Genomic DNA, 56969 nt, shown 5'->3' on the forward strand with positions numbered 1-56969 from the left:
AGTCGGCACACTAAATTCTTTATGCTTTTGTCCGTGCTGCTACTCCCTGTTAAAGAGTTTCGACACCAACAAATCAAATTGTGGTGCCCGGAGGCGGAATCGAACCACCGACACGAGGATTTTCAATCCTCTGCTCTACCGACTGAGCTATCCGGGCAACGGAGCGCTATTAAACGGATTTTCTGCATAACCGTCAACACCTTTTTTGAAAATAATTAAAAAAAACGTTCGTTAGTTGTTTTTTTATTCAAAAGTGAGGCTTACGTTTTGCCTTGGTTAAAATCTTTCTTGAATTTTGTTACTTTTTCTAAGTATCGGCGCGACTCTTTGTTTGGGTGTTTCTTAGTAAGTGCCCAATACGCTTGGCTAGGTTGCAGCGAGTTTAAGTCTCGCATTGCTCGTTTTCTGTCCTTACTGAAGGTATTGAGCACGCCACCAGTGCCGCCGTTGTATGCTGAAATCATACTGTACTCGAGCGTTGTCGGGTGTTTTACATCTTTCAAATAACGATTTTTGAGTATGTAAAAGTATGCGGTACCAGCATCAATGTTGTTTTCTGGATTGAATAAATACTCAGGGCTGGGCTCTCCTGGCTTGTTCTTTACTAACTTAAAGACATCTCGACCTGCGGTTTTAGGTACCACCTGCATAAGACCGTATGCATTCGCCCAGCTCACTGCGTAGGGGTTGAAACTACTTTCTGTTTTGATAATCGCGTAGATCAAGTCTTCAGGAATGTCATAACGTTGAGATGCTCGTCGAACGATGTCGGCGTATTGATAACTACGCTGACTGGCGTGATCGGCCACCATTGGGATCTCAACGTAGTAGGATTTTTTAAAGTCGACTTCTTTGGTTTTTAGGTTGTTAGCGATCAGGTAATCAGCGAACTGGTTAGCGCGCCATGTCCATTGAATGGGCTTTTTATCTTGGTCAACAACTTGATTGTAGAGGAAAGGCTTACCTTCTAACTTGATGCTTTTGGAAGAGAATAGGTCAACATGCGCCGGATCATCTGGCGTCAAAAGCGTTGTCATGATCGCGTTTTTGAGGTGTTTTTTAGGCTCAGTAGAGGAGACGGTTTCTACCGTTATCAGGCCTTTGCTAAAGTTAACTTCGGAACGGCTTAGGTAATTGTCTATGTATTTCACATAGTTACTTTTACCTGCCATCTTTACTTCACTGCTGCCCCAACGCTTTTGGATGTTACCAGAAAAGCTATTAATCAAGGAATCTAGGGCACCCGTGTCTTTTTCAAATTGACCGGGTAGCTCCGCCAAATTACTTACAAATCGGTTGGTCGGCTCGTAATTGACATCATAAATGCTTTCGACAAATTCACGGCTGCAGCCAGTTAATAACATGGCTGTTAGGAAGTAACTTAGCTTTTTCATAGTTCCTCATACAAAAATGACATCGCAGCGTTAACCATGATGTCATTAAAAATTGCTTAAATAAATGTCTTATTCGCTTGGTGGAGTATAGCCATCAATTACGACATCTTTACCTTCGAAAAGGAAGTTAACCATCTCGGTTTCAAGAAGTTTACGATGCTCAGGATCCATCATGTTTAGCTTCTTTTCATTGATAAGCATGGTTTGCTTGCTTTGCCATTGTCCCCAAGCTTCTTTAGACACGTTGTCAAAGATACGCTTACCTAAGTCACCTGGGTAAAGTTGAAAATCTAGGCCTTCAGCATCTTTTTGAAGGCGAGCACAAAATACAGTGCGGCTCATAGTGGTTCCTCTTATCGCGTTCGTTGATTCAAACGTCGTCGTTCAGTTCAAAGGGTAGGCTCTCAATAAGCAGCTTTACTGGAGCAGCTAGGCCAATTTCTTCCGGTTTTGATAAGTTATACCAGAGACCTTTAGTCCCTTCCATTATCAAATCTGGTTGTTTATCTAATTTCACCAATACTGGCGTGATATCTAAGTGGTAGTGGCTGAAAGTGTGCCTAAACGCAATCATGGTCTTTATCGAATCTGTTTCAGTGTCTTTGACCGAACGAAGATCTAGTTGATGTTCGATCTCTGCGTTTTCATTTTGAGGGAAACAAAACAATCCACCCCAGATACCAGACTGAGGACGCTGTTCGAGCCACACTTGGTTGTCGTGGTACAGAATCACAAACCATGTTTCTTTTACTGGTTTTTCTTTCTTAGGTTTCTTGCCCGGGAAATCGAGTTGTCTATCAAGTTTCTTGGCTTCACACATGCTTTCAATCGGGCACAGAGTACATTTAGGCTTGCTACGGGTACAAACCATCGCGCCCATGTCCATCATTGCTTGGTTGTACTTATCGACATCTTTCTTCGGAGTATGTGCTTCGGCATATTCCCAAAGCTGGTTCTCGACTTTCTTTTGTCCCGGCCAACCCTCAACGGCAAAGCTTCTCGCAAGCGTTCGTTTTACATTGCCATCAAGAATCGCATGAGGGAGCTTATGAACGGAAGACAGCACTGCAGCTGCAGTTGAGCGACCTATTCCCGGTAGCGCGTTCATCTCTTCGATAGAAAGCGGAAATTCACCCCCATACTGCTCAGCAACGATCTTGGCTGCTTTATGTAGATTGCGAGCTCGTGCGTAATAACCAAGCCCTGTCCATAAGTGGAGCACCTCATCTTGTTCGGCGTTCGCTAGGTCGATAACCGTTGGAAAGCGTTCTAAGAAGCGCTGGTAGTATGGGATCACCGTGGCGACTTGAGTCTGTTGAAGCATGATTTCAGATAGCCAAACGGTGTAGGCGGTTTTGTTTTGTTGCCAAGGTAATTCTTTACGCCCGTAGGCGTCATACCATTTTAATATGGCGGTTGCGAAAGGAGTCACGACATGCTCTATGCTTTGCTATTATTAGAAGCGAAATTGCACCACACTTAACGTTGGATGTAAAACAGACAAATTGTGTGGGAATTTATCCACGGAAAGACTTGCACCGGAGGCAATTCTTTGGATAATCCCCGCTTTGATTAATCAATGTGCAGGCAAAAATCAATGAGTGAAGTGACCACTAACGAATATACTGAAGACGGCAAACTGGTTCGTAAGATCCGTAGTTTTGTTCGCCGCGAAGGCCGCTTAACAAAAGGCCAAGAGAACGCGATGAACGAATGTTGGCCAACAATGGGTATCGACTACAACCCAGAGCTTCTTAACTGGAAAGAAGTATTTGGCAACGATAACCCGGTTGTACTAGAGATTGGCTTCGGTATGGGTGCATCACTGGTTGAAATGGCAAAGAACGCACCTGAGAAAAACTTCTTAGGTATTGAAGTTCATAGCCCAGGTGTTGGTGCGTGTTTAGGTACAGCTCGCGATGCTGGCGTAACTAACCTGCGTGTAATGTGTCACGATGCTGTAGAAGTATTTGAACACATGATTCCAGATAGCAGCCTGCATACACTGCAACTGTTCTTCCCTGACCCATGGCACAAAGCACGTCACCATAAACGTCGTATCGTTAAGGCTGAGTTTGCAGAGATGGTTCGCGGTAAGCTTCAACTTGATACTGGTATTTTCCATATGGCAACAGACTGGGAAAACTACGCAGAACATATGATTGAAGTGATGAACGTAGCTCCAGGCTTCGAGAACATCGCTGAAGATGGTGATTACATCCCTCGTCCGGATGAGCGCCCGCTAACTAAGTTTGAAGCTCGTGGCCACCGTTTAGGTCATGGTGTTTGGGACATTAAGTTCAAGCGTACTAAGTAACTTCGAATCAAATTGAGTGAAGGGTAATCCGACTTAGAATTTAACCCCTATACTTTATGGGATTGATTAAAGCCAACATTATTGTAATGTTGGCTTTTTTGTCCTTAGGCTTTTATTTCAGTAAAGGCTTAACGACAGAAAGTAATACCAATCACAGTAAGTAAGTGACCAGAAATAGCGTAGGAAAAAGGCTTGAGAACAAGGCAGCATTTTTCGATAAGTAGTTACTCTACAATCAAAAATTCTAACGCAGTTATCGAGCATTTTAACAAGCTAGAGTGAGCAGTTATTTACTACGATTGGTATATGTTACACCCCTACAAAAATAACAATATAGAAGTAAGCGCACATGAAACCAACTCAAGCTATTTTGGCCGAGATCTTAGACGAAGTTCGTCCCTTAATTGGTCAGGGAAAGGTCGCTGATTATATCCCTGCATTGGCACGCGTATCGAACCAGAAACTGGCGATTGCAGTATACACAAACGAAGGTGAGGTGATTCAAGCGGGTGATGCAGAGGAAGCCTTTTCTGTGCAATCCATCTCTAAAGCCTTGAGCCTGACCTTAGCTATGGTGTTATATAAGCCTGAAGAAATTTGGCAACGCGTAGGCAAAGAGCCTTCTGGCCAAGCCTTTAACTCTATGATTCAGCTTGAGATGGAACATGGTATCCCCCGTAACCCGTTCATCAATGCGGGTGCTATTGTCGTAGCTGATCTACTACAAAGCCGCCTGTCAGCACCGAGACATCGTTTGTTAGAGTTTGTGCGTCAGCTATCGGGTGATACTCATATTGTGTATGACAAGGTGGTAGCGGCGTCAGAAATGATGCACAGCGATCGTAATGCTGCCATTGCTTATTTGATGCGTTCATTTGGTAATTTTGAGAACGATGTTATTCCGGTACTCAACAATTACTTCCATGCTTGTGCACTTAAAATGACGTGTGTAGATTTGGCGAAAACCTTTAGCTATTTGGCGAACAAAGGTGTGTCGGTTCAAACCAAGAAAGAGATCATCACATCTGTTCAAACTAAGCAGTTGAATGCTTTGCTTGCAACTTGTGGTTTGTACGATGGAGCTGGTGAGTTTGCTTATCGTGTTGGTATGCCGGGTAAGTCGGGTGTGGGTGGCGGTATTATCGCTATCGTTCCGGGAGAGATGACAATTGCTGTATGGTCTCCAGAGCTTGATCCTTCTGGTAACTCTCTTGCTGGTACTAAAGCGTTGGAATTGCTTTCAGAGCGAATTGGTCGTTCTATTTTCTAGAAGAAAGGTGCGAGATGCGAGTACAGATTTCGTCCTATAGAGCGCTTCGTTTCGAGAGGGGTTCATAAAACAAAAAGGGTTGACTCTAAAGCCAACCCTTACACAATAAATCTCGAATCTATTCGTCTTCTTCTGCCATAAAGGCTTCCAGCAAATCGTTGAGGAATAGCTTCCCTTTTTCTGTGATCTGCCAGTGCGTGTCGGTTTCATTCAAGTAACCTAGCTCTTTTGCCCACTCAATCGTTGAATGGACAGCGTCAAAATCAAGCCCCGTTGTATCAACGAAATCTTGTTTTGGACACGCTTCCATTAACCTAAAGCGGTTCATAAAGAATTCAAAAGGGCGGTCTTCATTTGGCACTTCAAACTCATCAGATAGGTAAGGCTTCACCATGTTCTGGTAAGCCGCTAAATAGCCTCTAGGGTGTTTAATCTTAGTCGTGCGAACAATGCGACCATCAGCAAAGCTTAGCTTGCCATGAGAGCCACAGCCAATACCTAGGTAGTCGCCAAAGCGCCAATAGTTAAGGTTATGCTGACACTGATAGCCGGGCTTGCTGTAGCCTGAAATTTCGTACTGCACATAGCCTGCGTCTGCGAGTTTCTTATGACCCAAGTCGAAAATATCCCAAAGGTCATCATCGTCAGGTAGCTTTGGCGTTTTGTAATAGAACATGGTGTTAGGTTCTATTGTTAGCTGATACCAAGATAAGTGTGGAGGATCGAGCTCGATCGCTTTGTCCAAATCAGCCAAGGCCTGATCAATGCTTTGATCCGGTAAGCCGTGCATTAGATCTAGGTTGAAGCTATTTAATCCGATTTTATGTGCTAAATGAGCGGCGTTAACCGCTTCATCTTGCCCATGAATACGGCCAAGTCTTTCCAGTTTCTCTTGCTCAAAACTTTGCACGCCCACCGAGATTCGACTAACCCCTGCTTTTTGATAACCAGCAAAACGCTCAGCTTCAATGGTGCCAGGGTTGGCTTCCATGGTTACCTCGATTTCCGGTTTGAACGGGATGCGTTGTTCAATACCTTGCAGCAATCGACCAATTCCTTCTGGAGAGAATAGGCTCGGAGTACCACCACCAATAAAGATCGAGTGCAGTGGACGAGGTGCGTCATTGAGTTGGTATTTTTCGATATCAGTATCGAGATCCTCAAGCAGAGCATCAATGTATTCTTTTTCAGGAATCTCGGCTTTCAGAGCGTGTGAGTTGAAATCACAATATGGACACTTTTGTACACACCATGGGATGTGTACATAGAGACTAAGTGCTGGTGGTATAAGCGCTGTATCGTGCATTACAGAGCTTGCTCTTTGATTGCTTCGAATAGTGAAGCAAGGGCTTTACCGCGGTGTGAAAGCTGCTTTTTACGTGTAGATTCGAGTTCAGCAGATGCACAGTTATCTTCTGGTACAAAGAATACAGGATCGTAGCCAAAGCCATTCTCACCGTGCTCTTCCGTCAGAATACGACCTTCCCATTTACCGTGACACACCAATGGTGTTGGATCGTTTTCGTGACGCATGAGTACCAACACACAGTGGAAACGAGCGGTACGCTTTTCAGTTTCCACACCTTGCATGGCATCAAGCAGTTTTTCAATGTTTTGCTTATCCGTAGCCCCTTCACCTGAGTAGCGCGCTGAGTAGATGCCCGGAGCACCCTTAAGGAAATCAACCTCTAAACCTGAGTCGTCAGCAATCGCTGGCAGTCCTGTCTCTTTCGCAGCATGGCGAGCCTTGATGATGGCGTTTTCAATGAAAGTTGTTCCTGTTTCAGCGACTTCTGAAACGTTAAACTCACTTTGTGCGACAACGTCAAAACCAAACTCAGACAGAATATCTGCCATCTCGCGAACTTTACCTTGGTTGCCTGTGGCTAAAACAATCTTACTCATGGGTATGTGGCTCTAATAAGTTAGTGAACAGAAAAGTGACGGTTGAAGCTACTCTTCTATATAGAATTTTTGTGTGAAGCGCAGTGGACCTGTGCCTTTCAAACCTGCGTTAACATCGATACTAAAAGTGATGTTTTCTTCGTGTGTTACAGGGAACTCAGCTAGGTAATAAATCGCATCACCTTCCTTTATCTCGCGGAAGTTAAGCGTGCGAGTGTTACCTACAAGGTTCTTCGCTGTTCCCGTGATTTTAGCGGTTGTTGCAGGCTTGCCAAGGGAAGCTTTGTCTAAAACGCTGATGTTCAGAATCGCTGAGTAGCCATTTCGCTTAAGCTTGTATTGCTTAGCTACCTGAGCCGTTAGAAATGTCGAGTTAAAAGCCGAGTAGTGAACTTCGACATCCTTAATGTTTTTAAATTGTCCTGCTGAACTTGGTAGGGCAACAAGAGCGGTGAGTAGTGCTGTAATCCATAGACGCATAGTGACTCCAATAAATAGCAAAAAGCCATCATAGGATGGCTTTGACTTCGGTTGGGATTTGGCTTGGCGAGCATATTCGAACTTGCTTATGCCGACCGAGTTCTCCCTTTTCTATCTTAATTTGCCCTTTAGCGACCTTAAATTGTTTCGCTAGGTATTTCGCTAAGTGGGCATTGGCTTTGCCATCTACTGGTGGAGCAGTAATGGCAATTTTGAGTTCCTCACCGTGCAAGCCAACAATCTTGTCTCGGCTTGCTTTGGGTTGGATATAGAGCCTAAGAATAATATCGTCTTCTTCGGCCCAAACTGCTTTTGGCATCGTCAAAGTACCTAATGTTCGTACTTGAATTATAGCTGATACCAAATAGGACCAATCATGTCGCCCATTAGGAAGTTCGCAAATTGCAGAACAATGAACAGAACCAACACGCTTAGGTCGAAACCACCCATGTCTGGAAGGATACGGCGGATAGGTACTAGCATTGGCTCAGTCAGTTGGTGGAACACGTACTCGATTGGGCTACGACCTTGGCTTATCCAACTTAGGATTGCACGGATAAGTAGAACCCAGAAAATTAAACCACCAGCCGCTTTGAGCAGAGAAAGTGCGCCAAAGATAAGGAAGCTAATATCGAAAACGGCAGCGCCGCCAGAGATAATAAGGTTTAGAGCAACGAACTTAAGTACACACAGCACATAAGCAAAAACAACCGTCGCCAGGTCAAGGCTGCCAATTGATGGAATAACTCGGCGTAGTGGGGCAACAACCGGTTGTGTCGCTTTTACGATGAATTGTGAGAATGGGTTGTAGAAATCTGCACGTGATGCTTGTAGCCAGATACGCAAGATCACAACCATGATGTAAAGATCAAAAACGGTCGAGATCAGAAAGCTCATCGAGTTCATATTGTTTCCTTTTTCGGATTTACTTGTCGCTTAGGTATAAATTGAGCGACAAAATGCTTAAAACAGTTTTTCCATCTCTTCAGCTCGAGCAACCGCCGCTTGCATGGCTTTTGCTACGATGTCTGATAGTTGATGTTCGTTAAACGTGCGTAGCGCTTCTGCGGTTGTGCCGCCTTTTGATGTCACTTGTTCACGCAGTGTAGATAATTCAGTATTTGGATTCGCTACCACCATCTCTGCCGCGCCTAATGCAGACTGCTGAACTAATTTACGAGCGGTTTCTTGGTCGAAGCCTTGGTTGACCGCTTCTGCTTGCATCGCTTCCATAAACAGGAAGAAGTAAGCTGGAGCACTCCCCGCCGCCGCAATGATGCTGTTGATGCCAGACTCTTGTTCAACCCAGCTTACCTCACCTACAGCTTGCATTAGTTGAGAAGCGAAGTCTTTATCATCTTGGCTGACCGTTGAATCAGCATAAAGACCGCTCATCCCTTTACCAAGCAGTGATGGCGTGTTTGGCATCACACGTACAAGGTTCAGTTGGCAGTTTAACATCTCATTGAGTCGATTCGCACTAATACCCGCGGCAATGGAGATAACCAGTTTGTTACTGAAGTCGATATCTTGTAAGGGGTTACATACATTAGCCATCATTTGTGGTTTCACTGATAACACCACAACGTCTGCTTGCTCTGCTGCTGTAATATTATCGCTGGTGGTATTGATGCCGTATTCTTGTTCTAACGGCAGCCTTCTGGTTTCTGAAGGTGCTGTAGCAGTAATCTTTTGCGCTGGGTAACCACTCGCTACCAAGCCCGCTACAATTGAGCGAACCATGTTTCCCGCCCCAATAAAGGCGATGTTTTTATGTTCCATATATAAAATCCTGAGCGTGTCGCTGCGCGGATAAGGCGAAGCGGTATCAATACTTGTACTTATCGTTGGTTGGTTACAACGGCTATTTCGCGTAATCACGAGCGCCGAAAATAGCCGTTCCAATGCGAACCATTGTGCTACCAGCCTCAACTGCTGCATCCATATCACCACTCATCCCCATCGAAAGGGTATCAATGTCTGAATACTTCGCGGCTAGCTTGTCTTTAAGCTCTGCCAGTTGAGAAAATGCATTAAGCTGAGATTGATAGTCAGATACGTTTGCAGGAATCGACATCAATCCTCTTAAAGTGAGGTTGGGGAGCGATGAAATCAACTCCGCGAGTGCAAAAACTGTTTCTTCTGACGTTCCAGACTTGGACTCTTCACCACTGGTGTTTACCTGAATCAAAACTTGCAAAGGTGGAAGTTCGCTTGGACGTTGATCATTAAGCCTTTGTGCGATCTTATCGCGATCGATGGAATGCACCCATTGGAAGCTTTCCGCGATTGGGCGGGTTTTATTGGATTGAATTGGACCAATAAAATGCCACTCTAAATTTAGGTTAGAATGTTGTTCTGAAAAGTGTTTTACTTTATCAACACCTTCTTGAACATAGTTTTCACCAAAGGCAACTTGGCCTCCAAGTGCGGCTTCTAGAATTGCATCAATAGGTTTAGTTTTGCTGACGGCTAAAAGTTGCACGGAGTCTGGAGCTCGTCCGCACTTTTGCTCAGCACTGCGAATCTGTGAGGTGATTTGTTCGATATTTTGTTGAATACTACTCATAGCTGACTTTACTTAAGGGAAAATAAATGGATATCACTGAGTTACTAGATTTTAGTGTAAAGCATAACGCGTCAGATCTACATCTTTCTGCGGGTGTATCTCCAATGGTACGTATAGATGGTGAAGTAAGGAAGCTTGGAATCCCAGCTTTGAGTCATGCTGATGTGCATCGTTTGGTTTTTGAGATCATGAGCGATTCACAACGCGGTGAGTTTGAAGAAAAATTGGAAGTCGACTTCTCTTTTGAATTACCCAATGTTGGCCGTTTCCGTGTGAATGCTTTTAACCAAGCACGTGGTTGCTCAGCTGTCTTTCGAACAATCCCTGTAGAGATCCCAACTTTAGATCAGTTAGGTGCACCTGAGATCTTTGAAAAGATTGCTAACTACGAAAAAGGTTTAGTGCTTGTCACTGGCCCTACTGGTTCTGGTAAATCGACGACTCTCGCAGCGATGGTTGATTACGTAAACCGCAACCACAATAAACACATCCTGACGATCGAAGACCCAATTGAATTCGTTCATACCAACAATAAATGCCTTGTTAACCAGCGTGAAGTTCATCGTGATACTCACAGCTTTAAAGCAGCGCTGCGCAGCGCGTTACGTGAAGACCCAGACGTTATTCTTGTGGGTGAGCTTCGTGACCAAGAGACCATTAGCTTAGCGCTAACCGCAGCAGAAACTGGTCACTTGGTTTTTGGTACTTTGCATACCAGCTCCGCGGCTAAAACTATAGACCGTATTATCGATGTATTCCCGGGTAGCGACAAAGACATGGTGCGTTCAATGCTGTCCGAGTCGTTGCGCTCTGTGATTGCTCAGAAGCTGCTAAAGCGTGTTGGTGGCGGTCGTATCGCGTGTCATGAAATCATGATGGCGACACCTGCGATCCGAAACCTGATTCGTGAAGACAAGGTTGCTCAGATGTATTCGATCATTCAAACGGGTGCAGCACATGGTATGCAAACCATGGAGCAAAATGCGAAGCAGCTAATGGCTCAAGGCTTGGTTGATTCGGAAGAGGTCGAGAGAAAGATCGAAATTGAAACCTCAATGTTTTAATCAAGGTGAACAAAATGGAATTGAATCAAATCCTTGAAGGGATGCTGTCTCAAAAAGCATCGGATCTTTATATCACCGTTGATGCGCCTATCCTGTTTCGTGTTGATGGTGAATTGCGACCTCAAGGAGGTAAGCTGAATTCGGCTCAGGTCGCACAGTTGCTTGACGCGATGATGGATCAAGATCGACGCGATGAATATCAGCAAACGCGTGAGGCTAACTTTGCTATTGTGCGTGATTTTGGTCGTTTTCGTGTCAGTGCGTTTTTTCAGCGAGAGCTACCAGGAGCGGTCATTCGACGCATCGAGACTAACATCCCAACCTTTGAGCAATTAAAGCTTCCTGATGTACTACAGGACCTTTCAATTGCTAAGCGCGGACTTGTGCTGGTGGTTGGGGCGACTGGCTCTGGTAAATCGACCTCAATGGCTGCAATGACAGGCTATCGTAACACCAATCGTTCCGGTCATATATTGACGGTTGAAGACCCTATTGAATTTGTCCACGAACATAAAAAGTGTATCGTGACGCAACGTGAGGTTGGACTCGACACCGAGAGCTATGAAGTTGCGCTTAAGAACTCGTTACGCCAAGCACCAGATATGATTTTGATTGGTGAAATTCGTAGCCGTGAGACCATGGAATACGCGATGACTTTTGCTGAGACTGGTCACTTGTGTATGGCAACCTTGCACGCCAATAACGCTAACCAAGCGTTAGAGCGTATTCTCCACTTGGTGCCGAAAGAGCAGAAAGAACAGTTTTTGTTTGATCTGTCGATGAACCTACGTGGTGTCGTCGCTCAGCAACTCATCCGTGATAAGAATGGCAGCGGGCGTCATGGTGTGTTTGAGATTTTACTCAACAGCCCCCGAGTGTCTGACTTGATTCGTCGCGGTGAACTGCACGAGCTAAAAGCAACAATGGCGAAATCGAAAGAGATTGGTATGCAGACCTTTGATCAAGCTTTGTACGATTTAGTTGTAGCAGGTAAGATCAGCGAAGAGGATGCGTTTCACAGTGCTGACTCTGCTAATGACTTACGTTTGATGCTAAAAACCAGACGTGGAGATGATGACTACGAGACTGGTGCTTTGGCCGGGGTAAAGATAGACATGGGTTAGGTTGAATGCCTAGTGTCTGGTGCAAATAAAAAACCCGCTTAAGATGCGGGTTTTTTGTAAAGTGAATAAATTAGTGATTAGCAAAACGGTTGTTGTCGTTCGAGTAGCCACGCTCTTTCTCTAATTTAATTTTAGTTGGATATTGTTCGCCAGTGTAACCCGCTGAACCACCCATTGAACTGCATGCTGAAATGGTTAGAGCGGCGAAGATTGCTAGAAAAATTTTCATTTGAACTCCCACGTTCTGATTTTGAATTGCATCGACATTACGACGTGAAATTCGCGCGGGATCACAAATTAGTTCAATTTTTGCTCACTTAATTTTCGTTAAGAATATTGTGCTTCAAACCAACTTTCTAGAATAACAACAGCGGACTGATTGTCCACATTACCCTTACTTAATGCTTTATAGCCACCCATGTCAAAAAGGTCAGCTCTTGCTTCTGCGGTTGATAATCTCTCATCATGTAGTTCAACATCGACACCAAAGCGCCCTTTTAGGCGGTTGGCAAACTTCTTTGCTCTAGGTGTGATGGTTGCTAGATCTTTACCATGAAGGTCGGTAGGAAGGCCAACCACAATAAGGTTCGGCTGCCACTCTTTTATTTGCTTTTCAATATCGTCCCAGTTGGGGATGCCATCTTTGGCTTTAAAGGCTTTTAGAGGGCTTGCGGTGCCCGTGATTTCTTGTCCTATCGCACTACCGATACTTTTTGTTCCGTAGTCAAATGCCATAATTGTTCGTGACATGGGGTTTCCCAATTAATCTGTGTTTGAGAGTTTATATACTGATTTGATCTAGGCGTGACCAGCGTCAGCTGAAAGCTGAGCCGCATTAATGCCTAACATCTGCACGGCGACTTTCCAGCGGTCAGAAATCGGTGTATCGAAGATGACCTTCGGGTCGGCTTCAACGGTTAACCATGAGTTCTCGGTAAGTTCGGTTTCCAGTTGTCCCGGTTCCCATCCTGCATACCCAAGTGCGACTAAATAATTCATCGGCTCATCTTCTGTGCCCAGCACCATCAAGATATCTTTTGAGGTTGTTACCGAGATTTGATCTGTCATGTTGATGCTGGATTGATAGCTGCCTTTAGGTTTGTGCAAAATAAACCCACGGTCTTCTGCGACCGGCCCACCGTTCAATACTGGCTTATCAAGACTTGCTTGGTTGGATTTCGGCTGCTCAGAATCAACCTCAACTTGTTTAAGCATGCTTCCGACAGTCACATCAATAGGGGCGTTGATCATTAAGCCCATCGCACCTTCGTCGTTGTGTTCACAAAGGTAAATTACCGAATTTTGAAAGTAGGGGTCTTTCATTCCGGGCATAGCAACCAGAAAGTGGTTCGTTAAATTCATAGAGCCTCCTGCCAGTGTGTTCCCAGTAAAGGAAAAAGAGCGGCGTTAAGCCGCTCATTGATTCTGTGCCTATTTACTTCGTGTTTGCGAATAGCTAAGGCTTTCTTTAGTTTAGGCTATTTAGCGTTAATGCGACGCTCGATAGCGTCCATTAATTTACCTGTTACCGAAATATCAAAAGCAGCTTCAATTTCACGGATACAAGTAGGACTAGTCACGTTAATTTCTGTTAGCTTGTCACCGATAACATCAAGTCCTACAAAGATTAAGCCTTTCTCTTTTAGTGAAGGAGCGACTGCTCGTGCGATAGCCCAGTCTGTTTCACTTAGCGGACGAGCTTCACCTGTACCGCCAGCTGCTAGGTTGCCGCGAGTTTCCCCTTTAGCTGGAATACGAGCTAGGCAGTAAGGCATTGGCTCACCGTCAACTACAAGAATACGCTTATCACCATTGCTGATGTCAGGAACAAAGGTTTGTGCCATTGCGTAGTTTTGACCGTGGTTCGTCAGTGTTTCAATAATCACAGATACGTTTGGATCGCCTTCCTTCACGCGGAAAATAGATGCACCACCCATACCATCAAGTGGTTTTAGGATCACGTCACCGTGCTTCTCACGAAACTCTTTAATCTTTTCAGCTTTACGAGTCACGATGGTAGTTGGTGTTAGCTCTGGAAACCAAGCCGTGAACAACTTTTCGTTACAGTCACGTAGGCTTTGTGGCTTGTTTACGATCAGTGCGCCGCTTTCTTCAGCACGCTCAAGAATGTAGGTCGCGTAAATGTACTCAGTATCAAACGGAGGATCTTTACGCATCAATACTGCATCTAAATCAGATAGCGCGATTGTCTGCTCTGACTTGAATTCGTACCAACCGTTTGGATCTTCTTTTAGTTCTACAACCTTAGTGTCAGCAATGGCTACGCCTTGATCTAAGTGTAGATCATCCATTTCCATGTAATGGATTTCATAACCACGACGCTGAGCTTCAAGCATCATGGCAAAGCTAGAGTCTTTTTTGATGTTAATGGATGAAATTGGATCCATTACGATGCCAAGTTTGATCATTTTTTTCTCCTAGCCTAGATCGCCAAAACGGACTTGTAAGGCAGTAATTGCGGTTAGAGCAGCTGTCTCGGTACGAAGTACACGTGGGCCGAGTAGTGTCTCTTCAAATTTATATTGTTCTGTCATGCCGATTTCTTCAGCGGACAGTCCACCTTCAGGACCAATCAATAGGCGCACCTTGTTGATGGGTTCCGGAAGGGTGTTAATCGAGTATTTTGCACGAGGGTGAAGGTTTAACTTTAGTGCTTCGCTTGGTTCGCTGCACCACTCTTCAAGCTGCATGATTGGACGAATGACAGGAACCGTATTGCGGCCACACTGTTCACATGCCGCGATAGCAATCTTTTGCCACTGTGCAAGTTTTTTCTCGAAGCGTTTTGTATCAAGCTTAACACCGCAGCGCTCTGAAATTAGAGGGGTAATGGTGTTCACACCAAGCTCTACCGATTTCTGAATCGTGAACTCCATTTTGTCGCCACGTGAAATAACTTGGCCTAAATGTAAGTCTAACGGAGATTCGCTGCTGCGCTCGATGCGTTCAGAAACATTAACGGTGACATTTTTCTTTGATACTTCAGCTATCGTGGCAGGGAATTCAGCGCCACTGCCATCAAATAGAAGGACTTCTTGGCCTTCTTTCATGCGAAGGACACGACCAACATGACCCGCGGCATCTTCGCCTAAAGCGAGTGAACCTAACTGATGAATGCGTTCTGGGTGATGGATACGAGGGATTCTCATGCTGGTAAACCTATAAATATGTTCATTTGGGTATTTTGTCTCTGCCTAACATGGATGCTTTTAGTTGAAAAAACAAGGGTAGAGCAAGAGTTTCAGGGGCAATTCTGAAACTCTTGTTTGAGATAGTTAGGAATGTTGATTGTACGAGCGACGTTATTTACAAGCAGGGTAAACAAATGGGTTGTGATTACCTTGGATGGCATAGATTCGCTCATCACGAGTACACTCCCACTTGTCGACAGGAAATTGCTTGTTCCACGCCATCATCAGGTTGGTTTGTTGCTTAGATAGCTTGAAGCCATACTCTTGGCTCATGTAAAGGTAGGTACGCGCGATAGAGCCTTTTGCTCTGTCTGGCGGCATAACCTTACGCTGTTTGAAGTTGACCTGCATTTCACACTGGCCATAGCTCACGCCATCCATTCCATTCCACTGGCTGAAGTTGTAGTTCGAACGGTCACCATTTACTTCACCGATGGCTGGCGTTAGGTTGTGGAGATCGGCTTCCATGGACTTGAATATTTTGTCATTGCGAGTGCAGTTCTTGCGCCCGCCATCTTGCCAGCACTGACGCTGGTGGCCGAATTGCCAAGCGGGAACCACATGCTCCCATTCAATTCGACTGGCACGTTTTTGCTGCTTTCGTACTTGATAGCCACAGCCCTCAAGGTCTGGAATGCCTTTCTTTTTGTCTTTCCATGTTATGTCACAGCCACAATAGAATGAAGTCGGGTGATCAAGGTAGATCTTCACGGCTTCTTTTTTTGCTTTAGAGAAGGAACTCGGTGGAGCGGCGAAAACGCTTTGGGTTACCAGTAGGCCAAATACTATCGATAAGTAAAAAGACATCGATAGGCCAAATGCTTTTGGAGTGGTTTTATGCATAGAAAAAGACTGATAAAAGTATGATAAATATCAGTCTAGCACTCAAGTGATAGATTTCTCCATTACATTTCAATCATCTAGTTGATGGAGTGCAATTTCCTGAAGAAAAACGAGCAGGCTACTAAATCTAACTTAGGCCGAGTATTGGGTGCTAGCTTAGTTGCTTGCCAGTAAAGGCCAAGGTTTGATTGCACTGTTGGCAACGATAGCTTGATTGGTTACGCAATACCTTGTTGTGACGTCTAATCGAAAGTGGGTAAACCGTGCAGTCGCAGCGGTACTCAAAGGTCTTGCCTTGCACTGAGGTTATCTCAAAACTGTGGGTTGTTTTGGCTGGTACATTGAATACCTTTTCCATCACGTATTTCCACTCATTCCCGTGAGGTCTCACTCGTCCAAATACTTGATGTGTGATCAGATGTGCCAGTTCATGAGGCACCACCTCGTTAACGAAGGCATCCTCATTTTCGGCGAAGAGTACATGGTTGAGCTTAATTTCATTGAGCTGAAGGTATGCCTTTCCTGCTGCCTTTCCTCTTAACTTATAAGTAATGGTTGGGCATGGGAATTCACGAGAGAAATGTTGATTAGCGATAGCTAGGCACTCGGCCAATTTCTTATTTGCTCGATGTTGTTGCGGGGTGTAAGACAAACGTTGTTAACTCCAAAAAAAGGCCTCAGCGTTTAAGCTAAGGCCTCATCATAACATTGCTTGTTGATCTAGCGATGTTTTACACGTGATGTTTTTTCTTAATTATCTCGTGATAAGCGTGCCATGTACCATAACCAAGTAGCGGCATGGTGACGATCATTCCGATGCCGTAGGTGGCAAAACCCACCAGAATACCGGCACAAATAATACTTGCCCACACCACCATTGCTGGAATGTTGGATTTCACTGCATTGAAGCTAGTGAAGATTGCGCTCATCACATCCACGCGTCTCTCCATCATCAAAGGGATAGAAAACGCTGAGATGCTGAATATTAGGCTAGCGATAACGAATCCAATCACAGAACCCGTGATCAAGAAGGGCGCAAACTCGGCCAGTGGCGCGCCTTGTACAGATGGATACAAAGCATGCAACAGAGCGGCGATTCGCATCCAGAATATCATCGCGACCATTAAGACAATCGCAAAGGCCCACTGATGGGTTGAGTTGCGTGTGATGGCTTTCATGGAATGCAGTAAGCTGGCGTTGTGTCCTTTTTCTCTTTCCCAGGCTGCGTCATACAAGCCCAGAGCAAGAAAAGGTCCTATCAGCATGTACACAATCAAGCTTGGCATTACGACTAAGTGTGTTCCTTGCCATTGGACGAGTTGAACAATGGCGATTGCCGCTCCCATAAAGCACAAACCGTAAAATGCGCTGATTAATGGCATTCTTACTAAGTCATGCAGAGCAAGCGACAACCAATGAAAGGGTGCGGAAATACTTATTTGGTTGCAAGGAATGGTACGAGCGTAATCCTTATCGCTGACCTTGTGTTTTTTATCGTTCAGTTCGGATGGGTGCGCGGTACGAGGCATAGATCCCCCTAGTTAAATAACGTCCTAGTTATAATTCCATAAAGCTCATCGGTGTGGCTTGTGTGAGAGTTATGGTGCAGAGCTAAATGGCTCTTTGTCATCCCAGTTTTTGTTCTAGCGTGCATTTAACGAGCGTTATCAGACTGAATTAATTTAAGTTAAATGTGAGCTTGATCGCCTAGGAGTTACCTTAACTATTGTCAGTAGTGTTAGAAAACACAAATTATCGGCGGCTTTTTATACTTAGTGGTTAACGGTAAAGAAGGGCGTTAAAGAAGGAAGTTGCGAGTGAAAGTTCGGTAAGTACATAAAAATAAAGCCCTTACTAAGCAGTAAGGGCTTTATAGAAACAAATCGTAGTGGCTAAATTATTTTAGGCCAGCGAAGTCTGCAAGGATTGCTGCTTTGTCAGTCGCTTCCCAAGGGAATTCTTCACGACCGAAGTGACCGTATGCTGCAGTCTGCTTGTAGATAGGCTGAAGAAGGTTCAGCATTTCTTGAAGACCGTATGGACGTAGGTCGAAGTTTTGACGAACAGCTTCAATGATGATTTCGTGAGCTACTTTCTCAGTACCAAACGTTTCAACCATGATAGATGTTGGATCTGCAACACCGATAGCGTAAGACAGTTGAATCTCACAACGGTCAGCCATGCCAGCAGCAACGATGTTTTTCGCAACGTAACGTGCTGCGTAAGCTGCAGAACGGTCAACTTTTGATGGATCTTTACCAGAGAATGCACCGCCACCGTGACGAGCTGCGCCGCCGTAGGTATCAACGATGATCTTACGACCTGTTAGACCACAGTCACCCATTGGGCCACCGATTACAAAACGGCCTGTTGGGTTGATGAAGAAGTTAGTGTCTTTGTTGATCCACTCAGCAGGAAGTACTGGCTTGATGATCTCTTCCATTACTGCTTCACGTAGATCCGGAGTTGTTACTGAATCACAGTGTTGAGTAGAAAGAACAACAGCATCGATACCAACGATTTTACCTTGGTCGTACTGGAATGTTACTTGAGATTTCGCATCTGGGCGAAGGAAGTCAAGTTTGCCGCTCTTACGTACTTCAGCTTGCTTCTTAACAAGAAGGTGAGAGTAAGTAATTGGAGCAGGCATTAGAATTGGTGTTTCGTTAGTCGCGTAACCAAACATGATGCCTTGGTCGCCAGCGCCTTGCTCTTTAGGATCTTCTTTATCAACACCTTGGTTGATGTCCGGAGACTGCTTACCAATGGTGTTAAGAACAGCACAAGAGTCAGCGTCAAAGCCCATATCAGAATGGACGTAACCAATTTCACGCACTGTTTCACGAGTGATTTCTTCGATATCAACCCATGCAGACGTTGTTACTTCACCGCCAACCATAACCATGCCGGTTTTAACGTAAGTCTCACAAGCAACACGTGCTTTTGGATCTTGTTCCAAGATGGCATCAAGAACAGCATCAGAGATTTGGTCTGCAATTTTATCTGGATGGCCTTCTGAAACAGATTCAGAAGTGAATAGGTGCTTAGCCATGAGAGCTCCACTTTTAGTTTTTGGTGTAAATAGTTTATGGCGTCGCAAGTCAGGAAGCGCCGCCATTAAATACAGTATATTTTGTAGGTGTTTCTACATCTAGACGGCTATTCTAAATTCCAGCGGTCGAATTACAAGCTCTTTTTTATGATATGTCATAACTAAACGTTTGCGTATTGAATAGGGTAAGCCATTGCTAAGTGATGTAAATGTTCGAAAATTGCGAAAAGTGACCGTTAAAATGCCAGTAAAACGTTTGCAGTAGCAATAGTCGTTTGAGAGAATACCCGCGCTAATAAAAATGAAAACTTTAGCAATTATCTCTTTTTTAAATCGCTTATGTACTCAGGAGCAGACATGCCTTCTCGTAAAGATCTAGCCAATGCAATCCGCGCACTTAGCATGGACGGTGTTCAACAAGCAAATTCAGGCCACCCAGGCGCACCTATGGGTATGGCTGACATCGCTGAAGTTCTTTGGCGTGGCCACTTGAACCACAACCCAGCAAACCCAGAGTGGGCTGACCGCGACCGTTTTATCCTGTCTAACGGCCACGGCTCAATGTTGATTTACTCTCTGCTTCACCTTGCAGGTTACGAGCTTTCAATTGAAGACCTTAAGAACTTCCGTCAACTGCACTCGAAGACTCCAGGTCACCCAGAGTACGGTTACGCTCCTGGTATCGAGACAACGACTGGTCCTCTAGGTCAAGGCATCACTAACGCTGTTGGTATGGCAATGGCTGAGAAAGCACTGGCTGCACAGTTCAACAAAGAAGGCCACGACATCGTAGACCACTACACTTATGCATTCATGGGTGATGGCTGTCTGATGGAAGGTATTTCTCACGAAGCATGTTCTCTAGCAGGTACGCTTGGTCTTGGTAAGCTGGTTGCTTTCTGGGATGACAACGGTATCTCTATCGATGGTGAAGTTGAAGGTTGGTTCTCTGACGATACACCTAAGCGTTTTGAAGCTTACGGCTGGCATGTAATCCCAGCAGTAGATGGTCACGACTCTGATGCTATCAACGCTGCTATTGAAGCGGCTAAAGCAGATCCTCGCCCAACACTTATCTGTACTAAAACTATTATCGGTTTTGGTTCGCCAAACAAAGCGGGTACGCATGACTGTCACGGTGCTCCACTAGGCGCTGATGAAATCACAGCAACTAAAGCTGCGTTGGGTTGGGAACACGGTCCTTTCGAAATCCCAGCAGATATCGCAGCTGAGTGGAATGCAAAAGAAGCAGGCGCGGCTAAAGAAGCAGCGTGGAATGCTAAGTTTGACGCATACGCAGCGGCTTACCCTGAGCTAGCAGCAGAATTCAAACGTCGTACTAACGGCGAACTACCAGCCGAGTGGGAAGAGAAAGCAAACGCAATCATTGCTGATCTTCAAGCTAACCCAGCAAACATCGCTTCACGTAAAGCATCTCAAAACGCACTAGAAGCGTTTGGTCAAATGCTTCCAGAATTCATGGGCGGCTCTGCTGACCTTGCGCCTTCGAACCTAACCATGTGGTCTGGTTCTAAGTCTCTTGAAGCAGCTGATTTCTCTGGTAACTACATCCACTACGGTGTACGTGAGTTCGGTATGACGGCGATCATGAACGGTATCGCTCTGCACGGTGGTTTCGTACCATACGGCGCAACATTCCTAATGTTCATGGAATACGCGCGTAACGCAATGCGTATGGCTGCTCTGATGAAAGTTCAGAATATCCAAGTTTACACTCATGATTCAATCGGCCTAGGCGAAGATGGTCCTACTCACCAACCGGTTGAGCAGATCGCTTCTCTACGTCTAACTCCAAACATGAGCACATGGCGCCCATGTGACCAAGTTGAGTCTGCAGTGGCTTGGAAACTGGCAATCGAGCGCAAAGATGGCCCTACATCTCTGATCTTCTCTCGTCAAAATCTTGCACAACAAGATCGTGACGCTGAGCAAGTAGCAAACATCGCTAAGGGTGGTTACATCCTGAAAGATTGTGAAGGCAAGCCAGAGCTAATCCTTATCGCTACAGGCTCTGAAGTTGAGCTAGCGGTTAATGCAGCTGCTGAACTAACCGTTGAAGGTAAGAAGGTACGCGTAGTATCTATGCCTGCAACTGACGCGTTCGACAAGCAAGACGCTGAATACCGTGAGTCTGTACTTCCATCTGACGTTACAGCGCGTATCGCAGTAGAAGCTGGCATCGCTGACTTCTGGTACAAGTATGTTGGTTTCGGTGGCAAGATCATCGGTATGACAACGTTCGGCGAATCTGCACCAGCAGGCGAGCTATTCAAGATGTTCGGTTTCACTACTGAAAACGTAGTAAACACTGCGAAAGAGCTTCTTGCATAATCATTGACTGATGGCCTTGTGCTAACAGTTAAATGAAGGAAAAAACCGAGCGCTGAGCTCGGTTTTTTGTCTCTGGGATTTGTTTTCTCCTAGACTCATCTTTATACGCAGCAGAACAATCTGTCCTAAGTAGGCTGAGTTATTCAAGTAATGCCTTTTGGGTAGGATTAAGTTATCATCTGTCGCACGAAATTTTGGTTAGATGTACGGAACTATGCTAAAAGTCGCGATAAACGGATTTGGAAGAATAGGGCGTAATGTATTACGCGCTGTTTATGAAAGTGGCAAAAGCCAACAAATCAAAGTAGTAGCTGTCAATGAGCTTGCTCAGCCTGACGCTATGGCTCACCTATTGCAGTACGACACCAGTCACGGCCGCTTCGGTAAGAAGATCTCCAACGACCAAGAGCACATCTATGTCCATCACGGCATTGGTGCGGAAGATAAAGGTGACTTCGACACAATTCGTATCTTGCACCTTGCTGATATTGAGTTGTTGCCTTGGCGTGATCTAGAGGTGGATATTGTACTCGACTGTACCGGTGTTTACGGTTGCCGAGCTGACGGTCTAGCGCACATAGCTGCTGGGGCGAAAAAGGTACTGTTTTCACATCCTGGTGCTAATGATCTTGATAACACCATTATCTATGGTGTGAATCACGATACCATCGAAGCTGACCATCGAATCGTTTCCAACGGTTCATGCACCACCAACTGTATTGTTCCTATCATTAAGGTTCTTGATGACGCCTTTGGCATCGAGTCCGGTACCATTACAACGATTCACTCTTCAATGAATGATCAGCAAGTGATCGACGCGTACCACAGCGACCTTCGCCGTACTCGAGCTGCGAGCCAATCCATCATTCCTGTCGATACCAAATTGCATAAAGGTATTGAAAGAATCTTCCCGAAATTTTCTAACAAGTTCGAAGCGATATCTGTGCGTGTGCCAACGGTAAACGTAACAGCGATGGATTTAAGTGTCACAATTAATACAAATGTGAAAGTTAATGACGTAAATCAAACCATTGTTAATGCGTCCCAGTGTACATTACACAATATAGTTGACTATACTGAAGCGCCGCTCGTTTCCATCGACTTTAATCACGATCCCCATAGCGCAATCGTTGATGGTTCACAAACTCGAGTGAGCAACGGCCACTTAGTGAAAATGCTAGTGTGGTGTGACAATGAATGGGGCTTTGCGAACCGAATGCTGGATACGGTTCTTGCAATGCAAGCTTCTGAAGGCAAGAAGTAAGACCTAGAAGCAAATGTGTGGATTATTTATTTTTTAGCTTGAAATAAATATTAAGTGTCCACATATTAGTAGTGAAAGAATTACCAGTTGAATAATTTATAGGCTTAGCAGGGTTGCTGAGTTTCCAAAACTTTATATTTATTTAAATTTGAGAGGACAAATCATGTCTGTGATCAAGATGACTGACCTGGAACTTGCAGGTAAACGCGTATTTATCCGTGCTGACCTAAACGTACCAGTAAAAGACGGTAAAGTAACTTCAGATGCACGTATCCTAGCATCTCTACCAACTATCAAACTTTGCCTAGAAGCTGGCGCAAAAGTTATGGTTACTTCTCACCTTGGTCGTCCTACTGAAGGCGAATACAACGAAGAGTTCTCTCTAGCTCCTGTGGTTAACTACCTAAACGACGCACTAGACTGCGACGTTAAGCTAGCGAAAGATTACGTAAACGGCCTAGAGCTAAACGCTGGTGAACTAGTTGTTCTTGAAAACGTTCGCTTTAACAAAGGCGAGAAGAAGAACGAAGAAGCACTTTCTAAGCAATACGCTGCACTATGTGACATCTTCGTGATGGACGCATTCGGTACAGCTCACCGTGCTCAAGCTTCTACACACGGCGTTGGTACTTACGCTCCTGTAGCATGTGCTGGCCCTCTTCTAGCTGCTGAGCTTGAAGCTCTTGGTAAAGCAATGGACAACCCAGCTCGCCCACTAGTGGCTATCGTTGGTGGTTCTAAGGTTTCTACTAAACTAACAGTTCTAGAATCTCTTTCTAAAATTGCTGACCAGCTTGTTGTTGGTGGTGGTATCGCGAACACATTCATCGCTGCTGAAGGCCACAACGTAGGTAAGTCTCTGTACGAAGCTGACCTAGTTGAAACGGCTCAAAAGCTAATGAAAGAGTGTGCTATCCCAGTAGCGACTGACGTTGCATGTGCTAAAGCATTTGACGAAAACGCAGAAGCTGAAATCAAGCACGTTTCTGAAGTTCAAGACGACGACATGATCTTCGACCTTGGCCCAGATTCAACTGCAGCACTAGCTGAAATCATCGGCAATGCAAAAACTATCCTTTGGAACGGCCCTGTAGGCGTATTCGAATTCAAAAACTTCGAAGCGGGTACAGCGGGTATCTCTAAAGCAATCGCTGAGTCTGCAGGTTTCTCTGTAGCAGGTGGTGGTGACACGCTAGCAGCTATCGACAAGTTCGGTATCAAAGCTGACGTTTCTTACATCTCTACTGGCGGCGGCGCTTTCCTTGAGTTCGTTGAAGGTAAAGTACTTCCTGCAGTAGCAATGCTTGAAGAGCGTGCTAAAGCATAATTGATTTAGAAAGGCGAGATGCGAATCTCGCCTTTTAACGTTTGCTGAATATCACACTTTTTTGCTAGAATGGCATAAGTTGTGAGCAAACGATTGCAAGTTTTTGAACTTAAGTTTTTTAATCTTAAAACGATAGAATAAATAGGACTATTTCCATGTCTAAGATCTTCGATTTTGTAAAACCTGGTGTGATTTCTGGCGATGACGTACAGAAAGTATTTGAAGTAGCAAAAGAAAACAAATTTGCTCTTCCTGCTGTAAACGTTGTTGGTACTGACTCTGTAAACGCAGTACTAGAAGCTGCTGCTAAAGTTAAAGCTCCAGTAGTTGTTCAGTTCTCTAACGGTGGCGCTGCATTCTTCGCAGGTAAAGGCGTTAAACTTGAAGGTCAAGGCGCACAAGTTCTTGGCGCTGTAGCTGGTGCAAAATACGTACATGCTGTAGCTGAAGCTTACGGTGTTCCAGTTATTCTACACACTGACCACGCTGCTAAGAAACTTCTTCCATGGATCGACGGTCTACTAGACGCTGGTGAAGAGTTCTTCGCACAAACTGGTAAGCCTCTATTCTCTTCTCACATGCTAGACCTTTCTGAAGAGTCTCTAGAAGAGAACATCGAAACATGTGCTAAGTACCTAGAGCGCATGGCTAAAATGAACATGACAATCGAGATCGAACTTGGTTGTACTGGTGGTGAAGAAGACGGCGTAGATAACTCTGATATGGACGCATCTGAGCTTTACACTTCTCCAGAAGACGTAGCATACGCATACGAGAAACTAATGGCTGTTAGCCCACGTTTCACTATCGCTGCTTCTTTCGGTAACGTACACGGTGTTTACCAAGCTGGTAACGTTGTACTTACTCCAACTATCCTACGTGATTCTCAAGCATACTGTGCAGAGAAGTTCGGTATCGCACCTAACGCTCTAAACTTCGTATTCCACGGTGGTTCTGGTTCTTCTGAAGCAGAAATCCAAGAGTCTATCGGCTACGGTGTTATCAAAATGAACATCGATACTGATACACAGTGGGCAACTTGGGACGGTATCCGTCAGTACTCTGCTGACAACTTCGATTTCCTACAAGGTCAAATTGGCAACCCAACTGGCGAAGCTGCTCCAAACAAGAAGTACTACGATCCACGCGTATGGCTACGTGCTGGTCAAGCTTCAATGGTTGCTCGTCTAGAGAAAGCATTTGCTGACCTTAACGCTGTAGACGTACTATAATTCTTTGAATTAAGTACTCTTTAAGTTTTAAAAACCCGCTCATTGAGCGGGTTTTTTTATGTCTGATAAAAACTTGTATTAATTATGTGAAAAACCTAGCGTGCGGTGAATAAATTTCGTAGTCTTTTAGTTATCGGTATTTGTGTTTATCGGTAAGTTTTAATAATTCAAAAGCTTACATAAATATGACTTTGCAATCTATCAAAGATAGGATATCGTGCCGAAAAACTGAACTTGGTTTAGTTTATAAAAAGGACTTGGCTTTAATTTACTTTTAACACAATGACTTAACGGTAATTGAACTGTTTCTTATATTGCAGGGTAAATTAGGCTTAAGGCAGTTTAGCCCATAGCATATTATATAGAGGATGCACATTATGGCTGATAGTTCGACAGTAATTGAAACTCCGCTTGTGGATGGTTTATCTCAAGCTGAGCAGTGGTTAACAAATAATTCAGATCTATTTATCCAATATGGCGTAAATATTATTTCAGCACTGATAATTTTATTTATTGGTAACCTAATTGTTAAAGCTGTAGCGAATAGCGTGGCTAAGGTTCTTCAGAAGAAGAAGATGGACCGAGCGGTTGTGGAATTTATTCACGGTTTAGTTCGTTACTTATTGTTTGTTATTGTTTTAATTGCTGCACTTGGTCGTTTAGGCGTTCAAACGGCATCTGTAGTTGCTGTTATTGGTGCGGCTGGTTTAGCCGTTGGTCTTGCACTGCAAGGCTCACTATCTAACTTTGCTGCTGGTGTACTTATTGTTGCATTCCGTCCATTCAAGTCTGGTGACTACGTGGAAATCGGTGGTGTGGCGGGTTCAGTTGATTCAATTCAAATCTTCCAAACTGTTCTAACAACACCTGATAACAAAATGGTTGTGGTACCAAACGGCAGCGTTATCGGCAGCCCAATCACGAACTACTCTCGTCATGACACGCGTCGTATCGACCTAATGATCGGTGTTTCTTATGGTGCTGATCTACAAAAGACCAAAGAACTACTGACTAAGATCTGTGAATCTGATGAGCGCGTGTTGAAAGAACCAGGCGTTCAAGTAGGTGTTCACACCCTTGCTGACTCTTCAGTTAACTTCGTGGTTCGCCCATGGGTTAGCACTGCAGAGTACTGGAATGTTTACTTCGACTTAATGCAAGCAATCAAAGAAGGCTTGGATAAAGAGGGTATCGAAATTCCATTCCCACAAATGGATGTTCACATGAACAAAGTTGAGGGCTAATAAAGCTTCGACAAGTTGAATAAAAAGGCGGATAACTTAGGTTATCCGCCTTTTTTCTTGGAGCTATATTTTCAGATTATTTCTACCAATACTGCTCAATAAGTCCATTGGCGAGTACCGCTGCGATAGCAAACATCATAGTTGCTACTGCGATATCAATGCCTTTCTTAACATTCGGTTTAGATAGTGTTGGGCCTAGCTTTGCTGCGCCCAATGACAAAGAATAAAACCAGACGAACGAAGCTAAGATGGTCCCGATAGCAAACGCAATTCTGTCGTTACCTTCAAACTGCCCGCCAATCGATCCAAGAATCACCACGGTATCCAAATAGAGGTGAGGGTTTAATACTGTAACCGCCAATGCACCCAAAATAACGGTGCGCTTACCGCGAGCCAGTATCTCTCCTTTCGACTCCTCGCTTGAGGGTGCTTTAAAGGCACTGCGCAGTGATAACAAACCATACACGGTTAGAAAAGCGATGCCGCCTAACGTCACTGAGGTGAGTAGCAATTCATTTTGCGACAGAATCGCACCGCCACCAAAGATACCCAATGAGATAAACAGGGTATCGAGCAGGCTACAGATTGTCGCGGTGGTTAAATGGTGGTTGCGCTTTATCCCTTGATTTAGGACGTACGCATTCTGAGCGCCAATAGGGATAATCATGCTTGCCCCTAGACCAAAACCTTGTAATAAAACCCAAAAACTCATTTTAACCTCCACTTATTTAACGATATTTACGTGCTATATGGCGAAGATACTCCGCCCCTTTAAATAAGTATAATTAATGATTTTAATCTATTATTAGAGTTGCTAATGTGGTGGTGAGATAGCTTAAAAAGGAAGCAAATTGATGCGCGGATTGGATTATAAATGGATAGAAGCACTGGATGCCGTAGTAAAACAACGTGGCTTCGAAAGGGCTGCTGAGCAGTTATATATATCCCAGTCGGCGATATCTCAGCGCATCAAACAGCTGGAAAAGTGGTTGGCTCAGCCTGCCTTAGTGAGAGAAAGCCCGCCTAGGCCAACGCCTGCGGGTAAAAAATTACTGGGCTTATATCGTCGTGTTCGGTTGTTAGAGCACGAACTTGTACCTGAGTTGATGAATGAAGAAGGAACTCAGCCACTATCTATATCCATAGCCACCAACGCTGATAGTTTGGCGACATGGCTGCTACCGGCTTTGTCGGATGTGATGAAATCTCGCCAAGTCGAGTTGAACCTCGCGATTCATGGTGAGTCGAGAACCATTGAAAAGATAAAAAGTGGCGAGGTGGCAGGTGCAATCAGTTTGGAGTCTCAAGCGATTCCAGGCTGCAGTGCCGACTATCTTGGTAGGATGGATTATGTGTGTGTGGCTAGCCCTGATTTTCATCAGCGTTACTTTGCAGAGGGCGTAAACTACGCCACTTTAAGCAAAGCGCCTGCGGTTTCCTATGATCAATACGATGATCTGCATAAGAAGTTTCTGCATGATCATTTTAACGTACCGAGAGACAGTGTGATCAATCATACAGTCGGCAGTTCAGAAGCATTCGTGCGCTTAGCATTATCGGGGGTTGCCTACTGTCTGATTCCTCGATTACAGATCATCGACGAGCTAGAGTCTGGTGCTCTGATTGATATTACCCCTGGCTTTCTGCTGTCTTATCGCATCTATTGGCACCATTGGCAGCTCGAAAGTGGGATGTTAAAAGAGGTATCCCAAGCGATATTAAGTTTTGCTCACAATCACTTACCTCAGTAAGCTGTTGGTTTTTTCAGCGTCAAAGTTCTGTTAGAAGTGCGTGCTCTGGATTGGCTAAACGATAAATTGCTCTATGATGAAAGTACATTTGTTTAGCATAGGTCATACCTAATGAAGCTTGTACCAAAGATGTTAGCAACGTCTCTTACTCTTACTGCGGCGTTGAGTGCTGTGAGTTTTCCATCATTGGCAGACTCTCCATCCTTTCCGCATATTTCAACGACAGGCTATGGTGAAGTGATCGCGACACCAGATATGGCGACATTTTCTGTGAGAGTCGTGGAATCGACGATGACCGCTGAACAGGCTAAAAATACTGTTGATAAAGTGGTAACGGGCTTTCTAAATAAGCTGCACCAAGCGGGTGTCGATGAGGCGAGTGTACACAGCTCGAACCTGTATTTATCTCCTCAATACCACTATCCAAAAGATGGTAAACCGGAACTGGTTGGCTACCGCGCCTCGCGTAATGTGACCGTTCAAGTGAATGAACTCGCCAATCTAAACGAGTATATGGATATTGCTATCGGCCAGGGCATTAATCAGATCGATAACATCCAGCTTCAAGTTCGCGACCAAGCTAAGTATCAAGAGCAGGCGCGCTTAGAAGCCATTAAAGATGCGACATCAAAAGCTAAATCATTAGCGAGTGGTTTTGAGCGTGAACTAGGTGATGTATGGCGCGTGGACTATAACGCACAATCTTCTCAGCCAGTGCTCATGCGTTCAATGGCGATGGATGCAAGAACAGAATCGAACTCTTATGAAGACTCAACGATCACCATTCGTGATCGCGTAAATGTGATCTATCAGATCGAAGAGTAATAACAAGGCTACAGTAGGTTTTGGATCATGATGATCTAATTACCTACGATAGGCCAAATACTAAAAAGGCTCTCATTATGAGAGCCTTTTTTATGTATATAGACTTCGATACTTAGTGAAGTAGACGAGCGCGGATTGTGCCTTCGATCTCTTTCAATTTAAGTAGCGCTTCTTCAGAACGGTCGGCTTCTACATCAATAACTACATAACCCATATCAGCCGCAGTCTGTAGGTACTGACCCGCGATGTTGATCCCTTCTTCAGCGAAGATGGTGTTGATCTGAGTTAGGATACCTGGGCGGTTTTCGTGGATGTGTAATAAACGAGACGTGCCAGTATGCAGTGGTAGTGATACCTCTGGGAAGTTAACACTTGATAGTGTAGAGCCGTTATCAGAGTATTTTGCTAATTTTCCAGCAACTTCAACACCAATGTTCTCTTGTGCTTCTTGAGTTGAACCACCCACGTGAGGCGTTAGGATCACGTTATCGAACTGCATTAATGGCGACTCAAACGGGTCTGCATTGGTTTTGGGTTCTGTTGGAAAAACGTCAATAGCCGCACCAGCAAGGTGACCAGACTCCAGAGCGCCACACAGAGCAGGAATATCGACTACCGTGCCACGAGCTGCGTTGATAAAGATAGAACCAGGCTTCATGCGCTCGAATTCTTCCTTACCCATCATGTCTTTTGTTTCGTTGGTTTCAGGGACGTGCAAAGAGATTACGTCACACTTGTTCAGCAGTTCCGTCATGGTATGAACTTGCGTAGCGTTACCCAAAGACAGTTTGTTTTCAATGTCGTAGAAGTAAACGCGCATACCAAGGTTTTCCGCAATAATACCCAGCTGAGTACCGATATGACCGTAACCTATAATACCCAAACGCTTACCACGAGCTTCGTAAGAGTTGTCTGCACTCTTTTTCCAGATACCACGGTGAGCAAGGGCGTTCTTTTCTGGAATGCCACGTAGTAGTAATAAAATCTGACCAAGAACGAGCTCAGCAACGCTTCGAGTGTTTGAGAACGGTGCGTTGAACACGGGGATACCGCGTTTTGCTGCTGCTTGAAGGTTGACTTGGTTAGTACCAATACAGAAACAACCAACAGCAACCAGTTTTTCAGCTGCATCAATAACTTCTTGGGAGATGTTAGTGCGAGAACGAATACCGATGAAGTGAGCATCTTTAACTGCTTCAAGAAGTTCATCTTCCGGTAGCGAGCCTTTGTGGTACTCAATGTTTGTGTAACCAGCGGCTTGCAGTACTTCTACAGAAGAAGGGTGAAGACCTTCTAGAAGTAGAATTTTTATTTTTTCTTTTTCCAGTGAAACTTTGGCCATTGTTCTCGTCCTTAAAATGGAAAGGTTGGGCAAATGCGGCGCACGTGCTACAAAATGGCTGAAAGGGGAACAAATTCACCACTTTGTTAGGAGACAAACGTTTTCCCTGTGCGTCTTCTGAACAATAAAGTAACAAAAAAAAAATGTTTTGGGTAAGAAAATTACGGAATAAGACATAATTTTACAGCAATAAAGCAAAAAAAACGGCGCCCTAGGGCACCGTATGTAATGAAGTAACAGAAAAACTCAATCTTCCATTATTTATTCTTCGATTTTTGCACCTTCAGGCGTGCCAGTGATAACCACATCAGCGCCACGGTGAGCGAACAGACCAACCGTTACCACACCAGCAATACCATTGATGATATCTTCTAGTTGTTTCGGGTTTTCGATCGCCATGCCGTACACATCTAGGATCACGTTGCCGTTATCTGTTGTGCAGCCTTCGCGGTAAACTGGATCACCACCAAGCTTAACCAATTCACGAGCAACGTACGAGCGTGCCATTGGGATTACTTCAACCGGTAGTGGGAATTTACCCAACACATCAACGGCTTTAGTACCGTCAACAATACACACAAACTTATCAGAGATAGCCGCTACGATTTTTTCACGAGTCAAAGCAGCGCCACCGCCTTTGATCATATCGCGTGAAGCGTTAATTTCGTCTGCGCCATCAACATAGATGTCTAATTTGAATACGTCGTTGCACTCAAATACTTTGATTTCTAGTGCTTCTAGTTTTTCAGTAGAGGCTACAGAGCTTGAAACCGCACCTTTGATTTTGTCTTTCATTGTGCCAAGTGCGTCGATGAAGTGATTTACTGTTGAGCCAGTACCTACACCTACAATGCTGCCTTCTTCAACATATTGAAGTGCTGCCCAGCCAGCTGCTTTTTTCATTTCATCTTGAGTCATGCCATTCTCCTGAATAAGGTCTTGCGCTTTGAATTAATCGTTCGCGTATTGAAGTTAACGTTTGGTATCGAGGTTAACGTTTGCGGCGCGATTATAGCGCTTTAATGGTTGTTTTCCCATTGCCAAGTTTTACTCGGAGTCACGATTTTAGGTAACGGAATGTCCCAACCTTCAATTGGTAAGCGATCGACATGTTGGCAATCGTGAGCAAGGCCAATAGGTGTTGCGCCATTGCCCGTCTCGAACCACTTCGCCAAGGTGCGATCGTAATATCCGCCGCCCATGCCTAAGCGATGCCCTTGAGAGTCAAAGCCGACAAGGGGCGTAAGAATAAGGTCGAGTTGCTGGCAAGGTTTAACCAGCATCTGATTGAGCTGAGGTTCGACAATACCGTATTTATTCAAGACCGTCGGTGTTGTTGGCGAGTAGTGCAGAAACAGCAAGTGTCCGGCAGAGAAGGGGTGCAATACTGGTAAATAAGTTTGCTTACCTTGCGCCCATAACCATTCGATTAAAGGCTGGGTATCGAGTTCGCCATCAATGGAAATATAAAGAGCGATATGCTGAGCAGACTGAATCTCATTGAGTTGAGAACACTGCTTAACTAAGTCTATACCGGATTGAGTTTGTTGGTCGCCAGATAAGGCATTGCGCTTGATACGGATCTGTTTGCGAAATTCGCTGCGTGTGAGCGTCTTCATAAGAAGGGATACCCCAAAGTGCCGTTGAGAATAGATGGCCCTTGAACCAGCGAGTTCAAGGCGGATCAGCAATGATTACCGTAGGCTTCTCGGCGGACCGAGCATGCTCAATAGCACTCAAGTACTAACCCTTAGGGATTGCTTATCGGCTCGGGGACGTGAATCCTCTGACAAACACTCCAGGGTAAATTTTGTGTACGCTATTGCTGTCCGTGCTTAACTTTACTGAGGACATCTGAAAGTGATGTCGTGAGCTGTTCCATTCGCTCGGTCAGTGCGTTTTGTTCGTCGTTTGCTTCAAACTTCTTGGTTTGTAGCTCATAACAAATATTCAGAGCTGCGATCGTTAGCAGCTTCACTTCATTGGTTACCTTAGTACGTTCAGCCATCTCTTTCAATCGATTATCAAGATCGGCCGCCGCTGCAATCAATGACTCTTCTTGCCCTGGTGGACAATTCACTCGAGTCAGTTTTCCTAATATTTCAACGTCTACCGCTTGATTACTCATGATGGATGAACTCTTTAACGCGCTATTTTAAGGCTGTTGCCCTTCGCCATTTTTTGAGAAAGAAAAAGTGCAAGTACCGATGAGGAAGCAATCTCCTCTGAGGGAGAAACTATAGGTAAACCGCTATTAAGATTCAAGCTTTTCAGAGTGACTGTTTGTAAATGAGAGCTTGAGCACACAGTAATTCAGCAAATTGAACAATTGATAGTCAGTCATCCTTCAATTGCTGGGGATCGATGCTTACCAGAATTGGGGTGAAGTGGTACGATTATACTATCGATATAAAGAATAACTGAGCGAGCTATCTGATGAGCGAAACTACTTTACCTGACTACCTAACGGTTGCGACTGAACTTCAATCGGCAAGTCTAGCCGTAACCCCTGCTGAGATGCATGGTTTATTAACGGGTATGTTAAGCGGAGGCTTAAACCTTGCAGATAAAAGCTGGCAACCACTGATCTTCGATTACACCAATGAAGGCATGGGCTGGCCAGATCGCGCGCTAACGCTAGCGGAAGCAACATTGAAAGTTACAACCAGTGAAATCACAGGCTCAGGTATGGAACTGTCTATGTTACTGCCGGATGAAGATGCAAGCGCGAGCGTGTTTGATCTTGCTGATGGTGTGTCTGATTGGATTAACCATTTCATTTCTGGTTTGGGGCTTGTTGGGGCTCAATTGAACAAAGCGTCTGAAGGCACCAAAGAAGCGTTGGCGGATCTTGAAGAGATGGCGAAGCTAGGCATTGATGAAGAAGATGATCTGGAAGAGCAAGCACAACTTCTAGAACACGTTATTGAGCACGTAAAAGCGTGTGCACTAACGATTCATGCTGAATTCGGTGCACGCCCATCTGAAGATGCGGCGCCAACCATTCATTAATTAGTTGGCCGGTTTGAGGTTATGATGGCTCAGTATGATGTTGTAATTGCTGGTGGCGCAATGGCAGGGGCAACCTTAGCCCTTGCTTTGAATCACCTAAGCCAAGGTTCATTGTCGATTGCGGTAGTGGAGCCTTATCAGGTTGATCATCAAGCTCATCCAGGGTTTGATTCTCGTTCGATTGCTTTGTCCTATGGCACGGTGCAGATCCTGGATTCTTTGCAGTTGTGGCAATCTATCGCTCCAGTAGCGACCCCGATTAAAGATATCCATGTTTCGGATAGAGGACATGCCGGAATGACAGACATCTACAGTGAAGAGCTTGCTGTAGATGCGCTTGGCTACGTGGTCGAGTTAGCCGATGTGGGGCGAATCTATCAACAGAAACTTGAATCAGAAGCGGCAATTACCATGCTTTGCCCTGAGTCTGTCAGTAAAGTTGAACGTGAAGAAGCGTTGACGACGATTGAACTGACAAGTGGGCAAACCATAACGACTAAGTTATTGGTTGCAGCTGATGGTGCAATCTCAACCTGTTGCCAACAGCTCAATATCTCATTGAGTGAGCACGACTTTGAGCAAGTTGCTGTGATTGCCAATATCGTGGCGAGTGAACCTCACCAAGGTCGCGCATTTGAGCGTTTTACTCACCATGGGCCAGTTGCTCTATTACCGATGAGTGACAACCGTTTATCGCTGGTTTGGTGTTTGACACCAGAGCAAGCACAAAAAGTGATGACGCTAAACGACAACGAATTTCTTGAGCAGCTGCAGAACGATTTTGGCTGGCGATTGGGTCGACTAGAGAAAGTCGGCAAGCGTGCTAGTTACCCACTGATTCTTCGTCATCGACAGCAAAATATCTCTCATCGATTTGCTATTGTTGGCAATGCCGCTCAAACGCTCCACCCAATTGCGGGGCAAGGCTTTAACCTTGGTATCCGAGATGTGGCTTCCTTGGCAGAAGAGTTATGTCACCAGTTGGATGATGTGGGTCGTTACAATGGTCTTGTTAACTTTAGAAAGCGTAGAGAACAAGACAGAGACGCAACGATCACGCTGACTTCAAGCTTAGTTCATCTGTTCTCAAACGATTTTATGACCGCTCGCATTGGGCGTAATCTTGGGTTAGCCGTAATAGATAACCTTCCACCACTTAAAGGTCCACTTTTGCGTCATACGCTTGGCCTAGTAGAAAGATAAGGTAATAAATAATGATGCAAAGTGTTGATATCGCGATTGTTGGTGGTGGCATGGTTGGCCTAGCGCTTGCTGCTGCCTTGAAAGACAGTGACCTAAGAATTGCTGTCATTGAAGGCAGAGCGCCTAGTGAAGGACTGAGCGAGCTGCCTGATGTACGCGTGTCTGCATTGAGTCGTTCTAGTGAAGTTATTCTTCGTAACCTAGGGGCATGGCAAGGCATTGAACAAAGACGAGCTGCACCATATCAAGCGATGGAAGTGTGGGAGCAAGACAGCTTCGCTCGTATTGAGTTTGACTCGACACGCTTGGCTCAGCCGAACTTGGGTCATATCGTTGAAAATCGTGTGATTCAATTAGCGCTGCTTGATCAGGTTAAGAAGCAAGACAATGTCAGCCTGTATATGCCCGCAACGTGTAAAACGATGGCGATTGGTGAAAGTGAAGCTTGGTTAACATTGGACAATGGTCAAGCTCTGACTGCTAAGCTGGTTGTTGGAGCTGATGGCGCAAACTCTTGGGTTCGTAAGCAGCAAGATATCCCATTAACACATTGGGATTACGGCCACAGTGCGATTGTCGCGAACATCAAAACCACAGAGCCGCACCACAGCGTTGCTCGTCAAATATTCACACCTCAAGGCCCATTGGCATTCCTACCAATGCAACCAAGCCACATGAGCTCGATTGTTTGGTCTACGGAGCCTAATCGTGCCGAGAAGCTTGTATCAATGTCAGATGCTGATTTTAATAAACAGCTAACGTCAGAGTTCGACTCAAAGCTCGGACTGTGCGAAGTGGTTGGTGAGCGTTTTGCCTTCCCACTACGCATGCGTTATGCGCGTGACTTTGCGGTAGAGCGTGTGGCTTTGGTTGGTGATGCTGCTCATACCATTCATCCATTAGCAGGGCAGGGCGTTAACCTTGGCTTATTAGACGCAGCAAGCTTAGCACAAGAGCTGTTAAAGCTATGGTCTGCGGGTGAGGACATTGGCACCAAGCGTAATCTTCGCGGCTACGAGCGCTGGAGAAAAGCAGAGGCTGCGAAGATGATAGCTTCAATGCAGGGCTTTAAAGATCTGTTTGAAGGCGATAACCCAGCTAAGAAGCTGATTCGTGGTATCGGTATGAAGCTTGCTGGCCAATTACCGGGTGCGAAAGATGAGATCATGAAGCGCGCACTGGGTTTGTCAGGTAATCTTCCTGACTTAGCTAAGCGACCAGTGACTCATAGATAGTGACATAGTGTTCTGGTGATTTATCGAATCATCATTGATACGAAAAAAGGGTTGGCATTATGCCAACCCTTTTTGTTTTTAATTCTGTAGGTAATCAGGTCATGCGTACGCGCAGCGCAGTTTCATGATTTCACTATTTATTTCTTTCACTGTTTGAAAGTGACGTTTTTCTGCTCGGTCTGGTAGCACTAGCTTACCGTTATCAAACTCAAATTTTCCTACGCCGTAAATGTAGATTCGTCCTTTGAAAAGTCGACTTACATGTTTAGCAATCATACTCGGTGTATAGCGCTTAAACAGTCTCATTCTTAATTATCCTTATATTTACCTAGCCTACATATTATAGAAAAACTCCGAGATAATAATTGTGATAAGCATGGAGTAATATGCAGTAGAGTTGACGTTAATTAGATATTTGTGCTGTTCTAAGCACTTTCTTCAGTAAATATCTATTTTTACGTGAGCTCCTCCCCAAAATAATACTGAGTAGTGAACTGCCGTGAACTTTCCTGTTCGGTATTAAGCAGTGATAATGTTACAAGTATAAGAATAGGCGGGATTTTTTTGTTTGTGTAATCAAATTGTAAATTTTGGACAAAAAAAAGCCCGTCTAAAACGGGCGAATAGTCACAGATGCATTACACAAAAGTGGATACTGATGTTACTCAGTGGATTCACTTGTACTGATTTGCTTAATAGCTAGTCAGTAAATTCACAATAACGCAAATTTAACTTTGTGACTACTTATGCTTTTATTTTGATTAACTATTTAATGTTGGCGTGTTTTTCTTATGACGAGCTTCACACTAAATATGTATCTAATGAAAAATTTAAAGAAGGTTTGCGATCAATTACGTCTTAGAATGGATCATCGACTGATCTCTGCAACGATTGGCGCGCATAACGCCATAAGATCCTCGAGATCAAGTGCAACACCTGCCATTCGATCACCGGAGCTAATGGTCACGGTTGAGTTGTTCTGAATGGAAGGATCAAAAATGATCGGCATGTGCCTCTTTAGAGCAAGCGGACCGACACAACCAACCTTAAAGCCGGTGATGGATTCCACATCGGTGAGTGATACGCAGGTCATTCGACGGCAATTCAGCACTGAGCGTACTTTCTTGGGATCGACAGAGCGATCGCCTGCTGTACAGGCCAACGCATATTGGTTTCCCATATCCTTGAGCAGGATGCACTTCACCATTTGAGATGGGTCGATGCCTCGCTCTTGCGCGGTTTCTTCAATGTTAGTGGTTGGTTTGCTTTGCATCAGCAGGCGATAATCCACCTGCTGTTGATCTAGCCATTGTGTAATCAGTGTTTCCACGTGATTACTCGTCTTCGAGGCTGTAAGGCAGTGGCAGGATATTCCATACTTGATCAGGTTGCGCAGTCAATCGAAGCTGAACATCTTTATCAAGGTTGTTTGGCAATACCATCAAACCAATCGCTTTGTTATCAGCAAATTGATATACGTTTAATAATCGACCTGCACCACGCCAGTTCTCACCCACGCTGCGCTCTAGTTCAATAGGGTTCTCTAGAGACAATACTTCTGCTGTTGTTCCTGAAACAATGCGCATCTCACGCTTGTTCATGCCACGGTATTTAGCACGAGCTACTGTTTCTTGACCTGTGTAACAGCCTTTTGAAAAGCTGATACCGCCAATCGCTTGCAGATTAAGCGCTTGAGGAATGTGCTCGTTTTGCTCTGCTTTCGATAGGTTCGGTTGAGCATCAATAATTTCATGATATTGCCAAAGTGCTTCTGATACTTTTTCTGCTGAGCTACTCGAGATTATGGTTGCTGCAGCTTCTTCTGTAATAAGCAGCGCCCAACGATTGTCAGAGACTTTAACCGCGCTACCACCAGAGATAGTACGCACATTACCTTGGCTTTCTGAAATAGAATCAATGTATTGATCCGCAGACGCGCCCATCACACCGATAACAACATCTGTCGTTTGTTCAATATCAACCTTAGAAAACACAGCGTATTTTTTGATTTCAACGAGCTCGACTTCAATCGCAGATTTAGGCTGCATGAGTGCGTAACCGCCATTGTGATGGAACAGGCGGAAGATGCTCCATACCTTTCCTTTTGCATCACAGTGTGCGCCTAACGTGGATTCATCATTAGGAAGAGTGACGACATCGCACGTTACTTGACCCTGTAGGTACGACTTTCTGTCATCGCCTATCATGGTGATTGCGCTCCAGTCTGACACGTGTGTCATCATCAGTTCTGGAAGCGATTCATTTTGCGTATGAGCGAGTGGCTGAAATGTGTTTTTCCAATCCATTTTATCTTTCCTAAGAATTTTATTTGGCTCTATGTTAATCCGGTTCTGTTTCTTTGTCAGCCTAGGTTTTTTTGTGAGCTTAGATAGGGACTGTGACTCACATAGTAGTTGCAGGGCGTATGACTTGTTACACTCCGAGAAAGAAAATTATAGGTGAGGATAGCCAATGTACACTGCAGAGCAGAAAGCACGAATTAAATGGGGTTGCCGTCGCGGCATGTTAGAACTTGATGTAGTCATCATGCCATTTTTCGAAGAGTGTTTTGATTCATTGCAAGAGCAGGAGCAGCGCGAGTTTGTTTCTCTATTAGAGTGTGATGACCCAGATTTGTTTACTTGGGTAATGGGACACGGACGCAGTGAAAACCTAGGTCATGCATCAATGGTTGATAAAATTGTCGCACACAACCTCAGCAAGGTTCGTTAAGCTTCAGCTTAACCCTTCGTATTCCGCATTATTTGCAAAAGGCACTATTTTTGGGTGCCTTTTGTTTTTCATCGTCCTGTCTTCTATTCCACTTGCCGCCAGCCTTTATTGCTTAGCTTTAATGATCCGCTTGTTCAGAAACAACCATGTGACTCTAAACAGCGCCCATGGGAAGTTTGATTACAAAGAGGATGGTGATATTCGACTCAATGAGCGAACTTACCGACTCAAGTCTGTTGATAAGATCTGGGCGCAGTTCTTTGTTAAATTGCAGTTTGAGTGCGGGCACTCGGTATTGCTTTGGCGCGACAGCTGTTGCGAGCATGAATATCGTCACTTTCTGGCGAACTTACAACGAGCACGCTAGATAAAAGAAAACGTTAGACAAAAGAAAAGGGAGCACTCAGCTCCCTTTCGTTTAATTATTTTTTGCTGACGGCTAATTAGCTAATCACGTTTAACCAATTATTATGCTTGGCGTTTCTCTGGCGTCAGAATCGTTGGGCCACTGTCTTCTGCAAGTTCAGGGTAATCCAACGTGTAGTGCAGGCCGCGGCTCTCTTTGCGCTGCATTGCACAACGAACCATTAGCTCTGCCACTTGTAGCAAGTTACGCAGTTCTAATAGGTTATTCGAAACCTTGAAGTAGCTGTAGTACTCATGAGTTTCTTGCTGCAACATTTGAATACGGCGCAGTGCACGCTCTAGTCGCTTATCCGTTCGAACAATGCCCATGTAATCCCACATGAATAGACGTAGCTCGTGCCAGTTGTGCTGAATGATAACTTCTTCATCACTGTTAGTGACTTGGCTTTCATCCCACGCTGGCAGTTCTGCACACAGTTGAGATTGGTCGATGTTCTCAACGATATCTTTTGCTGCTGCCCATGCGTAAACCACACACTCAAGCAGTGAGTTAGAAGCCATACGGTTTGCACCGTGTAAGCCGGTATAGCTCACTTCGCCAATCGCATACAAGTTAGTGAGATCGGTTTGACCTTGCTTATTAACCATTACACCACCACAAGTGTAGTGCGCAGCCGGTACGATAGGGATCGGCTCTTTAGTCATGTCTATACCCAAGTCCATCAAGCGAGTGTGTATCATTGGGAAATGCGCAGTGATGAATTCTTCAGGCTTGTGGCTGATGTCTACATACATACAGTCTGCGCCTAAACGCTTCATTTCGAAGTCAATCGCACGAGCAACCACATCACGAGGCGCCAGTTCACCACGCTCGTCGAAGTCCTTCATGAATCTTGAACCATCAGGGCGACGCAAGTAAGCGCCTTCACCACGCAATGCTTCCGTCAGAAGGAAGTTACGCGCTTCTGGGTGGAATAGACATGTTGGGTGGAATTGGTTGAATTCGAGGTTTGCGACACGACAACCTGCACGCCAAGCGATAGCAATACCATCACCTGAAGAGACATCTGGGTTAGAGGTGTACTGGTAAACCTTTGAAGCGCCACCTGTTGCTAATACAACAAACTTAGCGCGCACGGTTTCAACGTGCTCTTGGTTGCGGTTCCAAATATAGGCTCCGATAACCTTGTCTTTCGAACCACCAATCTTATCTTCAGTGATTAAATCCAGCGCATTGTGGCGCTCGAAGATCTCGATATTTGGGTGGTTGTTGACGTTATCTTGCAGCGAGGTTTGCATCGCCATGCCGGTTGCATCGGCAGCGTGCAGGATTCTGCGGTGACTGTGGCCACCCTCTCGAGTGAGGTGATATTTTGGTTGGCCTTCTGTGCTGTTCTCATCTTTATCAAATGGAACACCACCATCAATCAGCCATTGCACACACTCTTTAGCATTTTCAGCAATGAATTGAACTGTATCTTCTTCACATAACCCAGCCCCAGCAATTTGAGTATCCTCTACATGAGACTCAATACTGTCCGACTCATCGAACACCGCGGCGATACCACCTTGTGCGTAATACGTCGATCCTTCGCTGCGTGGTCCTTTGCTTAATACAATTACTTTTGCATGTTCTGCTACGCGTAAGGCTAATGACAAGCCTGCCGCACCACTTCCTACCACTAATACATCACACTGATGTTCACGGTTTGCGTTCATAAAACTTATTAAATCCCGGGCTATAGTCGAGTTGTCCACTCTCAATTGACTTTGTCTTGTTTTAGGAGTTTGGGGAAGACTGTTATAATCTCTCCAGAGTCATCCTTAAACGCTATGCAAAATCAATATATAGACAGCTATCTAGAAATATTTAATTGCTCAATACCATTGCTTTTGCTCAAGTTTCCCCAAATTGATAGGGATAGCTATTTTTATTACATCACATTGTGAAACAATAATGGCAAATAATTTTAAGAAAGTTGGAACTTTCGGTATTTGGCTTAGTCACAATAGTGCTCTTGTAGACGGTGGTGTCAATACTACATTTCGCATAATTAGTACCCATATCTGTGAAGGTGAGGGTTATAACAATAGGAGTACCCGCTCGAATGAACGAGCAGCTAACCGATCAAGTGTTGATTGAGCGAGTTCAGAGTGGAGATAAGCAGGCATTTAACTTACTAGTGGTTAAGTATCAAAACAAAGTTTGTAATCTTATCTCTCGATACGTGAATAATTCCGGTGATGTACCTGATGTAGCACAAGAAGCTTTTATTAAAGCTTACCGCGCGATACCTAACTTTCGTGGCGAGAGTGCCTTCTATACATGGTTGTACCGAATTGCCGTGAACACCGCTAAAAATCATATCGTTGCCCAAAGCCGTAGGCCGCCAGCAACAGATGTAGATGCAGAAGATGCAGAATATTACGAAACTGGCAGCGCGTTAAAAGAAATATCGAACCCTGAGAACTTAACGCTGTCAAAAGAATTGAAACAAGTCGTTTTTGGAGCGATTGAAGCGCTACCAGAAGACTTAAAAACTGCAATGACGTTGCGTGAGCTCGAAGGTTTGAGCTACGAAGAGATTGCAGAAGTAATGGATTGCCCTGTAGGAACCGTACGTTCGCGTATTTTCCGAGCTCGTGAAGCGGTGGAAAAGAAAATTAAACCTCTTTTGCAACGCTAGAACTTGTAATAATTATGGTGAAAATAATGGCTGATAAAGAAAAGCTTTCGGCACTCATGGATGGTGAAACGATCGATAAAGTTCTCATTGTAGATCTCGAATCCGATCAAGAAAGCATGGATACCTGGCAGAGTTACCATTTAATTGGTGATGTTATGCGTGGGGATGCGCCAGAAACTCAAGATTGGAACATTGCTAACAATGTGGCAGCAGCGCTTGAAGCTGAGCCTGCACATAGTGCAATGCCGAACCTGCACCAAGTGAATGTTGAACCTACTGTTGCTCCAATTGAAGAGCAGCCTAAACCTCAGCAAGCGAAGCGTCAGCTTCCGGCTTGGTTACAACAGTTTGGACAAGTTGCCGTGGCAGCGTGTGTTTCATTAGTGGTTGTATTAGGTGTTCAACAATATGGTGGCAGCGACCCTGCAGCACCAGAGCAGTTGCCTGTACTCCAGACGATTCCATTTGCGGGTTCTGCGGAACCAGTAAGCTTAACGCGTGACTCTGTTGAAAAGCAGGCATCGGAAGCTAACTTGCAAGAGCAGCGTAAACGCGTTCATGCAATGCTAGAAGATTATGAGCTGCAGCTAAGACTTAACAGTGATGCATCGCCAATGCAAGATGCACATCTAGAATCGGACATTGAATGAAGAAAATCCTGGTCAGTGCACTGACACTGTTCAGCTTGATGTCTCCAACAGCCTTTGCAGAGGAACCTACTGCAAAGGCCTTGTTGCATCAAATGAACGAGGCCAGTCAGCATCTAAATTACGAGCTCTCTTACATATTGATAAAGAAGAGCAGTATTGAACCTCTACTTTATCGTCATGCCGTTAACGACGATCAACAACTTGCACACCTTGTTTATCTGAGCGGCCCGGTTCGTGAAGTCATTCGACGTGGCAATGAAGTTAGTTACATCGAACCGGGTACTGAGCCATTTACTATTCAATCTGGCAGTATGGTTGCACCTGTCATTCCGATGATTAACCGAGATATTGACTCTCTGAACCAGTACTACGATTTTGTAAAAGTTGGACGCTCTCGTGAAGCGGGAAGCACCACTCAAGTATTACGCGTCGTGCCAAAAGATGGCCTTCGTTACTCCTACGTAGTTTGGGTCGATGAAAAAACCAGTCTTCCTTTGCGTGCCGATCTTTTGGATCGTGACGGTGAAGTGCTTGAACAGTACCGCACTATTTCTTACGTGGTGAACGATAAGATTGCAGAGGCAATGGGGGGATTGAACCAAGCTCAATTGCCGAAAGTCTTATCATTGCCGGAAGGCTTAGTGAGTGAAACTAACTGGCAGGCCTCTTGGATTCCTGAAGGGTTTAAGTCAAAAGAGCTTAGCCGTTATCAAATGGCAGCGACAGATAAAATGGTTGAAAGCCAGCTTTTCAGTGATGGATTGTTTAGCTTTTCGGTTTATATCGCCGATAAAGACGAACATTCATTGAAAGGGCAGTTGGTACGTCAAGGGCGTAGAACCTTGCATAGCTTAGTGATTGGCGACAAAGAAATCTCTGTGGTTGGTGACATTCCGCCTGCAACTGCAAAGCGTATTGCTCAGTCAGTTACATTCAATAAATCGGTACCAGCGCAATGATGACCGCGTTGGCGACCGTTAGCTCAGTTGAACAAAAAGGTAAGCAATATTTTGTTCAACTGAGCTGCGAACAACAAACCAGTTGTAGCAGTTGCTCTTCTCAAAAAAGTTGCGGCACGGGTATTGTGACCAAGGCAGTTGGCAATAAATCTTTGTTTTGGCAGCTTAAAACTAAAAGCTTAGTCAAAGCTGGGCAAATCGTAGAAATTGGCTTTCCTGAAAAAAGCCTACTTCAGTCGGCAGCCATCGTTTATCTAATCCCACTTTTCATGCTGATGATTGGTGCTGGTTTTGGACAACTCTTGTTGCAACCCTTACTTCAAGGGGGCGAGGGTATTGTTATCTTAAGTGCAGCACTGTTTACCGCTGGTGGGATTGCCTTAGCGAAGCGGTTAGCCAAACCCATGGAAGACAAATCCAAGCAAGAAGTCGTCTTGATTCGAATCCTAGGTGAGTCTCTCGTCTAATTTATGATGCTTCTTGCCCTTAAATTGGGTAGAATCTGCCAACTTGATTGAAATGCCGCCACCAATGCTGAGTGTAGATTGGACGCGTCGCGGCTTTCTTATTATCCCTATTCAAAGAGTTTAGTCACACCAAGCCTATGAAGCACATTCGTAATTTTTCGATTATCGCCCACATCGACCACGGTAAGTCGACCCTTTCTGACCGCTTAATCCAAGTTTGTGGAGGATTAAGTGAACGTGAGATGGCAGCTCAAGTCCTCGATTCTATGGATATAGAACGCGAGCGTGGTATTACAATTAAAGCGCAGAGTGTGACTTTAGATTACAAAGCTAAAGATGGTGAAACTTACCAACTTAACTTTATCGACACTCCTGGACACGTAGACTTCTCTTACGAAGTATCTCGTTCTCTAGCTGCTTGTGAAGGCGCACTACTTGTAGTGGATGCTGGCCAAGGTGTTGAAGCACAAACTCTAGCAAACTGTTACACAGCAATTGAAATGGAACTGGAAGTAGTGCCAATCTTGAACAAGATTGACTTACCTGCAGCTGAACCAGAACGTGTTGCTGAAGAAATCGAAGAGATCGTTGGCATCGATGCGATGGAAGCGACTCGCTGTTCTGCGAAAACCGGCTTGGGTGTTGATGATGTTCTAGAAAACATCGTAACGGCCATCCCGCCACCGGAAGGTGATCCTGAAGCGCCTCTACAAGCGTTGATCATTGACTCTTGGTTCGATAACTACCTTGGCGTAGTTTCTTTGGTTCGTATTAAAAACGGTAAGCTGAAGAAGAACGATAAGATCAAAGTAATGTCGACAGACCAAGTATGGGGTGTTGACCGTCTAGGTATCTTCACGCCTAAGCAAATCGATACTACAGAGCTAAATACTGGCGAAGTAGGTTGGGTTGTTTGTGGTATTAAAGACATCCTAGGTGCACCAGTTGGTGATACGTTGACGCTTGCAAAGGGCGGCAGCACTGAACGTCTACCTGGCTTCCAAAAAGTGAAGCCTCAGGTATACGCAGGTCTATTCCCTGTATCATCTGATGACTACGAAAACTTCCGTGACGCGTTAGGCAAGCTAAGCCTGAACGATGCGTCACTGTTCTTTGAACCAGAAAGTTCAGCAGCACTTGGTTTTGGTTTCCGTTGTGGCTTCTTAGGAATGCTTCACATGGAGATCATCCAAGAGCGTCTCGAGCGTGAATACGACCTAGATCTAATCACGACTGCACCAACAGTTGTGTATGAAGTTGTAAAAACAGATAAAACGGTTCTTTACGTTGATAGCCCGGCTAAACTGCCAGCGGTTAATGACCTAGAAGAAATTCGTGAACCAATTGCACGCTGTAATATCCTGGTACCTTCGGATTACCTAGGTAACGTAATCACACTGTGTGTTGAGAAGCGTGGCGTACAAGTAGACATGGTTTACCACGGTAACCAAGTTGCTGTGACGTACGATCTTCCTATGGCAGAAGTAGTTCTCGACTTCTTCGACCGTCTGAAGTCAACGTCTCGCGGTTACGCATCATTGGATTACAACTTCCAACGCTACGAGCCATCAAACATGGTACGTGTAGACGTATTGCTGAATGGCGAAACAGTTGATGCACTAGCGATCATTACGCACAAAGATATTGCTCAGTCTCGTGGCCGTCTACTGGTAGAGAAGATGAAAGAGTTCATCCCTCGTCAGATGTTCGATATCGCGATTCAAGCAGCGATTGGTAACCACATCATTGCTCGTTCTACAGTGAAACAACTGCGTAAGAACGTAATCGCAAAATGTTACGGTGGTGATATCAGCCGTAAGAAGAAACTTCTTAAGAAACAAAAAGAAGGTAAGAAGCGTATGAAGCAGATCGGTAACGTTGAACTGCCTCAAGAAGCTTTCCTTGCAATCCTTCACGTTGGAAAAGATTAACTTTATCCAGCGGTAAACGAATAATTGAAAGTGGAAGAGTAGCTCGCTATTCTTTCACTTTCGTTATTTTTAAAGAAATGAAATTTAAGGGATATCAATGGCTAATACATTTTCGCTTATCTTAGTGATCGTAACTCTAGTGACCGGCATTGTATGGGCGTTGGAAAAGTTTGTGTGGGCGAAGAAGCGCCAGCAAAAACTTGCTGACGTTGAAGCGCAATCGAATGGCCTAGACGCTGAAACTAGCGCAAAAGTTACGGCTCAGCCTTGGTGGGTTGAGAACAGTGTGTCCATTTTCCCGGTAATTGCATTTGTTTTGATCTTGCGTTCATTCATCTATGAACCGTTTCAAATCCCTTCTGGCTCGATGATGCCAACCCTTTTGGTTGGTGATTTCATCTTGGTAGAGAAGTACGCGTACGGTCTAAAAGACCCAGTATGGCGCACTCAATTGGTAGAAATAGGCAAGCCAGAACGCGGCGATTCAATCGTATTTAAGTACCCACCTCAGCCAAACATCGACTACATTAAGCGTGTTGTTGGTATGCCTGGTGACACGATTCGCTACAGCAGTCGTAAAGAGATCTGTATTCAGGCGAAGGGTACAAGTAGCTGTGAACCAGTGAAACTAAGTAATGTTGAAGAGAGCCAATTTATTCAAGATGGTGTGCCTCTGATTCAGCTGAACGAACAGCTTGGAGACGTAGAGCACCAGATTTTAGTTAACCCATTACGCCGTGATCGTGTGCAAGCATATCAGCCTCGCAATGGTGTTAACGAATGGGTCGTTCCAGAAGGCCAGTACTTTGTGATGGGTGATAACCGTGACAACAGTGCCGATAGCCGTTACTGGGGCTTTGTCCCTGAAGCAAACCTTGTTGGTAAGGCTGTTGCTATTTGGATCAGCTTCGAGTTCGAACGCGGTTCAGACAGTGTACTTCCAACATGGATTCCTACTGGTGTGCGTTTTAATCGCATCGGTGGGATTCATTAATCGATCACATAACACATCGAGAGAGCATGAATTCTCCAATTGATAAACTAGAGAGAAAGATTGGCTATCAGTTTAATGATGCCGATCTTATCCACTTGGCGCTGACTCACCGCAGCGCCGCAGGTAAACATAACGAACGTCTTGAGTTTCTGGGCGATTCAATTTTAAGTTTTGTTATCGCTGATGATCTTTACCACCGTTTCCCTAAGGTAAACGAAGGTGATATGAGCCGCATGCGCGCAACATTAGTACGTGGTCATACATTGGCAGAACTAGGTCGTGAATTCGAACTAGGAGATTACTTAAAATTAGGTCCAGGTGAGTTGAAGAGTGGCGGTTTCCGTCGTGATTCTATTCTAGCGGATGCGGTTGAAGCGATCATCGGCGCTGTCTATTTAGATAGTGATACCGAGACGGTTCGCGGCATTATTTTAAGCTGGTACCAATCTCGCCTAGATGCTATTCAGCCTGGAGTATCTCAAAAAGATCCGAAAACTCGCCTACAAGAGTTTTTACAAGGTCGAAGAAATCCTCTACCTGTCTACACAGTGACTAATATTAAAGGTGAAGCACACAACCAAGAGTTTACGGTTGAGTGTGAAGTGGCAGGTGTGGATAAACCTGTTATCGGTAAAGGCACTAGCCGCCGCAAGGCAGAACAAGCGGCTGCTGAAACAGCATTAGAGCAACTAAGCAATGTCTGATAACAACCAAGATTTCGATATCGATGCATTCTTTTCATCTGATAGCAAAAAAACAGGCCTACCGGAAAACCAACATTGTGGCTTCATCGCTATTGTCGGTCGCCCAAACGTAGGTAAGTCGACGCTTCTGAACCATATTCTGGGACAGAAGATTTCTATTACATCACGTAAACCACAGACGACACGTCACCGTATTATGGGCGTTGAAACTGAGGGTGATTACCAAGCGATCTTTGTTGATACTCCTGGACTTCATATTGAAGAAAAGCGTGCAATTAACCGTCTGATGAACCGTGCGGCGAACAGCTCACTGAGTGATGTGAACCTAGTATTTTTCCTTGTCGATGGTACTCACTGGACTGACGACGATGAGATGGTTTTGAACAAACTGAAGAAGACTGACTTCCCAGTTGTACTTTGCATCAACAAAGTAGATAACGTTCAAGACCGTACTAACGTGATGCAACATATGATGGAAGTCTCTAAGAAGATGGACTTCATTGACGTTGTGCCAATCTCAGCGAAGCAAGGTAAAAACATTGATGTACTGCGTAAGCACGTACGTGAACATTTACCTAAAGCTACACACCACTTTCCTGAAGAATACGTGACTGATCGCTCGCAACGTTTTATGGCCTCTGAAATTATCCGTGAAAAGCTGATGCGCTTTACGGGTGACGAGCTACCATACTCAGTAACGGTTGAAATCGAACGTTTCGATTACAACCCAGATAACGATGGCTTCCACATTAATGCACTGATTCTTGTTGAGCGTACAGGTCAGAAGAAAATGGTGATTGGTAAAGCGGGCGAGAAGATCAAAACGATTGGTCGTGAAGCGCGTATCGATATGGAAGAGCTATTCGGCCGTAAAGTTTACCTAGAGACTTGGGTCAAGGTTAAATCTGGCTGGGCTGATGATGAGCGTGCACTTCGCTCGTTAGGCTACATCGACGATCTATAATATATTGAACGTCACTTTCTGAGATTAAGAAAGTTGAACTGAAGATAAATCCAAGAGAGAGTGCGAACTCTCTCTTTTTGTATCTGTAATAAGGGTGAGTGATTGAGCGAAGGGTTACAGCGATGCTTTGTGTTGCACCGTCGACCATACAGTGAGTCGAGCCTGATCTTGGACGTCTTCAGCGAAGAGTTCGGTCGGGTGACGTTGATGTCTAAAGGCGCTCGCAGCAAGCGTTCCAATTTGAAAGGTGCATTACAACCTTTTACACCGCTACTGCTTAAGTGGTCTGGTAATGGTTCGATGAAAACCTTACGCCAAGCTGAGCCGATTAGCTTGGGGCTCCCTCTCGCCGGTATCAATCTGTATTCAGCCATGTATGTGAACGAGCTAATCGGTCGTGTATTGATGGCGGAAGTGGCGATGCCAGCACTTTTTCACGACTATCTTCATGCTTTAACAGAGCTGGCGCATAATGAAAATCCTGAGCCAGCGCTGCGTCGTTTTGAGTTGGCTCTATTATCCGCTATGGGTTATGGCGTCGACTTTTTACACTGCGCGGGCACTGGTGAAGCGATTGATCCGAGCATGACTTATCGCTATCGAGAGCAGAAAGGTTTCATCGCTTCGGTGCGTCGAGACAACCTGACTTTTATGGGCGATGAACTAATCGCAATCAGTGAACGTAGGTTTATCACTAAAGAGCAGTTAAAAGCGGCAAAACGCTTTACACGCATAGCCTTAAAGCCGTATCTTGGCGGCAAACCATTAAAAAGTAGAGAGCTATTTATGCCAACAATAGCCCTCTCTAGAGCACGGAGTATTGGAAAATGAGCTCAATCCTTTTAGGCGTTAATATCGACCATATTGCAACACTACGTAATGCACGTGGTACTAAATACCCAGATCCAGTACACGCAGCTGAAATTGCTGAACGTGCGGGTGCTGACGGTATTACTATTCACCTGCGTGAAGACCGTCGTCATATCGTTGACCGCGATGTACGTATTCTGGCTGAAACTCTTCAAACTCGTATGAACTTGGAGATGGCAGTAACGGACGAGATGGTTCAAATTGCCCTCGATACTAATCCTGAGTTTGTTTGTCTGGTTCCAGAGAAGCGTGAAGAACTGACCACTGAAGGTGGCTTGGACGTGGTTGGTCAACTTGAAAAGATCAAAGCGGCGACGGAAAAACTGTCTGCTGCTGGCATTAAAGTATCTCTGTTTATCGATGCTGACCGTGAGCAAATCGACGCAGCAAAAGCGTGTGGCGCACCGTTCATTGAACTGCACACTGGCCATTATGCCGATGCTAAAACAGAAGAAGACCAACAAGACGAGCTGAAAAAGATTGCTGCAGGCGCAAGCTACGCGGACGATCTTGGTATCACAGTCAATGCTGGTCATGGTCTGACTTACCACAACGTAGCACCGATTGCGGCTCTTCCAGAGATCTACGAGTTGAACATCGGTCACTCAATCATGGGACGTGCAGTGTTTGATGGTTTGAACAAAGCCGTTGCAGACATGAAAGCCGTGATGGAAACAGCACGTAACAACGCTTAGTTTTCTAAACAGTAAGCGTTAAGTCGTAAGCGACTAATTAGTAGAATTAATAGATAGAAGTTTGGTAGTAGGGTAAACATGGCTGTTGTTGGATTAGGTACAGATATCGCAGAAATTGAACGTGTTGAAAAGGCATTGTCACGAAGTGGTGACGCTTTTGCTCAACGTATTTTGACCGATTCTGAATTTGAAGTATTCCAGCAACTTAAGCAAAAAGGGCGTTACCTTGCAAAACGTTTTGCTGCAAAAGAAGCGGCATCTAAGGCGTTAGGCACGGGCATCGCGCTTGGTGTGACCTTCCACGACTTTGAGATTTCAAACGATGAGCATGGCAAGCCAGTTCTGAGGCTGCATAAAAAAGCACGTGAAATCGCAGAGGCGAATGGTACAACATCGATTCATCTGACTATCTCGGATGAGCGTCACTACGCTGTGGCAACGGTGTTGCTCGAATCATAATTGCTTACCGATAACTACCTATTAAGGTTAATCGAAACCTAGCGTTCGATTCGCTGCTAAACAAAAAAGCAGAGCTTATATGCTCTGCTTTTTTATTGCTTTGAGTTTGAGGCTAAATCAATCTAATCACGGGCTGGTTTCAAGTAGTGAATAGCCGTCGCTTGAACCTTATCTAACTCATCCTGAAGTTCGAAAAGTTCCGGTTCAATGTCTTCAACAGAAGTACCTGAACGCAGTTCTTTCTCTATCGTCGCACACACCGATTTTAGCCTTGGTACGCCGCTGTACGAGCTGCTGCCATGCATCTTGTGGATGATGTGTATCAGCTCTTCAACTGGGTAGTCACTGTCTTCTATCGCTTTGTCTGCTGTTTCGTAAACCTCTGGGATAAAGTCGACCAGCATTTGCAGCATATCGCGTGCGAGGTCTTCTTTATTGGCGGCCTGTTTCATCGCCGCTTGCCAATCAATGATGATATTTTTGTGCACGCTGGCTTCAGTTTCTGACACTGAGCCGTTATCGATCTCAGCAGAGACTGCGGGATGGTCTGGATCTATTTTTTCGATGTGCTCAACCTCAGAGGTTGGGCTCCAATGAATCAGAACCTGTTGTAACACATGTTCTTCAATAGGCTTGGTTAGGTAGTCATCCATACCTGCGTCAAGTAGTCGGTCACGCTCCCCCATCATGGCGTGAGCAGTAACGGCAATTACAGGCGTGTTTGCATTGTTCGCCAGCTTTTTGATGTTCTGACAAGCGGTCACACCGTCCATCTGTGGCATTTGAATATCCATGAAGATGATATCAAATTGAGTTTCTGTCGCTTTGTCTATCGCCTGCTGACCACTGGTACAACTGATGACGGTTTCTACGCGTTCTTTTAGCAGCGCAGTGATCAGCTTAAGGTTGGCAGGGTTGTCGTCGACCGCCAATACCGTAAGCGGAAGCTTCTCTTCTGAATGTGTTTCAATAGCCGGTGCAATCAAGGTCGGTGCTTGATTCGATACCAGAGTTTGCAGCAACTTCTTACGAGAAAGAGGCTTAGTGATGCACTGAACATCGACCTCTTTCATTAGCTGCTCACCCAGCGCTAGCTCGGTACTTGGTGTACCAATTATCACGTTTTGAGCAATCTTCTTCGCGCCTATCGCCCAACCACTCACAGTATCAAATTGATATTCTTGGTTCGCGGCTAGGTTCAGTAGTACGTAGTCATACGAGGTGCTCTCGTCTGGCATAACCGAACGATACGTGACCACTAAGCCCTCTTGGGTTAGGATTTGCTGAGTAATTGAGGCCGCTTGCATATTTGGTTCTATAAGCAGCAGTTGTTTGTCTTGTAGACACTGAGTCTCTATTAACTCAGTCATTGGCATATCAGTCGTTGATAGTCTTAAGGTGAACCAGAAGGTTGAACCTTGGTGCAGACGACTGGTTAGGCTGATCTCTCCGCCCATTTGGCTGACCAGTTTTTGGGTGATAACCAGACCTAAGCCTGTACCACCATAGCGACGAGAGATACTTGCATCGGCTTGGCTAAAGGCTTGGAACAGCTGAGCTTGTTGACGCTCAGAGATACCAATGCCGGTATCACGAACCATGAATTGCAGCTCGATACTGTCTTCGCTTTGTGAACGAAGCTCAACGCTGATATCAATGTTGCCGCGCTCCGTAAATTTGATTGAGTTGCCAACTAGGTTGGTCAGGATCTGTTGAATACGCAGTGGATCGCCTACGACGCCCGGTGGTACTTTAGGGTCGATCTTAAGTGTCAGCTCTAGGCCTTTCTCATGAGCGTTGGTTGCTTGAAGGTTTACTACCTCTTCAAGGCTAGCTTGGAATTCAAATGGGATGTTTTCTAGAGCCAGTTTACCGGCTTCAAGTTTCGAGAAGTCTAAGATATCGTTGATGATGCTGAGCAGGTTGTTTGCCGAGCGTTCAATGGTTTGCAGGTAATCGGTTTGACTGTTCGATAGGTGAGTCTTGAGCATCTGACGAGTAAAGCCAATCACCCCATTCAGCGGCGTTCTCAGTTCGTGAGACATATTAGCCAAGAATTCAGATTTAACACGAGCTGCTTCTTGAGCGCGTTTCTTTGCAATGTCTAACTCAACGTTTTGAATCTCTAGCTGCTCAAGGGTTTCACGTAGATCGGATGTTGCTTGGTCGATACTGTGCTGCATCTCGACGTGATACTCTGACAGCGATACCGCCATCGCGTTGATACCGTTTTTCAGTGAGTCTAGCTCGCCATGCATTTTTCCTTCGATACGCACATCTAGGTGACCACGACGAATTCGGTCGACCATGTTTTTCATGTGTGTGATCGGTTGGGTTACGTCGTGCATCAAACGGAAGGCAAATACCCCAGAAAGTCCAAGACCCAGAATCAACACCAAGAACGCAGAGAACACTTCTTGATATTGCTGCAATCGAAGAGAAGATAAGTCTAATTCAATCGCAATATAACCGATCGCTTGGTTGGCTTGAGACTGACCGTTGGCTGAATTGATGTATTGGCCTTCGGCTATGATCGGCGTTCGCAGAATCAGCGTGTTATCGAGCAGGTTCGATGAGCTCAAATGCGGGATCGGTTTATCTTTCGGATAAGTCAGGCTTTCAAAGTCAGGATGAAAGTTTGAGGTTACAAACAACTCATGACGTTCATCAAACACCGCGATGCTGCGCACTAACTTAGAATTCTTCCTATGTGCATAGCTAATAAGCTGACGAACAGACTCTCGACTTTCGAGCTTCATGCCTGATTCACTCGCAATCGCAAGTGGTTCAATGATGCTAGTACCAGTGTTAACCACTTGCCCCTCAAGGTCTTGATAGCGGTTAAATGAGAAAAATGCACTCAATAGCAACCCAATAATCAGGGTTGGAGCTAGAGTTAAGGTAATTACACGGGCTCTTAAGCCATATCTGGTCATGTTCTTTAATTACATCGAGGTCTGGATATGGGAAAATAACGCACACAATGGCGGTTAAGTGAACGGTAAGCTTAATCAAAGCCGTGACGTTCGACAATGATTCCAAGACATAATAGTGAGTCCTGGATACCAATTACTTATTAAAAGATACATTAGGCACAAGCAATGGCACGTTTTTTCCAACCAAAAAAGAAAACTCAACTCGAGACCAAGCATCAATCGGTTTTGGTTGAACGAATGGATCACAATGGCGCTGGTATCGCTTATCAGAAGAATAAACCAGTTTTCATTGATGGCGCATTGCCCGGTGAGCAGGTGGTTATTCAACTTACTGAGAGCAAAAGTAAGTTTTCGCGAGCTAAGCTTATCAAGTTATTGAAGCCGAGCGGGCAGCGTTTAAAGCCGTTTTGTAAGCACTTTAATCAGTGTGGTGGCTGTCACCTTCAGCACCTCGGTTATTCTTCTCAGGTTGAGCATAAATCGCAATCTCTGACGCACCTGATGAGCCAATACCAAACGGCAAATACTGAAGTTGCACAGCCTATTATAGGTGATGAAACCGGTTATCGACGTCGCGCACGTATCAGCCTATTTGTTGATAAGAAGACACAGCAGCTTCAGTTCGGTTTCCGTAAGAAGCAGAGTAAGCAGATTGAAAACATCACAGATTGTGCCGTGCTTGATCCTCGCCTCAATGTATTGCTGCCAAAACTGAAAAATTTACTAAACACTTTCAACAACCTTACGTCTTTAGGACACGTTGAATTGGTGTTGGGCGATACTGGCCCTGTTATGGTGCTACGCCACCTCAAACCTTTGGTTGAAAAAGATGAACAAGCGCTGATAGCGTTAGCGAAAGAAGAAGGCGCGACGTTGTATTCGATGCCTGAAACCGATAAGTTGGTTCGTTTGGTTGGTGAAGCGCCAACCTATAGTGAAACGGGTGTTACCTTACCTTTCGAGCCAAACCATTTCATTCAGGTGAACCAGAAGGTCAACCAGCAGATGGTGGCTCAAGCGATTGAGTGGCTAGAACCTCAAGCGGATGAGCGAGTGCTAGACCTGTTTTGTGGTCTAGGTAACTTCAGTTTGCCTATAGCACAACAATCGGCGTTTGTGGTTGGTGTGGAAGGCGTTGATGAAATGGTTCAGCAAGCCACATCTAACGCAGCGTTAAACCAGTTAAGCAATACGGAATTTTACCAAACTAACCTTGAAGAAGACTTATCTTCACAGCCTTGGGCAAAAGAGAAATTCGATAAAGTATTGCTTGACCCGGCACGTGCGGGAGCGAGTGGGATCGTTGATCAAATTTCAGCGTTAGGAGCGAAGCGTGTGGTTTATGTTTCGTGTAATCCTGCTACTCTAGCTAGAGATTCTGAGAGCTTAGAAAAACAAGGTTATCAGTTAGCCAAATTGGGTATGTTGGACATGTTCCCGCACACCAGTCATCTAGAATCGATGGCTCTCTTTATCAAGGCTTAAAAATGAATCACAAAGGCGCAGGGAAACTTGCGCTGATATCAATATGGTCGAACTAACTTGGAACCAGTTAGTCATATTGAGTTGGGTATAAAACATAATAACTAGGAAGGCATGATGGTTGCGGTACGAAGCGCACATTTAAACCCAAGCGAACAGTTTGAGCTAGAAAGTTGGATTGCGTCACTGAATCAAGACGTAAAGACCTCGAATAAACTGATCAAAGTTTATCGTCACTGTGAAGAGCTATTAAAAGATCACGAGCAAGCATCGCTGTTGCTTTGGCGTGGCCGTGAGATGATCGAAATCTTGGTTACGCTGTCCATGGACCGTGCCACTTTAATTGCAGCACAACTTTTTCCCGTCGTCTCAAGCGGCGTTTTTGAGCGCGAAGCGTTTGAAGAAAGCTACGGTAAAGAAACCGTAAAGTTGATTGATGGCGTTGAAGAAATGGCGGCTTTAGGCCAGTTAAACGTGACTCTTGAAGGCAGCGCTGCCTCGGGTCAAGTTGATAACGTTCGTCGTATGCTACTGGCGATGGTGGATGATTTCCGCTGCGTAGTTATCAAGCTAGCTGAGCGAATCTGTAACCTTATTGAAGTAAAAAAAGCGCCAGATGCTGTACGTCGCGCGGCAGCAAAAGAGTGTTCTAACATCTATGCTCCACTGGCGAACCGTTTAGGTATCGGTCAACTTAAGTGGGAAATCGAAGATTACGCATTCCGCTATCAGCAGCCAGACACCTACAAGCAGATTGCGAAACAGCTGTCTGAGCGTCGTATCGTTCGTGAACAATACATCACAGATTTCGTTGATGATTTAACAGCAGAAATGCAGCGTTCAAACATCAATGCTGAAGTCAGCGGTCGACCAAAACACATCTACAGTATCTGGCGTAAAATGCAGAAGAAAGGCTTGGACTTCGATGAGCTTTTTGACGTGCGTGCTGTGCGTATCATCGCCGACCAGCTTCAAGACTGCTATGCCGGCCTAGGTGTGGTTCATACCAAATACAAACATCTACCAAGTGAATTTGATGACTACGTGGCGAACCCTAAGCCAAATGGTTACCAATCGATTCACACCGTGGTTCTGGGCCCTGAAGGCAAGACCATTGAGATTCAGATCCGTACCAAGCAAATGCACGAAGACTCTGAGTTGGGTGTCGCTGCGCACTGGAAGTACAAAGAAGGTGCTTCAAGCGGGCGCAGTGGTTACGATGAGAAAATCACTTGGTTGCGTAAACTTATCGATTGGCAAGAAGAGATGTCGGACTCTGGCGAGATGCTGGATGAAGTTCGTAGCCAAGTATTCGATGACCGCGTATACGCATTTACACCGCGCGGTGATGTCGTCGATTTACCTATGGGTGCCACTCCGTTGGACTTCGCTTACCACATCCACTCGATGGTTGGACACCGCTGTATCGGTGCAAAAGTAGCGGGACGTATCGTACCGTTTACCCATAAATTATCGATGGGTGATCAGGTTGAAATCATCACTCAAAAAGAACCGAACCCATCACGTGACTGGTTAAATCCAACTACAGGGTTCGTTCATTCAAGCCGGGCTCGTGCGAAGATCAATGCTTGGTTCCGTGCGCAAAGCCGAGAGAAGAACCTCGAAGCGGGTCGAGACATCCTTGAGGTTGAACTAGCGAAAGTCGGTGCAACCCTAAAAGATGCAGACCAATACGCGCTAAGACGCTTTAACGTCAACACGCCAGATGAACTCTATGCTGGTATCGGCAGTGGCGACTTGCGCATTAACCAAGTGGTTAATCACATCAATGCGTTGGTGAATAAGCCGACGGCGGAAGAAGAAGATAAGAAAGCGCTAGAGAAACTGCTTGAGTCGGAAAACAAGCCAGCACAGCAGAGTCGTCCTAAGAAAGACGCGGTAGTGGTTGAGGGCGTTGATAACTTAATGACGCACCTAGCGCGTTGCTGTCAGCCAATCCCAGGCGATGTTATTAAAGGTTACATTACGCAAGGTCGTGGTATCTCAGTGCACCGTGCTGACTGTGAGCAGTTGAGTGAGCTAAGCCTGCATGCG

Annotated in this window: 58 protein-coding genes, 1 tRNA gene and 1 other RNA gene (1 of these 60 running past the window's edge); 29 read left to right on the top strand and 31 right to left on the bottom strand. The window is 45.0% G+C overall.

Annotated elements, in window-relative coordinates; all coding sequences use genetic code 11:
- Window positions 1–81: 81 nt before the first annotated feature.
- The 4 genes from FTW16_RS07375 to mutY form a co-directional block, all read right to left on the bottom strand.
- Window positions 82–157, bottom strand: a tRNA-Phe gene (locus tag FTW16_RS07375).
- 103 nt (window positions 158–260) lie between these two features.
- The gene (gene mltC / locus FTW16_RS07380; protein ID WP_060982721.1) at window positions 261–1394 is read right to left on the bottom strand and encodes a membrane-bound lytic murein transglycosylase MltC; all 1134 of its coding nucleotides are present in this window, start codon (window positions 1392–1394) and stop codon (window positions 261–263) included.
- 69 nt (window positions 1395–1463) lie between these two features.
- Entirely contained in the window at window positions 1464–1736 is a 273-nt protein-coding gene (locus tag FTW16_RS07385; protein ID WP_010435637.1) for an oxidative damage protection protein, read from the bottom strand.
- 28 nt (window positions 1737–1764) lie between these two features.
- Entirely contained in the window at window positions 1765–2826 is a 1062-nt protein-coding gene (gene mutY / locus FTW16_RS07390; protein ID WP_146490581.1) for an A/G-specific adenine glycosylase, read from the bottom strand.
- Window positions 2827–2991: 165 nt separating this feature from the next.
- Between mutY and trmB the strand changes: the two genes are divergently transcribed.
- Window positions 2992–3711 carry a tRNA (guanosine(46)-N7)-methyltransferase TrmB gene (gene trmB / locus FTW16_RS07395; RefSeq protein ID WP_004735468.1) on the top strand — a complete coding sequence of 240 codons (720 nt, stop codon included), beginning with the start codon at window positions 2992–2994 and terminating at the stop codon, window positions 3709–3711.
- 349 nt (window positions 3712–4060) lie between these two features.
- Window positions 4061–4981 carry a glutaminase B gene (glsB, locus tag FTW16_RS07400; RefSeq protein ID WP_146490582.1) on the top strand — a complete coding sequence of 307 codons (921 nt, stop codon included), beginning with the start codon at window positions 4061–4063 and terminating at the stop codon, window positions 4979–4981.
- A 118-nt stretch (window positions 4982–5099) separates the two neighbouring features.
- Here the strand turns inward: glsB and hemW are convergent, their stop codons facing one another.
- From hemW to FTW16_RS07435, 7 genes are all read right to left on the bottom strand, one after another.
- The gene (gene hemW, locus FTW16_RS07405; protein WP_146490583.1) at window positions 5100–6287 is read right to left on the bottom strand and encodes a radical SAM family heme chaperone HemW; all 1188 of its coding nucleotides are present in this window, start codon (window positions 6285–6287) and stop codon (window positions 5100–5102) included.
- Entirely contained in the window at window positions 6287–6886 is a 600-nt protein-coding gene (locus FTW16_RS07410; protein WP_146490584.1) for an XTP/dITP diphosphatase, read from the bottom strand. Before FTW16_RS07410 ends, hemW begins: the two co-directional genes overlap by 1 nt.
- 48 nt (window positions 6887–6934) lie before the next feature.
- Window positions 6935–7366 carry a DUF4426 domain-containing protein gene (locus FTW16_RS07415; protein ID WP_146490585.1) on the bottom strand — a complete coding sequence of 144 codons (432 nt, stop codon included), beginning with the start codon at window positions 7364–7366 and terminating at the stop codon, window positions 6935–6937.
- Window positions 7367–7394: 28 nt separating this feature from the next.
- Window positions 7395–7685, bottom strand: coding sequence for a DUF167 family protein YggU (yggU, locus tag FTW16_RS07420; protein ID WP_048659422.1), 291 nt, complete (start codon window positions 7683–7685; stop codon window positions 7395–7397).
- Between the two features lie 29 nt (window positions 7686–7714).
- Window positions 7715–8272: a YggT family protein gene (locus FTW16_RS07425; protein WP_146490586.1), complete on the bottom strand. Its 558-nt coding sequence runs from the start codon at window positions 8270–8272 to the stop codon at window positions 7715–7717.
- A gap of 57 nt (window positions 8273–8329) precedes the next feature.
- Window positions 8330–9148 carry a pyrroline-5-carboxylate reductase gene (proC, locus tag FTW16_RS07430; RefSeq protein WP_146490587.1) on the bottom strand — a complete coding sequence of 273 codons (819 nt, stop codon included), beginning with the start codon at window positions 9146–9148 and terminating at the stop codon, window positions 8330–8332.
- A gap of 82 nt (window positions 9149–9230) precedes the next feature.
- Window positions 9231–9935 carry a YggS family pyridoxal phosphate-dependent enzyme gene (locus FTW16_RS07435; RefSeq protein WP_146490588.1) on the bottom strand — a complete coding sequence of 235 codons (705 nt, stop codon included), beginning with the start codon at window positions 9933–9935 and terminating at the stop codon, window positions 9231–9233.
- 26 nt (window positions 9936–9961) lie between these two features.
- Here FTW16_RS07435 and FTW16_RS07440 point away from each other — a divergent pair, with 26 nt between their 5' ends.
- Together FTW16_RS07440 and FTW16_RS07445 are read left to right on the top strand one after the other, a co-directional pair.
- A complete protein-coding gene (locus tag FTW16_RS07440; RefSeq protein ID WP_060982714.1) occupies window positions 9962–10999 on the top strand; it encodes a type IV pilus twitching motility protein PilT in 1038 nt (345 codons plus the stop codon).
- Between the two features lie 14 nt (window positions 11000–11013).
- A complete protein-coding gene (locus tag FTW16_RS07445; protein ID WP_146490589.1) occupies window positions 11014–12123 on the top strand; it encodes a PilT/PilU family type 4a pilus ATPase in 1110 nt (369 codons plus the stop codon).
- A 70-nt stretch (window positions 12124–12193) separates the two neighbouring features.
- Here FTW16_RS07445 and FTW16_RS24465 read toward each other — a convergent pair whose 3' ends face one another.
- The 9 genes from FTW16_RS24465 to metK all read right to left on the bottom strand — a co-directional run bounded on the left by FTW16_RS24465 (window position 12194) and on the right by metK (window position 19230).
- Window positions 12194–12352 carry a hypothetical protein gene (locus tag FTW16_RS24465; protein WP_186728038.1) on the bottom strand — a complete coding sequence of 53 codons (159 nt, stop codon included), beginning with the start codon at window positions 12350–12352 and terminating at the stop codon, window positions 12194–12196.
- Between the two features lie 98 nt (window positions 12353–12450).
- Window positions 12451–12873, bottom strand: a complete 423-nt coding sequence (ruvX, locus tag FTW16_RS07450; protein ID WP_048659417.1) for a Holliday junction resolvase RuvX — start codon at window positions 12871–12873, stop codon at window positions 12451–12453.
- A 48-nt stretch (window positions 12874–12921) separates the two neighbouring features.
- Window positions 12922–13485, bottom strand: coding sequence for a YqgE/AlgH family protein (locus FTW16_RS07455; RefSeq protein ID WP_048611435.1), 564 nt, complete (start codon window positions 13483–13485; stop codon window positions 12922–12924).
- Between the two features lie 116 nt (window positions 13486–13601).
- Window positions 13602–14552, bottom strand: a complete 951-nt coding sequence (gshB, locus tag FTW16_RS07460) for a glutathione synthase (protein ID WP_146490590.1) — start codon at window positions 14550–14552, stop codon at window positions 13602–13604.
- A gap of 9 nt (window positions 14553–14561) precedes the next feature.
- Window positions 14562–15293, bottom strand: a complete 732-nt coding sequence (gene rsmE, locus FTW16_RS07465; protein ID WP_060982711.1) for a 16S rRNA (uracil(1498)-N(3))-methyltransferase — start codon at window positions 15291–15293, stop codon at window positions 14562–14564.
- A 153-nt stretch (window positions 15294–15446) separates the two neighbouring features.
- Window positions 15447–16178 (bottom strand): endonuclease, encoded by a 732-nt coding sequence (locus FTW16_RS07470; protein WP_146490591.1) that lies wholly within the window; start codon window positions 16176–16178, stop codon window positions 15447–15449.
- Window positions 16179–16329: 151 nt separating this feature from the next.
- Window positions 16330–16830 (bottom strand): SprT family zinc-dependent metalloprotease, encoded by a 501-nt coding sequence (locus tag FTW16_RS07475; RefSeq protein WP_146490592.1) that lies wholly within the window; start codon window positions 16828–16830, stop codon window positions 16330–16332.
- Window positions 16831–16909: 79 nt separating this feature from the next.
- Window positions 16910–17707 carry a DUF2189 domain-containing protein gene (locus tag FTW16_RS07480; RefSeq protein ID WP_017067802.1) on the bottom strand — a complete coding sequence of 266 codons (798 nt, stop codon included), beginning with the start codon at window positions 17705–17707 and terminating at the stop codon, window positions 16910–16912.
- A 368-nt stretch (window positions 17708–18075) separates the two neighbouring features.
- Window positions 18076–19230, bottom strand: coding sequence for a methionine adenosyltransferase (metK, locus tag FTW16_RS07485; protein ID WP_017062234.1), 1155 nt, complete (start codon window positions 19228–19230; stop codon window positions 18076–18078).
- 357 nt (window positions 19231–19587) lie between these two features.
- Between metK and tkt the strand changes: the two genes are divergently transcribed.
- The 5 genes from tkt to mscS all read left to right on the top strand — a co-directional run bounded on the left by tkt (window position 19588) and on the right by mscS (window position 26649).
- Window positions 19588–21582 (top strand): transketolase, encoded by a 1995-nt coding sequence (gene tkt, locus FTW16_RS07490; protein WP_146490593.1) that lies wholly within the window; start codon window positions 19588–19590, stop codon window positions 21580–21582.
- Window positions 21583–21796: 214 nt separating this feature from the next.
- Window positions 21797–22846, top strand: a complete 1050-nt coding sequence (epd, locus tag FTW16_RS07495; protein ID WP_032545610.1) for an erythrose-4-phosphate dehydrogenase — start codon at window positions 21797–21799, stop codon at window positions 22844–22846.
- Window positions 22847–23009: 163 nt separating this feature from the next.
- Window positions 23010–24173 carry a phosphoglycerate kinase gene (locus FTW16_RS07500; RefSeq protein WP_048659410.1) on the top strand — a complete coding sequence of 388 codons (1164 nt, stop codon included), beginning with the start codon at window positions 23010–23012 and terminating at the stop codon, window positions 24171–24173.
- Window positions 24174–24328: 155 nt separating this feature from the next.
- Complete coding sequence (gene fbaA / locus FTW16_RS07505) at window positions 24329–25405, top strand: class II fructose-bisphosphate aldolase (RefSeq protein WP_010435694.1); 1077 nt, start codon at window positions 24329–24331, stop codon at window positions 25403–25405.
- A gap of 377 nt (window positions 25406–25782) precedes the next feature.
- Window positions 25783–26649, top strand: a complete 867-nt coding sequence (mscS, locus tag FTW16_RS07510; RefSeq protein WP_146490594.1) for a small-conductance mechanosensitive channel MscS — start codon at window positions 25783–25785, stop codon at window positions 26647–26649.
- A gap of 82 nt (window positions 26650–26731) precedes the next feature.
- On the opposite strand, the gene FTW16_RS07515 is transcribed toward mscS, so the two are convergent.
- A complete protein-coding gene (locus FTW16_RS07515) occupies window positions 26732–27361 on the bottom strand; it encodes a LysE/ArgO family amino acid transporter (RefSeq protein WP_146490595.1) in 630 nt (209 codons plus the stop codon).
- Window positions 27362–27503: 142 nt separating this feature from the next.
- On the opposite strand from FTW16_RS07515, the gene FTW16_RS07520 reads away from it, so the two are divergent.
- Complete coding sequence (locus FTW16_RS07520) at window positions 27504–28400, top strand: LysR family transcriptional regulator ArgP (RefSeq protein WP_055319632.1); 897 nt, start codon at window positions 27504–27506, stop codon at window positions 28398–28400.
- A 111-nt stretch (window positions 28401–28511) separates the two neighbouring features.
- Window positions 28512–29225: an oxidative stress defense protein gene (locus tag FTW16_RS07525; protein WP_048611414.1), complete on the top strand. Its 714-nt coding sequence runs from the start codon at window positions 28512–28514 to the stop codon at window positions 29223–29225.
- Window positions 29226–29337: 112 nt separating this feature from the next.
- Here the strand turns inward: FTW16_RS07525 and serA are convergent, their stop codons facing one another.
- The 5 genes from serA to zapA all read right to left on the bottom strand — a co-directional run bounded on the left by serA (window position 29338) and on the right by zapA (window position 32695).
- Window positions 29338–30567 carry a phosphoglycerate dehydrogenase gene (gene serA, locus FTW16_RS07530; RefSeq protein ID WP_050646169.1) on the bottom strand — a complete coding sequence of 410 codons (1230 nt, stop codon included), beginning with the start codon at window positions 30565–30567 and terminating at the stop codon, window positions 29338–29340.
- A 261-nt stretch (window positions 30568–30828) separates the two neighbouring features.
- The gene (rpiA, locus tag FTW16_RS07535) at window positions 30829–31485 is read right to left on the bottom strand and encodes a ribose-5-phosphate isomerase RpiA (protein WP_048605825.1); all 657 of its coding nucleotides are present in this window, start codon (window positions 31483–31485) and stop codon (window positions 30829–30831) included.
- A gap of 101 nt (window positions 31486–31586) precedes the next feature.
- Window positions 31587–32186: a 5-formyltetrahydrofolate cyclo-ligase gene (locus FTW16_RS07540; protein ID WP_123924172.1), complete on the bottom strand. Its 600-nt coding sequence runs from the start codon at window positions 32184–32186 to the stop codon at window positions 31587–31589.
- Between the two features lie 6 nt (window positions 32187–32192).
- Window positions 32193–32375: non-coding RNA, 6S RNA (gene ssrS / locus FTW16_RS07545), on the bottom strand.
- An 11-nt stretch (window positions 32376–32386) separates the two neighbouring features.
- On the bottom strand, window positions 32387–32695 hold the full coding sequence (gene zapA / locus FTW16_RS07550; protein ID WP_004735366.1) for a cell division protein ZapA: 309 nt from the start codon (window positions 32693–32695) through the stop codon (window positions 32387–32389).
- A gap of 308 nt (window positions 32696–33003) precedes the next feature.
- Between zapA and FTW16_RS07555 the strand changes: the two genes are divergently transcribed.
- The 3 genes from FTW16_RS07555 to FTW16_RS07565 are packed head-to-tail and all read left to right on the top strand — an operon-like array spanning window position 33004 to window position 36017.
- Window positions 33004–33579, top strand: coding sequence for a YecA family protein (locus FTW16_RS07555; protein WP_019826273.1), 576 nt, complete (start codon window positions 33004–33006; stop codon window positions 33577–33579).
- 24 nt (window positions 33580–33603) lie between these two features.
- Window positions 33604–34782 (top strand): 2-octaprenyl-6-methoxyphenyl hydroxylase, encoded by a 1179-nt coding sequence (gene ubiH, locus FTW16_RS07560; protein ID WP_123285263.1) that lies wholly within the window; start codon window positions 33604–33606, stop codon window positions 34780–34782.
- 11 nt (window positions 34783–34793) lie between these two features.
- Window positions 34794–36017, top strand: a complete 1224-nt coding sequence (locus FTW16_RS07565; protein WP_123285262.1) for an FAD-dependent 2-octaprenylphenol hydroxylase — start codon at window positions 34794–34796, stop codon at window positions 36015–36017.
- 99 nt (window positions 36018–36116) lie between these two features.
- Here the strand turns inward: FTW16_RS07565 and FTW16_RS07570 are convergent, their stop codons facing one another.
- The 3 genes from FTW16_RS07570 to ygfZ all read right to left on the bottom strand — a co-directional run bounded on the left by FTW16_RS07570 (window position 36117) and on the right by ygfZ (window position 38323).
- Window positions 36117–36323: a DUF1107 domain-containing protein gene (locus tag FTW16_RS07570; protein WP_009847660.1), complete on the bottom strand. Its 207-nt coding sequence runs from the start codon at window positions 36321–36323 to the stop codon at window positions 36117–36119.
- Window positions 36324–36885: 562 nt separating this feature from the next.
- Window positions 36886–37347: an aminoacyl-tRNA deacylase gene (locus tag FTW16_RS07575; protein WP_146490596.1), complete on the bottom strand. Its 462-nt coding sequence runs from the start codon at window positions 37345–37347 to the stop codon at window positions 36886–36888.
- A gap of 4 nt (window positions 37348–37351) precedes the next feature.
- Window positions 37352–38323, bottom strand: coding sequence for a tRNA-modifying protein YgfZ (gene ygfZ / locus FTW16_RS07580; protein WP_146490597.1), 972 nt, complete (start codon window positions 38321–38323; stop codon window positions 37352–37354).
- Window positions 38324–38489: 166 nt separating this feature from the next.
- On the opposite strand from ygfZ, the gene FTW16_RS07585 reads away from it, so the two are divergent.
- Complete coding sequence (locus tag FTW16_RS07585; RefSeq protein WP_004735374.1) at window positions 38490–38750, top strand: succinate dehydrogenase assembly factor 2; 261 nt, start codon at window positions 38490–38492, stop codon at window positions 38748–38750.
- Window positions 38698–39117 (top strand): protein YgfX, encoded by a 420-nt coding sequence (locus tag FTW16_RS07590; RefSeq protein ID WP_315897542.1) that lies wholly within the window; start codon window positions 38698–38700, stop codon window positions 39115–39117. The genes FTW16_RS07585 and FTW16_RS07590 overlap by 53 nt, the downstream gene beginning before the upstream one ends.
- 101 nt (window positions 39118–39218) lie before the next feature.
- Here the strand turns inward: FTW16_RS07590 and nadB are convergent, their stop codons facing one another.
- Window positions 39219–40835 carry an L-aspartate oxidase gene (gene nadB / locus FTW16_RS07595; protein WP_048605812.1) on the bottom strand — a complete coding sequence of 539 codons (1617 nt, stop codon included), beginning with the start codon at window positions 40833–40835 and terminating at the stop codon, window positions 39219–39221.
- A 389-nt stretch (window positions 40836–41224) separates the two neighbouring features.
- On the opposite strand from nadB, the gene rpoE reads away from it, so the two are divergent.
- From rpoE to acpS, 11 genes are all read left to right on the top strand, one after another.
- A complete protein-coding gene (rpoE, locus tag FTW16_RS07600) occupies window positions 41225–41803 on the top strand; it encodes an RNA polymerase sigma factor RpoE (protein ID WP_008223963.1) in 579 nt (192 codons plus the stop codon).
- Between the two features lie 26 nt (window positions 41804–41829).
- Window positions 41830–42453 carry a sigma-E factor negative regulatory protein gene (locus FTW16_RS07605; RefSeq protein WP_146490598.1) on the top strand — a complete coding sequence of 208 codons (624 nt, stop codon included), beginning with the start codon at window positions 41830–41832 and terminating at the stop codon, window positions 42451–42453.
- Window positions 42450–43412 carry a sigma-E factor regulatory protein RseB gene (gene rseB, locus FTW16_RS07610; protein ID WP_146490599.1) on the top strand — a complete coding sequence of 321 codons (963 nt, stop codon included), beginning with the start codon at window positions 42450–42452 and terminating at the stop codon, window positions 43410–43412. The genes FTW16_RS07605 and rseB overlap by 4 nt, the downstream gene beginning before the upstream one ends.
- Window positions 43409–43879 (top strand): SoxR reducing system RseC family protein, encoded by a 471-nt coding sequence (locus FTW16_RS07615; protein WP_048605807.1) that lies wholly within the window; start codon window positions 43409–43411, stop codon window positions 43877–43879. The genes rseB and FTW16_RS07615 overlap by 4 nt, the downstream gene beginning before the upstream one ends.
- Before the next feature lie 137 nt (window positions 43880–44016).
- Window positions 44017–45810, top strand: coding sequence for a translation elongation factor 4 (gene lepA, locus FTW16_RS07620; protein ID WP_017059045.1), 1794 nt, complete (start codon window positions 44017–44019; stop codon window positions 45808–45810).
- Between the two features lie 97 nt (window positions 45811–45907).
- Entirely contained in the window at window positions 45908–46804 is an 897-nt protein-coding gene (gene lepB, locus FTW16_RS07625) for a signal peptidase I (protein WP_146490600.1), read from the top strand.
- Between the two features lie 26 nt (window positions 46805–46830).
- A complete protein-coding gene (rnc, locus tag FTW16_RS07630) occupies window positions 46831–47508 on the top strand; it encodes a ribonuclease III (protein WP_017059043.1) in 678 nt (225 codons plus the stop codon).
- The gene (gene era / locus FTW16_RS07635) at window positions 47501–48472 is read left to right on the top strand and encodes a GTPase Era (protein WP_017059042.1); all 972 of its coding nucleotides are present in this window, start codon (window positions 47501–47503) and stop codon (window positions 48470–48472) included. The genes rnc and era overlap by 8 nt, the downstream gene beginning before the upstream one ends.
- Window positions 48473–48574: 102 nt before the next feature.
- Window positions 48575–49303 carry a DNA repair protein RecO gene (recO, locus tag FTW16_RS07640; protein ID WP_146490601.1) on the top strand — a complete coding sequence of 243 codons (729 nt, stop codon included), beginning with the start codon at window positions 48575–48577 and terminating at the stop codon, window positions 49301–49303.
- Window positions 49300–50037 (top strand): pyridoxine 5'-phosphate synthase, encoded by a 738-nt coding sequence (gene pdxJ / locus FTW16_RS07645; protein ID WP_048664490.1) that lies wholly within the window; start codon window positions 49300–49302, stop codon window positions 50035–50037. The genes recO and pdxJ overlap by 4 nt, the downstream gene beginning before the upstream one ends.
- Window positions 50038–50115: 78 nt before the next feature.
- Complete coding sequence (acpS, locus tag FTW16_RS07650) at window positions 50116–50496, top strand: holo-ACP synthase (RefSeq protein WP_048659396.1); 381 nt, start codon at window positions 50116–50118, stop codon at window positions 50494–50496.
- A 122-nt stretch (window positions 50497–50618) separates the two neighbouring features.
- Here the strand turns inward: acpS and barA are convergent, their stop codons facing one another.
- Entirely contained in the window at window positions 50619–53432 is a 2814-nt protein-coding gene (gene barA / locus FTW16_RS07655; RefSeq protein ID WP_146490602.1) for a two-component sensor histidine kinase BarA, read from the bottom strand.
- A 165-nt stretch (window positions 53433–53597) separates the two neighbouring features.
- On the opposite strand from barA, the gene rlmD reads away from it, so the two are divergent.
- Together rlmD and relA are read left to right on the top strand one after the other, a co-directional pair.
- Window positions 53598–54917, top strand: coding sequence for a 23S rRNA (uracil(1939)-C(5))-methyltransferase RlmD (gene rlmD / locus FTW16_RS07665; protein ID WP_146490603.1), 1320 nt, complete (start codon window positions 53598–53600; stop codon window positions 54915–54917).
- Window positions 54918–55031: 114 nt separating this feature from the next.
- Window positions 55032–56969, top strand: partial view of a GTP diphosphokinase gene (relA, locus tag FTW16_RS07670; protein ID WP_060982689.1) — the 5' portion only. Its footprint extends 285 nt past the window's final position; only the first 1938 of its 2223 coding nucleotides appear in the window; its start codon is at window positions 55032–55034; its stop codon lies beyond the right edge, outside the window.

Origin of the sequence: Vibrio sp. T20 (assembly GCF_007858795.1) — a bacterium.
Classification (GTDB): Bacteria; Pseudomonadota; Gammaproteobacteria; order Enterobacterales; family Vibrionaceae; genus Vibrio; species Vibrio satsumensis.

Excerpts from the sequence above, each read along its gene's own strand:
- mltC (WP_060982721.1), bottom strand. The coding sequence starts at position 1,394 with ATGAAAAAGCTAAGTTACTTCCTAACAGCCATGTTATTAACTGGCTGC.
- FTW16_RS07385 (WP_010435637.1), bottom strand. The coding sequence starts at position 1,736 with ATGAGCCGCACTGTATTTTGTGCTCGCCTTCAAAAAGATGCTGAAGGC.
- trmB (WP_004735468.1), top strand. The coding sequence starts at position 2,992 with ATGAGTGAAGTGACCACTAACGAATATACTGAAGACGGCAAACTGGTT.
- glsB (WP_146490582.1), top strand. The coding sequence starts at position 4,061 with ATGAAACCAACTCAAGCTATTTTGGCCGAGATCTTAGACGAAGTTCGT.
- hemW (WP_146490583.1), bottom strand. The coding sequence starts at position 6,287 with ATGCACGATACAGCGCTTATACCACCAGCACTTAGTCTCTATGTACAC.
- FTW16_RS07410 (WP_146490584.1), bottom strand. The coding sequence starts at position 6,886 with ATGAGTAAGATTGTTTTAGCCACAGGCAACCAAGGTAAAGTTCGCGAG.
- FTW16_RS07415 (WP_146490585.1), bottom strand. The coding sequence starts at position 7,366 with ATGCGTCTATGGATTACAGCACTACTCACCGCTCTTGTTGCCCTACCA.
- yggU (WP_048659422.1), bottom strand. The coding sequence starts at position 7,685 with ATGCCAAAAGCAGTTTGGGCCGAAGAAGACGATATTATTCTTAGGCTC.
- FTW16_RS07425 (WP_146490586.1), bottom strand. The coding sequence starts at position 8,272 with ATGAACTCGATGAGCTTTCTGATCTCGACCGTTTTTGATCTTTACATC.
- proC (WP_146490587.1), bottom strand. The coding sequence starts at position 9,148 with ATGGAACATAAAAACATCGCCTTTATTGGGGCGGGAAACATGGTTCGC.
- FTW16_RS07435 (WP_146490588.1), bottom strand. The coding sequence starts at position 9,935 with ATGAGTAGTATTCAACAAAATATCGAACAAATCACCTCACAGATTCGC.
- FTW16_RS07440 (WP_060982714.1), top strand. The coding sequence starts at position 9,962 with ATGGATATCACTGAGTTACTAGATTTTAGTGTAAAGCATAACGCGTCA.
- FTW16_RS07445 (WP_146490589.1), top strand. The coding sequence starts at position 11,014 with ATGGAATTGAATCAAATCCTTGAAGGGATGCTGTCTCAAAAAGCATCG.
- FTW16_RS24465 (WP_186728038.1), bottom strand. The coding sequence starts at position 12,352 with ATGAAAATTTTTCTAGCAATCTTCGCCGCTCTAACCATTTCAGCATGC.
- ruvX (WP_048659417.1), bottom strand. The coding sequence starts at position 12,873 with ATGTCACGAACAATTATGGCATTTGACTACGGAACAAAAAGTATCGGT.
- FTW16_RS07455 (WP_048611435.1), bottom strand. The coding sequence starts at position 13,485 with ATGAATTTAACGAACCACTTTCTGGTTGCTATGCCCGGAATGAAAGAC.
- gshB (WP_146490590.1), bottom strand. The coding sequence starts at position 14,552 with ATGATCAAACTTGGCATCGTAATGGATCCAATTTCATCCATTAACATC.
- rsmE (WP_060982711.1), bottom strand. The coding sequence starts at position 15,293 with ATGAGAATCCCTCGTATCCATCACCCAGAACGCATTCATCAGTTAGGT.
- FTW16_RS07470 (WP_146490591.1), bottom strand. The coding sequence starts at position 16,178 with ATGCATAAAACCACTCCAAAAGCATTTGGCCTATCGATGTCTTTTTAC.
- FTW16_RS07480 (WP_017067802.1), bottom strand. The coding sequence starts at position 17,707 with ATGCCTCGTACCGCGCACCCATCCGAACTGAACGATAAAAAACACAAG.
- metK (WP_017062234.1), bottom strand. The coding sequence starts at position 19,230 with ATGGCTAAGCACCTATTCACTTCTGAATCTGTTTCAGAAGGCCATCCA.
- tkt (WP_146490593.1), top strand. The coding sequence starts at position 19,588 with ATGCCTTCTCGTAAAGATCTAGCCAATGCAATCCGCGCACTTAGCATG.
- epd (WP_032545610.1), top strand. The coding sequence starts at position 21,797 with ATGCTAAAAGTCGCGATAAACGGATTTGGAAGAATAGGGCGTAATGTA.
- FTW16_RS07500 (WP_048659410.1), top strand. The coding sequence starts at position 23,010 with ATGTCTGTGATCAAGATGACTGACCTGGAACTTGCAGGTAAACGCGTA.
- fbaA (WP_010435694.1), top strand. The coding sequence starts at position 24,329 with ATGTCTAAGATCTTCGATTTTGTAAAACCTGGTGTGATTTCTGGCGAT.
- mscS (WP_146490594.1), top strand. The coding sequence starts at position 25,783 with ATGGCTGATAGTTCGACAGTAATTGAAACTCCGCTTGTGGATGGTTTA.
- FTW16_RS07515 (WP_146490595.1), bottom strand. The coding sequence starts at position 27,361 with ATGAGTTTTTGGGTTTTATTACAAGGTTTTGGTCTAGGGGCAAGCATG.
- FTW16_RS07520 (WP_055319632.1), top strand. The coding sequence starts at position 27,504 with ATGCGCGGATTGGATTATAAATGGATAGAAGCACTGGATGCCGTAGTA.
- FTW16_RS07525 (WP_048611414.1), top strand. The coding sequence starts at position 28,512 with ATGAAGCTTGTACCAAAGATGTTAGCAACGTCTCTTACTCTTACTGCG.
- serA (WP_050646169.1), bottom strand. The coding sequence starts at position 30,567 with ATGGCCAAAGTTTCACTGGAAAAAGAAAAAATAAAAATTCTACTTCTA.
- rpiA (WP_048605825.1), bottom strand. The coding sequence starts at position 31,485 with ATGACTCAAGATGAAATGAAAAAAGCAGCTGGCTGGGCAGCACTTCAA.
- FTW16_RS07540 (WP_123924172.1), bottom strand. The coding sequence starts at position 32,186 with ATGAAGACGCTCACACGCAGCGAATTTCGCAAACAGATCCGTATCAAG.
- zapA (WP_004735366.1), bottom strand. The coding sequence starts at position 32,695 with ATGAGTAATCAAGCGGTAGACGTTGAAATATTAGGAAAACTGACTCGA.
- FTW16_RS07555 (WP_019826273.1), top strand. The coding sequence starts at position 33,004 with ATGAGCGAAACTACTTTACCTGACTACCTAACGGTTGCGACTGAACTT.
- ubiH (WP_123285263.1), top strand. The coding sequence starts at position 33,604 with ATGGCTCAGTATGATGTTGTAATTGCTGGTGGCGCAATGGCAGGGGCA.
- FTW16_RS07565 (WP_123285262.1), top strand. The coding sequence starts at position 34,794 with ATGATGCAAAGTGTTGATATCGCGATTGTTGGTGGTGGCATGGTTGGC.
- FTW16_RS07570 (WP_009847660.1), bottom strand. The coding sequence starts at position 36,323 with ATGAGACTGTTTAAGCGCTATACACCGAGTATGATTGCTAAACATGTA.
- ygfZ (WP_146490597.1), bottom strand. The coding sequence starts at position 38,323 with ATGGATTGGAAAAACACATTTCAGCCACTCGCTCATACGCAAAATGAA.
- FTW16_RS07585 (WP_004735374.1), top strand. The coding sequence starts at position 38,490 with ATGTACACTGCAGAGCAGAAAGCACGAATTAAATGGGGTTGCCGTCGC.
- FTW16_RS07590 (WP_315897542.1), top strand. The coding sequence starts at position 38,698 with ATGCATCAATGGTTGATAAAATTGTCGCACACAACCTCAGCAAGGTTC.
- nadB (WP_048605812.1), bottom strand. The coding sequence starts at position 40,835 with ATGAACGCAAACCGTGAACATCAGTGTGATGTATTAGTGGTAGGAAGT.
- rpoE (WP_008223963.1), top strand. The coding sequence starts at position 41,225 with ATGAACGAGCAGCTAACCGATCAAGTGTTGATTGAGCGAGTTCAGAGT.
- FTW16_RS07605 (WP_146490598.1), top strand. The coding sequence starts at position 41,830 with ATGGCTGATAAAGAAAAGCTTTCGGCACTCATGGATGGTGAAACGATC.
- rseB (WP_146490599.1), top strand. The coding sequence starts at position 42,450 with ATGAAGAAAATCCTGGTCAGTGCACTGACACTGTTCAGCTTGATGTCT.
- FTW16_RS07615 (WP_048605807.1), top strand. The coding sequence starts at position 43,409 with ATGATGACCGCGTTGGCGACCGTTAGCTCAGTTGAACAAAAAGGTAAG.
- lepA (WP_017059045.1), top strand. The coding sequence starts at position 44,017 with ATGAAGCACATTCGTAATTTTTCGATTATCGCCCACATCGACCACGGT.
- lepB (WP_146490600.1), top strand. The coding sequence starts at position 45,908 with ATGGCTAATACATTTTCGCTTATCTTAGTGATCGTAACTCTAGTGACC.
- rnc (WP_017059043.1), top strand. The coding sequence starts at position 46,831 with ATGAATTCTCCAATTGATAAACTAGAGAGAAAGATTGGCTATCAGTTT.
- era (WP_017059042.1), top strand. The coding sequence starts at position 47,501 with ATGTCTGATAACAACCAAGATTTCGATATCGATGCATTCTTTTCATCT.
- pdxJ (WP_048664490.1), top strand. The coding sequence starts at position 49,300 with ATGAGCTCAATCCTTTTAGGCGTTAATATCGACCATATTGCAACACTA.
- acpS (WP_048659396.1), top strand. The coding sequence starts at position 50,116 with ATGGCTGTTGTTGGATTAGGTACAGATATCGCAGAAATTGAACGTGTT.
- barA (WP_146490602.1), bottom strand. The coding sequence starts at position 53,432 with ATGACCAGATATGGCTTAAGAGCCCGTGTAATTACCTTAACTCTAGCT.
- rlmD (WP_146490603.1), top strand. The coding sequence starts at position 53,598 with ATGGCACGTTTTTTCCAACCAAAAAAGAAAACTCAACTCGAGACCAAG.